The sequence below is a fragment of the Pseudomonas sp. TAA207 genome (genome assembly GCF_001529285.1).
Lineage (GTDB): Bacteria > Pseudomonadota > Gammaproteobacteria > Pseudomonadales > Pseudomonadaceae > Aquipseudomonas > Aquipseudomonas weihenstephanensis.
Genome location: NZ_LLWJ01000064.1, coordinates 57672 through 115342, shown reverse-complemented (window position 1 = coordinate 115342; position 57671 = coordinate 57672). Strand labels below are relative to the sequence as shown.

Genomic DNA, 57671 nt, shown 5'->3' with positions numbered 1-57671 from the left:
ACATCCGACATCAACAGGAGGTTTACGATGAGCAAGAAGATTTTGGTGGTACTGACCAGTGTCGAGAAATACCCGAATCTGCCGCGCGCAACGGGATTGTGGTTGGGCGAGGCAGTGCATTTCGTACACAAGGTTGAGGCGGCGGGCTACACGGTGGATTACGTCAGCCCGCAGGGCGGTTACACCCCTATTGATCCGCACAGTTTGGCCAAGGACATGGCAGCCGATATCGATTGGCAGTGGTATCACGACAAAGCGTTCATGAATCGGTTGGGGGCGACGCTCAAGCCAGAAGACATCAAGCCTGAGGTCTACGCGGCTATTTATTACGCGGGTGGTCACGGGGTGATTTGGGATTTCCCGGACAACGTAGCCCTGCAAACCATCAGTCGTGAGATTTATGAGGCGGGTGGCGTTGTGTCTTCGGTGTGTCATGGAGCGGTAGGGCTGCTTAACATCCTGCTGTCCGACGGCGAGCTGCTAATCAAGGGTAAAAAGGTGACTGGTTTTTCCAATGAGGAAGAGCAGTTGGCGGGGTTGGCCGAGTTCGTGCCGTACCTGACCGAGACTGAGTTGGTGAAGCGCGGTGCGCTGTACGAGAAAGCCAGCGAACCGTGGGCGGCCTATGCAATTGCTGACGGGCGGTTGATTACCGGTCAAAACCCGGCATCAGGCGGGCCGGTTGCTGATCTGGTGCTTGAAGCGCTGAAATAAAAGAGGGGATGCCCGCAGCCCGTCACTGGCAGGCTGCGGGGTTGGTAATCCATGAAATCGCTTTCTGGCGTCCTGCCTGAAACATTAAACTTTTGAATCTCAAGCATATTCTGTAGCCTTGGCGCGCTGAATAGCTTGCCCGTGCCTGATAACACACATTCTCCCGGCGGGACTTGACGGTCCGGAGCCGGTGGTACACTCGACTTTCGCGCATAAGCGCTTGCAGGTCTTGCGAACATGACGCACATCTCTGAACGTTTTCTGATTCAAGCCCACCTTGACGCCAAGCAACCCAAAGCCTTGACCCAGGCTGAAGAAGCGACGTTGCGTGCAGCAATTGCTGCCGAACTCAAGGCTCAAGATGCGGTGCTGGTTGCCCATTTCTATTGCGACCCTGTGATTCAGGCGCTGGCAGAAGAGACGGGTGGCTGCGTTTCCGACTCCCTTGAAATGGCTCGATTCGGCGCTGCACATCCGGCTAAAACCGTGCTGGTCGCCGGTGTGCGCTTTATGGGTGAAACCGCAAAAATTCTCACCCCTGAAAAGCGCGTGCTAATGCCCACGCTCGAAGCGACCTGCTCGCTGGACTTAGGCTGCCCGGTGGAGGCTTTTTCAGCATTTTGCGACAAGCACCCTGAGCGCACGGTGGTGGTGTATGCCAACACGTCGGCCGCCGTTAAGGCGCGCGCGGATTGGGTCGTCACCTCAAGCTGTGCGCTGGAAATCGTCGAAAGCCTGATGGATAACGGCGAGACGATTATCTGGGGGCCGGACAAACACTTGGGGCGCTACATCCAGCGTCAGACAGGTGCCGATATGTTGCTGTGGGACGGTGCGTGCATTGTCCATGAAGAGTTCAAGTCCAAGCAGCTTGAAGACATGAAAGCGTTGTACCCGGATGCGGCCATTCTGGTTCACCCGGAGTCGCCTGAGTCGGTCATCGACCTGGCAGACGCTGTTGGCTCGACCAGCCAATTGATCGCAGCGGCGCAGAACCTGCCCAACAAGACGTTTATCGTGGCCACCGATCGCGGCATTTTTTACAAAATGCAGCAGTTGTGCCCCGACAAGGTCTTCATCGAAGCCCCTACGGCTGGCAACGGCGCTGCGTGTCGCAGTTGCGCGCATTGCCCGTGGATGGCCATGAATACGCTAGAGCGTACGTTGGAGTGCCTGCAAAAGGGCACCAACGAGATCTTTGTTGATCCGGCGCTGGTGCCCCACGCCGTTCGCCCGCTCAAACGTATGCTGGACTTCACCCAGGCAGCGCGTTTGAAACTGGCGGGTAATGCCTGACAGGCCCGATGACAGCTTGCCCTCACCCGCAGTGGGGAGGGGCGGGCGTTGTCAGTTCATCATTTCCTTGATGGCTCTTTCTTGATCGAGCAAATCGCGTTGACGGGCATCAATGCGCGATGACAGCTGGAAGTTGTTGGTGAGTTTTTTTGCGAACTCCAGCTGTTGCAGTGCCTGCCGATAATCCCCCACCAATGCGAAGTATTCAGCACGCGCCTGGTGCAAGCCGATGATGTTGCCCGACAGCCCCCGGGTTTCTGCTACCGAGTACCACACGTCCGGGTCGTCGGGGCGACTTTTGAGCAGTGCTTCGAGTGCTTTGTCAGCCTCGCCCGGGCGGTTTTGCTTGAGCAGCAGGTCGACGCGCGCCTGATTGAGCGGATAGTTACCCGGATACAGCGTGCGCATCCGGTCGACACGCTGTTGGGCTTCGGCTAACCGGTTGCTGGCCATGTCGAGTTCAATTTGCGCCAGGTTGTACGTGATGTCGTTGGGCGACTTTTCCAGCAGTACTTTTAGATTTTCACGGGCTTCGTTGAGTTGGCTGCCTTTGATTTGGGCGATCGCCAACCCATAGCGGGCGACATCGTTTTTCGGGTTTTCATCGAGCAAGACGCGAAAACGCTTGGCGGCCAGGCCGGGGGTTTCTTCGTAGTTGAGCTGGACGCGGGCACGGATCAGTTGATAGCGCAGACTGTCTTCGGTGCCGCCGAGTTTGGCTTGCTCGGCGCGGTTGCGGGTGTCGGCGATGCGCGATTCTGTCACCGGGTGAGTGAGCAAAAACTCAGGTGGACGTCCGTCAAAACGGTATTGGCGCATCAGGCGTTCAAACATGGTCGGCATGGAGCGTGGGTCGTAGCCTGCTTTCTCCAGATTAAGAATGCCGATACGGTCTGCTTCTTGTTCGTTCTGCCGCGAAAAGCGTCGCTGCTCTTGCATGGCGGCGGCCTGGGTGCCAGCAATGGCGGCGATCCCTGCGTCACCAGCGCCTGCGGCGGCAACGATAATCCCGGCGAGTAAGGCGGCCATCATCGGCATTTGCATGCGTTGCTGGGCTTCTACGCCACGTGCGAAGTGACGTTGCGACAAGTGAGCCAATTCGTGGGCCAGTACCGAGGCGTATTCGCCTTCGGTCTGCGCGTTGAGAAAGAGCCCGCCGTTGACCCCGATAATCCCGCCAGGCGCGGCAAAGGCGTTGAGCTGCGGGCTGTTGATCAGAATGAATTCCAGGCGCCGATCCTGGACCTGGCTTGTCTCCACCAACTTGTAAACACTGGTTTCAACGTAGTCTTTGAGTTGTGGATCGTTAAGCTGCGAGACCTGACCACGTAGCATGCTCAACCAGGCACGACCCAGCTGATACTCCTGCTGCGGCGATACGATGGACGAACTGGCGTCGCCCAGAGACGGCAAATCGTCGGCGAAACTCGGTGATGCGAGCAGACAAGCGAGCGTCAACAGGGTCGGGCGCAGAAAAGTCATGCACTAAGCTCTAGTCAGTAAAGCGCTTACTGTAGCTGCACACTTGGCTGGCGACCAGAGGTGGCTCGGCTTGGGGTATTCTAGCCGGCTAAAAAATCGCGCAATGGTCGCCTGAGGAGCAATAAATGACTGAAGTGCCGCAGCATGATGTGGAACTCGACACCAGCGGTATGAATTGCCCGTTACCGCTGCTCAAGGCCAAGTTGGAACTCAATCGTCTGGCCAGTGGCGCGGTGCTCAAAGTCATTGCTACGGATGCAGGATCGCAACGTGATTTCCGTACGTTCGCGCGCTTGGCGGGGCATGCCATGTTGCGCGAAGAGGATGCGGCAGGCGTCTATCGTTACTGGTTGCGCAAGGCCTGAGCCTTGGTGTTGCCTTCTTTCAAGGAATAGTGATGTTCAAAGTGTTGCGTGATTGGGTTCAGCGCTATTTCTCCGATGAGGAAGCCGTGGTGCTGGCCGTGTTGTTGGTACTGGCCTTTACGGCCGTACTGACCTTGGGCGGCATGCTGGCCCCCGTGCTGGCGGGTATGGTGTTGGCGTATCTGATGCAGGGCCTGGTGGTGGCCCTGGAGCGTATGCACGTGCCGGGTGCTGCGGCGGTCGGCTTGGTGTTCGCATTATTCATGGGGCTGCTGCTGGTGTTTATCGTGGTGGTGGTGCCTCTGCTGTGGCATCAACTGATCACTCTGTTCAATGAGTTGCCGGGCATGCTCGCGAAGTGGCAGTCATTGTTGCTGCTGTTGCCGGAGCGGTATCCGCATTTGGTGTCGGATGAACAGGTGCTGCAAGCCATTGAAGTGGCTCGCGGCGAAATCGGCAAGTTCGGGCAATTGGCATTGACCTTTTCGCTGTCCAGTCTGCCACTGCTGGTCAATATGATGATCTACCTGGTGTTGGTGCCGATTCTGGTGTTCTTCTTTCTCAAGGACCGGGCCATGATCGGTCGCTGGGTGCGCGGCTATTTACCGCGTGAGCGGGCGTTGATCACCCGTGTGGCGCACGATATGAACCGCCAGATTGCCAATTACATTCGCGGCAAGGTGATCGAGATCTTTATTTGCGGTGGCGTGACCTACATTGCGTTTGTGGTCATGGACCTCAATTACGCGGCGTTGCTGGCGCTGCTGGTGGGCGTTTCGGTGGTGGTCCCCTATGTGGGAGCCGTGGTAGTGACTGTGCCGGTGTGCCTGATTGCCCTGTTTCAGTGGGGTTGGAGTGACCAGTTCATCTACTTGATGGCGGTCTACGGGATCATCCAGACGCTGGACGGTAATGTGTTGGTGCCGCTGTTGTTCTCCGAGGCGGTGAGCCTGCACCCGGTGGCCATCATTTGCGCAGTGCTTTTGTTTGGCGGCCTGTGGGGCTTCTGGGGCGTATTTTTTGCCATCCCTCTGGCAACGTTGTTCAAGGCGGTGCTGGACGCCTGGCCGCGCAAGCAGCAAGTGGTGGCGCCGCTGTTGTAGTTCGCCGCTTTCTAGCAGGCAAGAAAAAGCCCCGGCTCTCACGAGTCGGGGCTTTTTCGTTACAGCATCAGCTTACGCTTGAATAACCGGGATGTTGGCATTGGCTGCCGCTTCACGGAATTCGGCGATCTGATCAAAGCTCAGGTAGCGATACACGTCCGCCGCCATGGTGTTGATCTCTGCCGCGTAGGCCATGTATTCCTCAACGGTAGGCAGGCGACCCAAGATCGAAGCCACCGACGCCAACTCGGCCGAAGCCAGGTAAACGTTCGCACCGTCGCCCAGACGGTTGGGGAAGTTACGGGTCGAGGTCGATACAACGGTCGAGTTTGGCTCTACACGTGCCTGGTTACCCATGCACAGCGAGCAGCCCGGCATTTCCATGCGCGCGCCAGCTTTGCCGTAGATGCCGTAGTAGCCTTCTTCGGTCAGTTGGTGAGCGTCCATTTTGGTCGGCGGCGACAGCCACAGACGGGTTGGCAGCTGACCTTTGACCTTGTCCAGCAACTTGCCCGCCGCGCGGAAGTGGCCGATGTTGGTCATGCACGAACCGATGAACACTTCGTCGATCTTCTCGCCAGCAACGCTGGACAGCAGACGGGCGTCATCCGGGTCGTTTGGCGCGCAGAGCACAGGCTCATTGATGTCGGCCAGATCGATTTCGATGATTTCAGCGTATTCGGCGTCCGCATCGGCTTCCATCAGTTGTGGGTCGGCTACCCAGGCTTCCATCGCTTGAGCGCGACGTTCAAGGGTACGTGCGTCGCCGTAACCTTCACCGATCATCCAGCGCAGCAGGGTGATGTTGGAGTTCAGGTATTCAGTGATCGACTCTTTGGACAGCTTGATGGTGCAGCCAGCCGCCGAACGTTCTGCCGAGGCGTCGGACAGTTCGAACGCTTGCTCGATGCTCAGGTTGTCCAGACCTTCGATTTCCAGGATGCGACCCGAGAATTCGTTGATCTTGCCTTTCTTCTCGACGGTCAGCAGACCTTTCTGGATGGCCACGTAAGGAATGGCGTGAACCAGGTCGCGCAGGGTGATGCCAGGCTGCATTTCGCCTTTGAAACGCACCAGGATCGATTCCGGCATGTCCAGTGGCATAACGCCAGTGGCAGCGGCGAATGCAACCAGACCCGAACCTGCCGGGAACGAAATGCCCATCGGGAAGCGTGTGTGGGAGTCGCCACCGGTGCCGACGGTGTCCGGCAGCAGCATACGGTTCAACCAGCTGTGGATGATGCCGTCGCCCGGACGCAGAGAAACGCCGCCGCGGGTCATGATGAAGTCAGGCAGGGTGTGGTGGGTGGTCACGTCGATCGGCTTTGGATACGCCGCGGTGTGGCAGAACGACTGCATCACCAGATCTGCGGAGAAGCCCAGGCACGCCAGGTCTTTCAATTCGTCACGGGTCATGGGACCGGTGGTGTCCTGAGAGCCCACGGTGGTCATTTTCGGTTCGCAGTAAGTGCCCGGGCGAACGCCGGTCACGCCGCAGGCCTTGCCAACCATTTTTTGCGCCAGGGTGAAGCCCTTGGTGCTTTCAATGGGTGCTTCCGGCTTTTTGAACAGGTCGGTAGGACCCAGACCCAATTCGGCGCGTGCCTTTTCGGTCAGGCCGCGGCCGATGATCAGCGGGATTCGGCCGCCAGCGCGTACTTCGTCCAACAGCACCGGGGTCTTCATTTCGAAGGTGGTGATGACTTCATCGGTACCGTGCTTGCAGACTTTGCCAGCGTGCGGGTACAGGTCGATCACGTCGCCCATGTTGATGTTCGATACATCGAATTCGATGGGCAGTGCGCCCGCATCTTCCATGGTGTTGTAGAAGATTGGAGCGATTTTGCTGCCGAAGCAGAAGCCGCCCGCACGCTTGTTCGGTACATAAGGAACGTCGTCACCGAAGAACCACAGCACCGAGTTGGTGGCCGATTTACGCGACGAACCGGTACCGACTACGTCACCGACGTAGGCAATCGGGAAGCCGGCATTGCGCATTTCTTCGATTTGCTTCATCGGACCGATGGAACCTTGAACGTCCGGCACGATGCCTTCACGAGCCATTTTCAACATGGCCAGGGCGTGCAGCGGGATGTCTGGGCGCGACCAGGCGTCCGGAGCAGGCGACAGGTCGTCGGTGTTGGTCTCGCCAGTCACCTTGAACACGCGCAGGCTGATTTTGTCAGCCAGGGTTGGACGGTTCTTGAACCACTCGCCGTCAGCCCAGGATTGCACCACTGCTTTAGCGTGGGCATTGCCGTTTTTGGCTTTTTCAGCGACGTCGTGGAAGGCGTCAAACATCAGCAGGGTGTGCTTGAGTTGCGCAGCGGCAACCGGTGCCAGCTCCGCGTCGTCCAGCAGGTCAACCAGCGTCACGATGTTGTAGCCGCCTTGCATGGTGCCAAGCAGTTCAACAGCGCGCTTTTTGCTGATTAGTGGGGAGGACGCTTCGCCCTTGGCGATCGCGGCCAAGAAGCCGGCTTTTACGTAGGCGGCTTCGTCAACACCCGGTGGAATGCGGTTGGTGATCAGGTCTACGAGGAATTCTTCTTCGCCAGCTGGCGGGTTTTTCAGCAGCTCAACCAGGCCTGCGGTTTGTTCGGCGTTAAGCGGCTGGGGAACGATACCCAGTGCTGCGCGCTCTTCGATATGTTTGCGGTAGGCTTCAAGCACAGTTATTACCCTCATCATTGGTCCCAAATGGGTGTCCGGGACGCTCATCCAGGAATGCCAGGCACTCATGCGCTGCGGGGCTTTTTGGGCCGCTTAGCCAGAGTTGCAGAGATTCCCAACAGAAGCTGTTTTCAAAGTTTTACGCCCTAGGAACGGTGGGGGTGGTGCTGGTGGGTGCGGGCAGTTGCATGGCAATTACCCATCACCCACACCGTTCTTCAGGATCAACTGTGCTCGTGACGCTTTGAAAACAGCTTCTAACGGACATTGGCGCCTTAAAAGGCAGGCCGATTCTACGGCAAAAATGCGCCAAAGGTAAGTTAGCCCCTGAAGGTTGAGGGGTGATCTGCGTTAGACAAAGGGCTAACATGGGCGCCTGTTTCGCTCTGCAGTGCTCTATTTCGCTATGCCCAATCAAACCATCAAGACCCCTTGTATCGGCCTGTGCTCAACGGTTTACGGCGACCTGGTGTGCCGTGGTTGCAAGCGTTTCCATCATGAAGTGATCCACTGGAACGGTTACAGCGACGCTGAAAAGCAGGCTGTCTGGCTAAGGCTTGAGCAATTGTTGGTGCAGGTGATGGCGGGCAAGGTCGAGGTCTTTGACGCGCACGCGCTGCGGGCTCAGATGCTGGCGCGCCAAATCCGCTTTGCGCCGCATCAGTCTGAATATTGCTGGGCTTATCAGCTGATTGCCCGCGGGGCGCGGGTCATCAATCAGCTGCAAGCCTATGGCATGGTGCTGTTGCCGGAGTTTCGCGACTGGAGCTTGCCCGAGCTGCGTGATGCCATTGATCGGGAATTCTTCCTGCTGTCCGAAGCTCATTATCAGCGTTACATCGCTCCCAGTTTTCTGAAGGATGCGCTGGGCCGCTAACCGACAATCAGCGTTTGGACGCCAGCTTCTCCAGATGACGGGTCATTTCTTGAGGCTTGAGCACCAAAATGTCGCTTTCCAGTGTGTCGATGACCACTTCTGCGGTGTTACCGATCAAGGCGCCTGAAAAACCGGTCCGTGCCACAGTGCCCATCACGGTTACGGCGGCGTCCAGTTGTTTGGCGACCCGCGGGATAATCACATCGGCCGGGCCTTCTTCGACGTGCAGACGGCTGCTTTCGATGTCGTATAGCGCCTGGAAGCCTTCGCAGGCCTTGCGATAAATCGCTTCGTATTCCGTTTCAATCGGGTACGCGGCTTCGACGGCTGCCAGCATCGGCGCCGGAAAAGCACTGACTACGTTAAAGCGGCCCTTCACCAGATTGGCGATATTGAAACCGTAGTCAACAATGCTTTTGTGCAGCTCCATGTGATCGGCATCGTCGTTGCCTACGTCCACGGCCGCCAATACGACCCCGCCTTCCCAGGCCTGCGCCTTTTTGGCCAGTAACACGGGAGATGGGCAATAACGCAGCAGCTTCCAGTCTTCTGGCGTGAGCAACAGCTTTTTCAAGGGGTTGTCGGGAAGGTGCTGTTTGATCACCAGATCGCAATTATTGTCTTGCTGTGTACGGATGATGGTCTGGTGTTTGCTCTCATGCCAAGCGCACTCGCTGGTGACGGTAAAGCCTTCAGTTTTTAACGCGGCCACAACCACGTGGAGCAATGAGCTGTGTTTGTTCTCTTTGTCGCAAATCAACAGATGCAGAGGCACTCCAATTTTTTCGGCGATCTGTTTGGCGCGTTTCAGTGCAAGGCTTTCCATTAACTCAGGTTCGATGACCACCAGCAGCTTGTTGATTGTTTGCATGGCCGAAGCTCCTTGAAAGATAAGTGCAACCACTATAGTTGCTCGCAGGTTGAGTGCGTGTTGATGCATATCAACCCGTCAGGCTGGTGCTGCGGCGTGTGGCCCGTATAATTGGCGGCTTTTGAAACTCCAGCCCTTGTGAGCCTCATGTCAGCCATTCTTGTGAAAACTGCCGGTCCGTTGCGCAACTCTCCTATGTCGGGAGCGTGCGCGTGATTCTTCCTGAAATTCATGAGTTTCTCGGCTGTCGCACCCCGGATGGTTGGATCAAGGCTGCATTGGCGGATCAGGACACCTTGCTGATCGACCACAAAAATTGCGAATTCAAAGCGGCCAGTACCGCGTTGAGCCTGATAGCCAAGTACCACTCGCATGTTGATCTGATCAATATGATGTCGCGCCTTGCACGTGAAGAACTGGTGCATCACGAGCAGGTCATGCGGTTGATGAAAAAGCGCAAGATCGAACTGCGCCAACTGTCGGCAGGGCGTTACGCCTCGGGTTTGCGTAAAGTGGTGCGCAATCACGAACCTGTGAAACTGGTGGATACGTTGGTGGTAGGGGCATTTATCGAGGCCCGCAGTTGCGAGCGTTTTGAAGCACTGGTGCCGCATTTAGATGAAGAACTGGGCAAGTTTTACTTCGGTTTGCTCAAAAGTGAGGCCCGGCATTTTCAGGGCTACTTGAAGTTGGCTTATCAATACGGCGATGCCAAAGACATCGCCTTGGTGATCGAGCGGGTCAGAGCGGCAGAGCAAGCGCTGATCGAAACCCCGGATGTCGAGTTTCGTTTCCACAGCGGTGTCCCTGCGCAGGCATAAAAGCCGCTTGCGGCACCAGCTTTACGTTTTAGGTCAAGACCCATTGTGTTCCTGAATGAGGAGGCCATCTGGCCTCAGCGTCGGCGCGCCTGCAAGTTTAAATAGATAGCCAGCTATTTATATTCTTGACATTAGCTGCCTAGACAGTAATATTTCGAAACATTACTGCCTAGGCAGCTTCCTGGTGGCCTGATGAAGCACTTCAATCCCGATAACTTTCAACATTGCACCCTGGGTTTGCTCCTGGGGCGAGCCGCGTTGCTTAAAGATCGCATCATTGATCGCCACATGGAGCCTTACGGCATCACCGCGGCGCAGTTCAAAGTGCTGATCATCATGGCGCAGTTTGACGTCGATACCCCGGCGGAGCTGTGTCGCCACCTGTCTGTGGACAGTGGATCGATGACCCGCATGCTGGATCGTCTCGAGCAAAAAAACCTGCTGATGCGCCAACGCTCCGAGGCCGACAGGCGTCAAGTACGGCTCGTGCTGACCGTTGACGGCCAGGCCCTGGCCGACCAGTTGCCAGAAATCGGGGCCAACGCCATGAACCAGTTGGCGGGCGCCATTACTGCGCAAGAACTGCAACAACTTGAACAGATCCTGAAAAAAATACTGCTGGCTGCCGGTGACGCGATCACGGTCCAGCGCTTAGGTGGAAAATGAGCGACACAACCTTGCGTACAGGCTTAGGTCTGGTATTTGCGTCGATGGTACTGGCCGGTTGCGCCAATTATCAGGGGCTTGCGACCGAAGGCGTCAGCCTTCAAGCCCATCATCTGAAGGCCGGGCAAACGCTCAGTGGCGCCCGCACCACCCCGGCCGCCTGGCCTGCAAAGGACTGGTGGAAGCGATTGGGCGATGCGCAATTAGACGGCCTGATTCAAGAAGCCCTGCGCGATAGCCCGGACATGCAGGTGGCCAGTGCGCGCACTCACCAGGCGGCCGCGGCTGCCAGTGCCGCTCATGCGCAGCGCATGCCAACGCTGGATGCCGGTGCTGATGTCACGCGCTCGCGGCTCTCGCGCTCGCAAGACCCCGGCGGTCAAGGCGGACGTTACAGCACAGAGCGCGACATCAATCTGACTTTCAATTACACCTTCGATCTGTGGGGCGGCCAGCGTGATGCGTGGGAAGCGGCAGTGGGCGAGGCGCGCGCAGCTGAAGTGGATGCTCAGGCTGCACGCCTGACCCTGGCCAGTGATGTGGCCCGCGCCTACAGCCATTTAGGGCATGCGTTCAGTGTGCGTGACCTGTCCAAAGATGATCTTGAGCGCACCCGTAAAATGCTCGACCTGAGCCAGCGTCGTCTGGATTCGGGTATTGACAGCCACTACCAGTATCAGCAAACCGAAAGCCTGGAGGCCAGCGCTGAAGAGCAGTTGATCAACGCCCAAAAGCAGCTCAGTTCTGCACGTATTGCGCTGGCCGTACTGTTGGGCAAAGGGCCTGACCGTGGCGCTGAGATTGCGCGTCCCGCGGTGTTAACCCCCAACGCGGTGGCGCTGCCAAGCATTTTGCCTGCGGACTTGCTCGGTCGTCGTCCGGACTTGGTGGCGGCCCGCTGGCGCGTCGAAGCAGCCAATAAACATATCGCGGCGGCCAAGACCCGCTTTTATCCCAACCTCAACTTGACGGCCGCTGCCGGCACCCAGTCATTACTGGGGGATGCACTGTTCGGTCCAGCCAGTCGTTTCTTCAACATTGCACCGGCGGTATCGCTGCCCATTTTTGACGGCGGGCGTTTACGGGCCGGGCTGGATGCCGAAGATGCGAACTACGATCTGGCGGTCGCGCAGTACAACAAAATGTTGGTGGGGGCGCTCGGCGATGTCAGCGACACCCTTGGGCAGTTGCGCGCTACAGGTCAACAAATCACCGCGCAGCAGCGGGCAACCGAGATTGCACAGAACTCGTACGACACGGTGTTGCAGCGTTACGGCTCGGGTGTCGGCAACTATCTGGAGGTGCTGAGTATTGAGCAGCAATTGCTTGAGGCCCAGCGTCAGTTGGCAGACGTGAATGCACAACAGATCGACCTCTCAATTCAATTGATGCAGGCCCTGGGCGGCGGCTTTGAGCCCGCCCACACGGCGCTGGCCGTTCCTTCCCAAGCCTCGCTGGCAGAATAATTTCAGGTACTCGTCATGGCCACTGTGCAAACACCGAATGAAACGCAACACACCGAAGACGCGGGCAATACGCGCAAACGTAAACTCTGGCTGGGCGCTCTGGCACTGCTGGTCGTGCTCGCCGTGGTGGGCGTGTGGGCCTGGCATGAGCTGTATGGTCGCTGGACAGAAAGTACCGACGACGCTTACGTGAATGGCAACGTGGTTGAAATCACACCTTTGGTCACCGGTACGGTGGTGAGCATCGGCGCCGATGATGGCGATTTGGTGCACGAAGGCCAGGTATTGCTCAATTTTGACCCGAGCGACTCGCAAGTCGGCTTGCAAAGTGCCGAGGCTAACTTGGCGCGCACGGTGCGTCAGGTCCGTGGCCTGTTCAGCAATGTGGACGGCATGAAGGCTCAAGTGGCGGCACAAAAATCTGACGTACAGAAAGCGCAAGATAACTACAGTCGCCGTAAGAGTCTGGCGGCAGGCGGGGCGATTTCTCAGGAAGAGCTGTCCCATGCGCGGGACGATCTAGCGTCCGCACAAAGTGCGCTGCGTAACGCCGAGCAACAACTTAATACCACCACGGCTTTGGTGGATAACACTGCGGTCGCCAATCACCCGGACGTTCTGGCTGCTGCCGCGCAGTTGCGCCAAGCGTACCTGGAGCACGCCCGCACCACGTTGATTGCGCCCGTCACGGGCTATGTGGCCAAACGCACTGTGCAACTGGGGCAGCGAGTTCAGCCGGGCACTGCGCTAATGGCGGTGATTCCCCTGAACCAGCTGTGGATCGACGCCAACTTCAAGGAAACCCAGTTGCACAACATGCGCATTGGTCAGCCGGTTGAGATCGAGTCGGACATTTATGGCAGCGATGTGAAATACAGCGGCTCCATCGACAGCATTGGCGCCGGTACGGGCAGCGCGTTCGCGCTGTTGCCTGCGCAAAACGCGACGGGCAACTGGATCAAAATCGTCCAGCGAGTGCCGGTACGCATTCATATCAATGCCGATCAGTTGGCACAGCATCCATTGCGAGTGGGGTTGTCGACGGTAGTGGACGTGAACCTGCGTGACCAAAGTGGCCCGGTGCTGGCGCAACAGCCGCCGCAAAAAGCCACCTTCACCACCAATGTGTACGACAAGCAACTGGCGGATGCCGAGGCGCTGATTGCGCGCCTGATCGACAGCAACAGTGCCGCCTCGGGCAACTCTGCCGCTACGCGTTGATTCGCCAATCCATAAGCCCCGTCGCACTGGCGGGGCTGCGCCGCCTGTTTTAAAGGATTTGCGATGAGTACAAACGCGTCATTTACCCCGCCAAGCTTGCTGTTCGCCACCATTGGCCTGTCGCTGGCGACCTTTATGCAAGTGCTCGACACCACCATTGCCAACGTCGCCTTGCCGACCATCTCCGGCAACCTGGGCGTGAGTTCGGAGCAGGGCACGTGGGTGATTACTTCTTTTGCTGTCAGTAATGCGATTGCCTTGCCGCTGACCGGCTGGTTAAGCCGACGCTTTGGCGAGGTGAAGCTGTTTCTGTGGGCCACGATTTTGTTCGTGCTGGCCTCCTTTTTATGCGGCATCTCCACCTCAATGCCTGAGCTGGTGGGCTTTCGGGTGCTTCAAGGGTTGGTTGCCGGGCCTTTGTATCCGATGACGCAAACCCTGCTTATCGCGGTGTACCCACCCGCGAAACGGGGGATGGCACTGGCATTGCTGGCCATGGTCACGGTGGTCGCGCCCATTGCGGGGCCGATTTTGGGCGGCTGGATCACCGACAGTTACAGTTGGCCGTGGATCTTCTTTATTAACATCCCGATTGGCATCTTTGCGGTGATGGTCGTTCGCCAGCAATTGAAGGCGCGGCCGGTGGTAATCACTCGTCAGCCTATGGATTACGTGGGGTTGATCACCCTGATCATTGGGGTGGGCGCGCTGCAAATCGTACTGGATAAAGGCAATGACCTGGACTGGTTCGAATCCAACTTCATCCTCTTGGGCACGGCGCTGTCGGTGGTTGCGCTCGCGGCGTTTGTGATTTGGGAAATGACTGACAAGCACCCGATCGTCAATCTGCGTCTGTTCGCTCATCGTAATTTTCGAATCGGCACCATTGTGCTGGTGTTGGGCTATGCCGGTTTCTTCGGCATCAACCTGATCTTGCCGCAATGGTTGCAAACGCAGATGGGCTACACCGCCACCTGGGCCGGTTTGGCGGTGGCGCCGATTGGTATCTTGCCGGTATTAATGTCGCCGTTCGTGGGTAAGTACGCGCACAAGTTCGATTTGCGACTGCTGGCCGGTCTGGCCTTTTTAGCCATTGGCTTGAGCTGCTTTATGCGCGCCGAGTTCACCAATGAGGTGGACTTCCAGCACATTGCGATGGTGCAGTTGTTTATGGGGATTGGTGTCGCGCTGTTTTTCATGCCGACCCTGAGCATTTTGATGTCGGACTTACCGCCACAGCAGATCGCCGACGGGGCAGGGCTGGCCACCTTCCTGCGTACGTTGGGCGGCAGCTTTGCCGCATCGCTGACCACCTGGATCTGGATTCGTCGGGCCGATCAGCATCATGCCTACATGAGTGAAAGCATGAGCACCTATGACCCTGTTACCCGGCATGCGCTGGAAAATCTGGGCGGTGCAAGCACCAAGGCATATGCGCAAATGGACCAAATTCTGACCAGCCAGGCGTACATGTTCTCCACCGTGGACTACTTCACGATGATGGGCTGGCTGTTTATGGGGTTGATTCTGATCGTGTGGCTGGCCAAGCCACCGTTTGCAGCGAAGGCGGGGCCAGCGGCAAGCGGGCATTGATGAATCGTTTGTCACCCGCCCGCAGGCGCTGCCGACAGCTGCGATCTTTGGAACGCTAGCAGCCGTCGGCAGTGCCTGCAGAGATCAAGCGGCGGGCGGTAGTGCCCGCTGAAAATCAAACGGCATCAGTTGCATGCCTTGCTCATCTACTTGCAATACCCAGCCTTGACGGTCCCAGTCACCGAGCACAATGCGCTTGGCGGCGTGCTCGCCGATTTGCAGTTTGTGAATCGCCGGGCGATGGGTGTGGCCATGAATCAAGGTGTGGACGCCGTACTGGGTCATGATTCGGGGGATTTCTTCGGGGGTCACATCGACAATGTCGTTGGCTTTCATGCGGGTCTGGGCGCGGCTTTCACTGCGCAGTTTGCGCGCCAGTTTATGCCGGGTGCTCAGTGGCAGGTGCCGTAAAACCCAGCGCGTCACAGGATTACGCAGGTAGCGTCGCAGGCGCATGTAAGCTTCGTCGCGGGTGCACAAGCTGTCGCCGTGCATCAGCAATACCCGTTCGCCGTAGAAATCTACCACGCTCGGATCTTTGAGTAGGGTGCAGCCAGCGGCCTTGCAAAAGGTCTGGCCAAGCAGAAAATCACGATTGCCGTGCATCAGGAAAATCGGTGTGCCGCTGTCGCTCAGGGCGCGCAGTGCCTCACAGATTGAGCGCTGATAGGGCGTCATGGCGTCGTCGCCAATCCAGGCTTCAAAAAAATCACCCAGAATGTACAGCGCCTGTGCCGAGCGCGCACGCCCGGTCAGGAAATCCAGAAACGCCCGGGTAATGTCCGGGCGCTCCTCTTCCAGATGCAAGTCTGAAATCAGCAGTATCACTCAATGATCTCGGCTTTCTCGAGGATCACGTCGTCTGCGGGTACATCCTGGTGACCGGCCTTGGAGGTGGTCGACACGCCTTTGATCTTGTCGACAACGTCTTGGCCTGCGGTGACTTTACCGAATACGGCATAACCCCAGCCCTGAACGTTTTTGCCGCTGTGGTTCAAGAAGCTGTTGTCAGCCACGTTGATGAAGAACTGGGCAGATGCCGAATGCGGCTCCATGGTGCGGGCCATGGCAACGGTGTATTTGTCGTTCGACAGGCCGTTGTCAGCCTCGTTCTGGATGCTTGGGCGCTTGTCTTTCTTTTCTTTCATGCCAGGCTCGAAACCGCCGCCTTGAACCATGAAGTTGCCGATGACACGGTGGAAAATGGTGTTTTCGTAGTGGCCGGCTTTTACGTATTCGATGAAGTTGGCTACGGTGATCGGCGCTTTTTCAGCGTTCAGTTCGATCACGATGTCGCCGTGGTTGGTCGTCAGTTTTACTTGGGTCATGGTTGCTGTCGCTCTATCTAATGAATTCGTGGGGCGTGTGCGCATGGCGTGCCGCTCTTGGCCAAGGTACGGCCCAGCGGCGGAGTTTAGCCTGCCCGCCCGGCATTTCGATGCTGTTTTTGCTATATGGGCATTAAAAGCAGGCATTTCAAGGCGCCTGATTGCGTGCCTGCTCTGTCAGTGACTTGACAGCATCGGCTATGATAGGCGCTTTGATTTAGTCGGCCGCCCCAGGCCGCGCACTCGTTATGTTCAAGGATCCTATGAGCAAGCCCACTGTCGACACCACTCTGAATTCAAAGGCTGGCCCTGCTGTCCCGGCCAATTTCCTGCGTCCAATCGTTCAGGCTGACCTTGACTCGGGTAAATGCAAACAGATCGTGACCCGCTTCCCGCCAGAACCCAACGGGTATCTGCACATCGGTCACGCCAAGTCCATTTGCGTGAACTTTGGGCTGGCTCAAGAGTTTGGCGGCGTCACGCACTTGCGTTTTGACGACACCAACCCGGCCAAAGAAGATCAGGAATACATCGACGCGATTGAAAGCGACGTGAAATGGCTGGGCTTTGAGTGGTCCGGCGAAGTGCGCTATGCCTCGCAGTATTTTGACCAATTGCATGAGTGGGCGGTTTACCTCATTAAAGAGGGCAAGGCTTATGTCTGCGACCTGACCCCCGAGCAAGCCAAGGAATACCGCGGCAGCCTGACCGAGCCGGGTAAAAACAGCCCGTTCCGTGAACGTAGCGTTGAGGAAAACCTCGACCTGTTCGCACGCATGAAAGCGGGCGAGTTCGAAGACGGCAAGCGCGTACTGCGCGCCAAAATCGACATGACCTCGCCCAACATGAACCTGCGTGATCCGATCCTGTATCGCATTCGCCATGCTCATCACCATCAAACCGGTGACAAGTGGTGCATCTACCCCAACTATGACTTCACTCATGGTCAGTCAGATGCGATCGAGGGCATCACTCACTCGATCTGCACCCTGGAATTTGAAGGGCATCGTCCGCTGTACGAATGGTTCCTCGACAACCTGCCGGTGCCGAGCAAGCCGCGTCAGTACGAATTTTCACGCCTGAACCTGAACTACACCATCACCAGCAAGCGCAAGCTCAAGCAATTGGTTGATGAAAAACACGTCAATGGCTGGGACGACCCGCGCATGTCCACGTTGTCGGGTTTCCGTCGCCGTGGTTATACGCCCAAGTCGATCCGCAACTTCTGTGACATGGTCGGCACCAACCGGTCTGACGGCGTGGTTGACTTTGGCATGCTGGAATTCAGCATCCGCGACGACCTGGACCACAGCGCGCCGCGCGCCATGTGCGTACTGCGCCCGTTGAAGGTCATCATCACCAACTACCCTGAAGACAAGGTTGAATCCCTTGAGCTGCCGTGCCACCCGAAAGAAGACATGGGTGTTCGCGTGTTGCCGTTCGCGCGTGAAATCTATATCGACCGTGACGACTTCATGGAAGAGCCGCCAAAAGGTTACAAGCGCCTGGAGCCAGCAGGCGAAGTGCGTTTGCGCGGCAGCTACGTGATTCGTGCCGACGAAGCCATCAAAGATGCCGATGGCAACATCGTTGAGCTGCATTGCTCATACGACCCTGAAACCCTGGGCAAGAACCCTGAAGGCCGGAAGGTCAAAGGCGTGGTGCATTGGGTGCCGGCAGCGGCCAGCGTGGAGTGTGAAGTGCGCTTGTATGATCGACTGTTCCGCTCTGCGAACCCTGAAAAGGCTGAAGATGGTGCGGGCTTCCTGGAAAACATCAATCCAGACTCGCTGCAGGTTTTAACCGGTTGTCGTGCAGAGCCTTCGTTGGGCAATGCACAGCCTGAAGACCGTTTCCAGTTTGAGCGCGAAGGTTATTTCTGCGCTGATATCAAGGATTCGAAGCCAGGTCGTCCGGTATTCAATCGCACTGTGACCTTGCGAGATTCGTGGGGCCAGTGAATCAGTTTTAAGGAAATCTTCGTGTTAACGATCTACAACACGCTCACCAAGAGCAAAGAAGTGTTCAAGCCTCTGGATGGCAACAACGTGCGTATGTACGTGTGCGGCATGACCGTATACGACTACTGCCACCTTGGTCACGGCCGCAGCATGGTTGCTTTTGACCTGGTGACCCGCTGGTTGCGTTTCAGTGGTTACGATTTGACCTATGTGCGCAACATCACCGACATCGACGACAAGATCATCAACCGTGCCCGTGAAAACGGCGAAACGTTTGAGGCGCTGACCGAGCGCATGATCGCGGCGATGCATGACGATGAAGCACGGCTCAACATCCGTAAACCGGACATGGAGCCGCGAGCCACCGATCACATTGCGGGCATGCACGCAATGATTCAGACCCTGATCGACAAAGGCTATGCCTACGCCCCGGGTAATGGTGACGTGTACTACCGCGTTGCCAAGTTCATGGGTTACGGCAAGCTGTCGCGCAAGAAGATCGAAGACTTGCGCATTGGCGCACGCATCGAGGTTGATGAATCCAAAGACGATCCGCTGGATTTCGTACTGTGGAAAGGCGTCAAGCCGGGCGAGCCGAGTTGGGAATCACCGTGGGGTCCGGGGCGTCCGGGCTGGCACATCGAGTGCTCGGTGATGTCGACATGCTGCTTGGGCGAGACATTCGATATTCATGGTGGCGGCAGTGACCTTGAGTTTCCGCACCATGAGAACGAAATTGCCCAGAGTGAGGCGGCGACAGGTAAAACCTACGCCAATGCCTGGATGCACTGCGGGATGATTCGCATCAATGGCGAAAAGATGTCCAAATCCTTGAACAACTTCTTCACCATTCGCGATGTGCTGGAGAAATATCACCCCGAAGTGGTGCGCTACCTCCTGGTGTCCAGCCACTACCGGAGTTCGATCAACTACTCCGAAGACAACCTTAAGGACGCGAAAGCGGCGCTTGAGCGCTTCTATCACGCACTTAAAGGCCTGCCAAACGCAGAGCCTGCGGGTGGGGAAGCGTTTGTCGAGCGGTTCACCCAAGTGATGAACGACGATTTCGGTACTCCGGAAGCGTGCGCCGTGCTGTTTGAAATGGTGCGCGAGATCAATCGCCTGCGTGAAACCGATCTGCACGCGGCTGCGGGTTTGGCTGCGCGTCTCAAGCAGTTGGCTGACGTGCTGGGTGTATTGCAGCTCGAAGCAGACGCGTTCTTGCAGGCTGGCGCGCAAGGCAAGGTGGATGCTGCTCAAGTGCACGCGTTGATCGAGGCGCGTTTGGCCGCTCGTGCGGCCAAAGAGTGGGCTGAGTCCGACCGCATTCGCGATCAATTGAGCGCAATGGGTGTGGTGCTTGAAGACGGAAAAGGCGGGACAACTTGGCGTCTGGCTGACTAGGTTGCTCGTGTTGTGAGCTAAAGCCCGCCCAGTGCGGGCTTTTGTTTGGGTGATCGTTTAGCTGCGCGCATGAAAACGGCACCCGAAGGTGCCGTTGGCAATGCCGTTTTAGACGCTTAGTCGTGCAGGGTTTCGGCTGCGTAGAGTGTGTTCTCCAGCAGGCAGGCACGGGTCATCGGGCCTACACCGCCTGGAACGGGTGTAATCCAGCCGGCGCGGGGCAGGGCGGTTTCGTACACAACATCGCCTACCAGCTTGCCATCGGCCTGACGATTGATACCCACGTCGATCACGATGGCGCCTTCTTTAATCCACTCACCTTTAACCAGACCCGGTTTGCCGGCGGCAACCACGACCAGATCGGCGCGGCCGACGTGGCCGGCCAGGTCTTTGGTGAAGCGGTGGGTGACCGTGACGGTGCAGCCTGCCAGTAGCAGCTCCATCGCCATCGGTCGGCCCACAATATTGGAGGCGCCTACAATGACGGCGTCCATCCCGTAGAGATCCTGACCGGTGCTTTCCAGCAAGGTCATGATGCCTTTAGGGGTGCAAGGACGCAGCAGAGGGATGCGTTGTGCAAGGCGGCCGACATTATAGGGGTGGAAACCGTCGACATCTTTGTCCGGGCGGATGCGTTCCAATAGCTTGGATGCATCCAGGTGCTCAGGTAATGGCAGTTGCAGCAGGATGCCATCGATGTTCGCGTCTTCATTAAGGCGGTCGATCAGATCGGTCAGTGCTTGCTGGGTGGTGTCGCAAGGCAGGTCATAGGCTTGTGAAAGAAAGCCTACCTCTTCGCAGTCTTTACGCTTGTGCGAAACATAAACCTGGGAGGCAGGATCACTGCCTACCAGAATCACTGCCAGACCAGGAGTGCGCAGGCCTTGCTCGTGACGCTCGGCGACACGTTTGGCAATCTGCTGGCGCAGGCTGGCGGCGATCGCTTTGCCGTCGATTAGTTGTGCAGTCATTACGCGTGATTAACCATCGAAAAGGGTGGAAAAAGGGCGTGCATTCTCGCATGCCGTGGCGTGAGGGCAAAGGCGCTTGGTCTGCTTATTCCCCTAACCCCTTTATATTTCTAAACTTTTTTCAAAAAAGAGTTGACGACTTCCCGACTCACCTATAACATTCGTCGCACTTGTCGGGCACAGCCTAGCACTGGTTAAGAAGGTAGAGCGAAGTTGATGTCTAGCTTGGTGATACTGAAAGCACTTAGTTTGTAGTCGTCACAGAATACAGATTAATAAGGCGCCCGTAGCTCAGCTGGATAGAGCATCCGCCTTCTAAGCGGATGGTCGCAGGTTCGAGTCCTGCCGGGTGCGCCATTAGGCAGCTTTGGCACAAGTAAGGCAACACAGGCAGCACAGGCAATATGGTGGGCGTAGCTCAGTTGGTAGAGCACGGGATTGTGACTCCCGTTGTCGAGGGTTCGATCCCCTTCGTCCACCCCATATTTAGAAAGACGCCAGATTAATAGTCTGGCGTCTTTGCTTCAAAAGTTTGAAATGCGGATGTGGTGGAATTGGTAGACACACTGGATTTAGGTTCCAGCGCCGCAAGGTGTGAGAGTTCGAGTCTCTCCGTCCGCACCAAATTTGGTAGTTCATCTACCAGCTGAAAAAAGGCGCAGCACCTGAAAAGGGCTGCGCTTTTTTCGTTCTGGCGATTTAATTTATCGGGTTCGTTATGCGTTCCTGGTTAGCTTTGTACGTGTTGCGTTAATGCGTGCAGCGCATCGTTCGTTTTTTGTAACGGTGTGCTCAGGTGTCTGCTGGGTGAGTGGGTGGCATCTGTTGAGCCTCTAAATTAGGGCTTGAGCGTAAAAAATGTGTACTGAGGTGGTAAGCAAATTATTGTTTGCACCTTATTAATGTGTCTGCTGTTTCTTTGCACGAATGCGGTAGGGTGACTTCTTGAGTTTGACCCACTAGAATGCATGCCCTTGATTATGGGGTCGGAAACGGCCGGCTAACGTCTGTGCAACGAGGAATATCCATGCAAGTTTCTGTTGAAAATACTTCCGCTCTTGAGCGTCGCATGACCATTGGCGTGCCAGCTGAGCGTATTGAGGCTGAAGTCAACAAGCGTCTGCAACAGACTGCCCAAAAGGCCAAGATCCCGGGCTTCCGTCCAGGCAAGGTGCCAATGAGCGTGATCCGTCAGCGTTACGAAGCTGATGCGCGTCAAGAAGCGCTGGGCAACATCATCCAGGCTTCTTTTTATGAAGCAGTGGTTGAGCAAAAGCTGAACCCGGCGGGCCAGCCATCCGTAGAACCTAAAGTGTTCGAAAAAGGCAAGGATCTGGAATACATCGCAACTTTCGAAGTTTTCCCGGAGTTCGAAGTCACGGGTCTGGACACCATCGCTGTTGAGCGCCTGAGCGCTGAAGTGGCTGATGCCGACCTGGACAAAATGCTGGACGTGCTGCGCAAGCAGAACACCCGCTTTGAAGTGACTGAGCGTGCTGCTCAGAACGAAGACCAACTGAATATCGATTTCGTTGGCAAGGTTGATGGTGAAGTATTCGCAGGCGGCTCAGCCAAGGGTACTCAGTTGGTACTGGGTTCGGGCCGCATGATTCCGGGCTTTGAAGATGGCCTGGTCGGCGCCAAAGCAGGCGAAGAGCGCGTTCTGACCCTGACATTCCCTGAGGACTACCAGAACCTGGACCTGGCAGGTAAAACTGCTGAGTTCACGGTGACTGTGAATACTGTTTCTGAGCCAAAACTGCCTGAATTGAACGAAGAATTCTTCGCTCAATTCGGTATTAAAGAGACAGGTATTGAAGGTTTCCGCGCCGAAGTTCGTAAGAACATGGAGCGTGAGCTGCGTCAGGCCATCAAGTCCAAGGTCAAAAATCAGGTAATGGAAGGCCTGCTGGCTGCCAACCCGATTGAAGTGCCAAAGGCTCTGCTGTCGAGCGAAGTAGACCGCCTGCGCGTTCAGGCAGTCCAGCAATTCGGCGGTAACATCAAGCCGGATCAACTGCCTGCTGAGCTGTTTGAAGAGCAAGCCAAGCGTCGCGTAGTGCTGGGCCTGATCGTGGCTGAAGTGGTTAAGCAGTTCGACCTCAAGCCTGATGAAGATCGCGTTCGCGAAATGATCCAGGAAATGGCTTCCGCCTATCAGGAGCCAGAGCAGGTTGTAGCTTGGTACTACAAAAACGACCAGCAATTGAACGAAGTTCGTTCGGTTGTGCTGGAAGAGCAAGTTGTGGATACTGTTCTGCAGAAGGCTAAGGTGACCGACAAGTCGGTCTCTTACGAAGAAGCTGTCAAGCCGGTGGAAGCTCCACAAGCCGACTGATTTCGGACTCGTTGGAAAACACTACCATAAGCCAGCCTCGCGCTGGCTTATGCGTATTCAAGACAGAACTATTTGGGAGTGACTGCAGGACATGTCCCGCAATTCTTATATGCAGCAGAACTCTGACATTCAAGCCGCTGGCGGCTTGGTCCCGATGGTTGTTGAGCAGTCCGCCCGTGGCGAGCGCGCCTATGACATCTATTCGCGCCTGTTGAAGGAGCGGATCATCTTCCTGGTAGGCCCTGTAGAAGATTACATGGCGAACCTGGTTGCGGCGCAGTTGCTCTTCCTTGAAGCCGAAAACCCGGACAAGGACATCCATCTTTACATCAACTCTCCTGGCGGCTCGGTAACTGCAGGTATGTCGATCTACGACACCATGCAGTTCATCAAGCCAGACGTGTCGACCATCTGCATTGGTCAAGCGTGCAGCATGGGTGCATTCCTGTTGGCTGGCGGCGCACCAGGCAAGCGTCACTGCTTGCCTAACTCGCGCATGATGATTCACCAGCCATTGGGCGGTTTCCAGGGCCAGGCGTCGGATATCGACATTCACGCCAAGGAAATCCTCAATATCCGTCATCGTTTGAACTCGCTGTTGGCGCATCACACGGGTCAAACACTCGAGACCATCGAGCGTGATACTGAGCGTGACAACTTCATGAGTGCCGAGCGTGCAGCCGAGTATGGCCTGATCGACTCAGTATTCAGCAAGCGTCAAATGCCCGCTTAAGCAGCGCAAATGTGGGTGGTTGGATTAACCGACCACCTGCGGACTTGAAAAAGCCCGCAGTTGCCTTCATCTTGTGTTGCAAGCCTATCGGATTTGGATCGATCGAATGACTGACACCCGCAACGGCGAGGACAACGGCAAATTGCTCTATTGCTCCTTCTGTGGCAAAAGCCAGCATGAAGTGCGCAAATTGATTGCCGGCCCCTCGGTCTTTATCTGCGACGAATGCGTCGACCTGTGCAATGACATCATCCGTGAGGAGGTGCAGGAAGCCCAGGCCGAGAGCAGCGCGCATAAATTACCATCGCCAAAAGAAATCAGCGGCATCCTTGATCAATACGTTATTGGTCAGGAACGTGCCAAAAAGGTTTTGGCTGTAGCGGTATACAACCACTACAAACGCCTCAACCAGCGTGACAAAAAGAACGACGATGTCGAGCTTGGCAAGAGCAACATCCTGCTTATTGGTCCTACCGGTTCGGGTAAAACCCTGCTGGCGGAAACCTTGGCTCGTCTGCTGAATGTGCCTTTCACAATTGCTGACGCAACCACGCTTACCGAAGCGGGTTATGTGGGTGAGGATGTCGAAAACATCATTCAGAAGCTGCTGCAGAAGTGCGATTACGATGTAGAAAAGGCCCAGATGGGCATCGTTTACATCGATGAAATCGACAAGATTTCGCGCAAGTCTGATAACCCTTCAATCACCCGTGACGTTTCCGGTGAAGGTGTACAGCAAGCCTTGTTGAAATTGATTGAAGGCACTGTTGCTTCCGTTCCGCCTCAGGGTGGCCGTAAGCACCCGCAGCAGGAGTTTTTGCAGGTTGATACCCGCAACATTCTCTTTATCTGTGGCGGTGCGTTCTCGGGTCTGGAGAAGGTTGTACAGGCTCGATCGACGCGTGGCGGTATCGGCTTCAGCGCCGAAGTACGCAGCAAGGAAGAGGGCAAGAAGGTTGGCGAATCCCTGCGTGAAGTCGAACCTGACGATTTGGTCAAGTTCGGTCTGATCCCTGAGTTTGTCGGGCGTCTTCCTGTTTTGGCGACGTTGGACGAACTGGATGAGGCTGCGTTGATGCAGATCCTCACTGAGCCGAAGAACGCCTTGACCAAGCAATACGGCAAGCTGTTCGAGATGGAAGGTGTCGATCTCGAGTTCCGTGCTGATGCTTTGAAAGCTGTGGCCAAGCGTGCGCTTGAGCGCAAGACAGGCGCTCGTGGTTTGCGTTCGATTCTTGAAGGCGTCTTGCTCGACACTATGTATGAAATCCCCTCGCAATCCGAGGTGAGTAAAGTGGTGATCGACGAAAGCGTTATAGAAGGCAAGTCCAAGCCGTTGTTGATTTATGAAAACAACGAAGCGACTGCCAAGGCTGCACCCGACGCGTAATTGTGTAGCTGTTTGTTACATGGTGCGTGTTAATGAAGGGGCCTTAGGGCCCCTTTGTTTTTCCTGCTCTTCAGCGCTTGTTTTTTTTAGAGACAGCCCCCATCTTGGCTTCAAGCTTACTTCCATCTGATTACGGCCTTATGGCCGCCGTAGAGGCGAAATCATGAAGACAACCATCGAATTGCCTCTCCTGCCGTTGCGTGATGTCGTTGTGTATCCGCACATGGTGATCCCACTGTTCGTGGGACGCGAGAAATCGATCGAGGCCCTTGAGGCAGCGATGACGGGCGACAAGCAGATCTTGCTGTTGGCTCAAAAAAACCCTGCTGACGACGATCCGAGTGCTGAATCACTTTATGGTGTGGGTACTATTGCCACCGTTTTGCAACTGCTTAAGCTGCCAGATGGCACCGTTAAGGTATTGGTTGAGGGTGAGCAGCGCGGTGCGGTCGAGAAATTTGGTCAGGCTGACGGGTATCTGAGTGCTGAAGTCTCTTTGATTGATGAGACCGCAGCGCCTGAGCGTGAGTCTGAAGTGTTTGTACGCAGCCTGCTTTCTCAATTTGAGCAGTATGTGCAGTTGGGCAAAAAGGTCCCGGCTGAGGTGTTGTCCTCGCTTAACAGCATTGATGAGCCAAGCCGCTTGGTCGATACGATGGCGGCCCACATGGCCCTCAAGATCGAGCAGAAGCAAGAAATTCTCGAAATCATCGATTTGCAAACCCGGGTTGAACACGTCCTGGCCCTGCTGGATGCCGAGATTGACCTGCTGCAAGTTGAAAAGCGTATTCGCGGTCGTGTCAAAAAGCAGATGGAGCGCAGCCAGCGTGAGTACTACCTGAATGAGCAGATGAAGGCTATTCAGAAAGAGCTGGGTGATGGTGACGAAGGTCACAATGAAATTGAAGAACTGAAAAAGCGCATCGATGCGGCAGGCCTGCCCAAAGATGCAATGACCAAGGCGCTGGCTGAGCTGAACAAGCTCAAGCAAATGTCTCCGATGTCGGCTGAAGCCACGGTTGTGCGGTCTTATATCGACTGGTTGGTTCAGGTGCCGTGGAAGGCGCAGAGCAAGGTTCGCCTTGACCTCAAGCGTGCTGAAGACATCCTGGATGCAGACCATTATGGCCTGGAGGAAGTCAAAGAGCGGATCCTTGAATACCTCGCCGTGCAAAAGCGCGTGAAGAAGATTCGTGGCCCGGTCCTGTGCCTGGTAGGGCCTCCGGGTGTGGGTAAAACGTCTCTTGCGGAGTCGATTGCTCACGCTACAAACCGAAAATTCGTGCGTATGGCCCTGGGTGGCGTGCGTGACGAAGCAGAAATTCGCGGTCACCGCCGTACCTACATCGGTTCGATGCCCGGTAGATTGATTCAAAAAATGACTAAGGTGGGTGTTCGCAACCCATTGTTCTTGCTCGACGAGATCGACAAGATGGGCAGTGACATGCGTGGCGACCCTGCGTCTGCATTGCTTGAAGTGCTCGATCCTGAGCAGAATCACAGCTTCAACGACCATTACCTGGAGGTCGACTACGACCTTTCCGACGTCATGTTCTTGTGTACCTCCAACTCGATGAATATTCCGCCCGCATTGCTGGACCGGATGGAGGTCATTCGTTTGCCGGGTTACACGGAAGACGAAAAAATCAACATCGCCGTCAAGTACCTCGCGCCCAAGCAAATTGAGGCCAACGGCCTGAAAAAAGGTGAGCTGGCATTTGATAACGAAGCTATTCGCGACATCATTCGTTACTACACGCGTGAAGCGGGCGTTCGAGGCCTTGAGCGTCAAATTGCCAAGATCTGCCGCAAGGCAGTGAAAGAGCATGTGATGGAGAAACGCTTCTGCGTCACGGTCACCGCTGATCTTCTTGAGCACTTTTTGGGTGTAAGAAAATTCAGCTATGGACTGGCCGAGCAGCAGGACCAGATTGGTCAAGTGACGGGTTTGGCCTGGACTCAGGTCGGTGGCGAATTGTTGACGATTGAAGCGGCGGTTGTGCCGGGTAAAGGGCAATTGATCAAGACGGGTTCGCTCGGTGACGTGATGATCGAGTCGATCACGGCGGCGCTGACGGTCGTTCGCAGTCGTGCCAAAAGCCTTGGTATCCCATTGGATTTCAACGAAAAACGTGATGTTCACATCCATATGCCAGAAGGGGCTACACCCAAGGATGGCCCGAGCGCGGGTGTTGGTATGTGCACGGCGTTGGTCTCCGCACTGACACTGATTCCGGTGCGCGCGGATGTCGCCATGACGGGTGAGATCACCCTGCGTGGTCAGGTATTGGCGATCGGTGGCCTGAAGGAAAAATTATTGGCTGCTCATCGGGGCGGGATTAAGACAGTCATTATTCCTGAAGAAAATGTCCGTGATCTGAAGGAAATTCCTGACAACATCAAACAGGATCTTCAAATCAAACCGGTTAAATGGATTGACGAGGTCCTGCAAATTGCGCTGCAATACGCGCCGGAGCCCTTACCGGATGTGGCTCCCGAGATTGTTGCCAAGGACGACAAGCGCGAGTCTGACTCTAAGGAAAGAATTAGCACGCATTAATACGGATTCGCCTGATGGGCTTTCTTGACGCTTTTTAGAGCCCTTGTTATAAAGCGGCTCTATAAGTGTCCGTAAGTGCTTCAGCAGTCGTTTTGCTTTTACCAAAAAAACTTTAGAAACATTCTCAGATAGATATAAGGGGACTTAGAGTGAACAAGTCGGAACTGATTGATGCTATCGCTGCATCTGCTGATATCCCGAAAGCTGCTGCTGGCCGTGCGCTGGACGCAGTGATCGAATCCGTCACTGGCGCTCTTAAGGCTGGCGACTCTGTGGTACTGGTTGGCTTTGGTACTTTCTCTGTGACCGATCGTCCTGCTCGTACGGGTCGTAACCCACAGACCGGTAAAACGCTGGAAATTCCTGCTGCTAAAAAACCTGGTTTCAAAGCCGGTAAAGCACTGAAAGAAGCGGTTAACTAAGTTTCTGTAATACCTTTTACCCAACCGGGTCAGGCGCACGCCAGGCTTGGCAGCGGAGCGGTAGTGCAGTCGATGTCAACATCGATCTGTTACGCCGGGGGTCGCGGGTTCGAGCCCGGTCCGCTCCGCCAGTTACGAGAAGGCGCATCCTCGGATGCGCCTTTCTTCTATCCGGACTCTACCCACGCTCCACGGTTGTTCATTAAGTAAGACCGTTTCTGGGGGAAGCATGCTGCAAAATATCAGGGACAATTCACAAGGCTGGATTGCCAAGACCATCATCGGTGTCATCGTCGCGTTAATGGCGTTGACCGGTTTCGATGCCATTTTTCAAGCCACCTCTACCAGCAAGGATGCCGCCAAGGTAAACGGTGAAGAGATCACTCAAACCGAGCTCAGCCAAGCTGTCGACATGCAACGTCGCCAGTTGATGCAGCAGCTAGGAAAAGATTTTGATGCCTCTTTGCTGGACGAGAAGATGCTGCGTGAAGCGGCCCTCAAAGGGTTGATTGACCGCAAGCTGTTGCTCCAGGGGGCTAATCAGGCCAAGTTCTCTTTCTCGGAAGCAGCCTTGGATCAGGTCATTTTGCAAACGCCTGAATTCCAGGCAGATGGCAAATTCAGCCCTGAGCGATTCGATCAAGTGATTCGTCAGCTGGGTTACGGCCGCCTGCAATTTCGCGACATGCTGGCTGAGGAAATGTTGATCGGTCAGTTGCGTGCCGGCTTGGCAGGCAGCGGTTTTGTAACCGATGAACAGGTCAACGCGTTCGCCCGTCTTGAAAAACAAACCCGTGATTTCGCTTCGTTGAACATCAAGGCCGATCCGGCTGCGGTGAAATTGACCGATGACGAAGTCAAGGCTTACTACGACGAGCACGCCAAAGAGTTCATGACCCCTGATCAGGTCGTTATCGACTACATCGAATTGAAGAAGTCAGCCTTTTTCGATCAGGTGGCGGTTAAGGACGAAGAGCTGCAAGCGTTGTATCAGAAAGAGATCGCCAATCTGGCCGAGCAGCGTCGTGCTGCGCACATCCTGATTGAGGTCAATGACAAAGTCAGCGATGAACAGGCCAAAGCCAAGATCGCTGAAATTCAGCAGCGCCTGGATAAAGGCGAAAGCTTTGAGGCGTTAGCCAAAGAGTTCTCTCAAGATCCGGGTTCGGCCGCCAATGGTGGTGATCTGGGCTTCGCCGGGCCGGGTGTTTACGATCCTGTCTTTGAAACAGCACTGTATGCGCTCAACAAAGATCAAGTGTCGCAGCCTGTGCGCACCAGCTTTGGTTATCACCTGATCAAGCTGTTAGGTGTCGAAGCGCCAGAAGTTCCAAGCTTTGCCAGTCTCAAAGACAAATTGACGCGTGATCTGAAGACTCAACAGGTTGAGCAGCGTTTTGTCGATGCCAGCAAGCAGCTAGAAGATTCGGCTTTCGAAGCATCTGATCTGGCCCAGCCGGCTCAAGAACTGAAACTTACAGTTCATACGTCTGCGCCATTTGGCCGTGAAGGGGGCGAGGGCGTTGCCGCCAATCGCGCTGTGGTTCAAGCCGCATTCAGCACCGAAGTCATGGATGAAGGTGCCAACAGCACCGCCATCGAGCTCGATCCTGAGACAGTTGTTGTGCTGCGCGTCAAAGAGCATCGCAAGCCAGAGCAGTTACCGCTGGACGCCGTTGCTTCAAGCATCCGTGCTCAGTTGGTTAAAGAGCACGCGAGTGCGGCGGCCAAAACCAAAGCTGAAGACATCATTAAAGGTCTGCGCGATGGCAAATTGCCGTTGAATCAGCCAATTGATGGTCAGTCATGGAAGGTTGAGGAAGCGGTGGCGCGTGGTCAGGACGGGATCGACCCGGCCGTGCTGCAAGCGGTGTTCCGTATGCCTAAGCCTGCCGCCAAGGACAAGCCGACGTTTGGCAGTGCGACCTTGGCCGATGGCAGTGTGGTTGTGTTGCGTTTGAACGGTGTCAACGATGCCGCCAAGCCGACTGAAGAGGAAAAAGCGTCTTATCGTCGCTTCCTCGCTTCGCGTGCAGGCCAGCAAGACTTTGCTGCGTATCGCAAGCAGTTGGAAAACGAAGCGAAGGTCGAGCGCTACTAAGCGTTGGATCCCGCGCTTCACTAAAAATGGCCGCTCAATGAGCGCAATGCTGTTCACTTAAGGATTGTTGACTAATCCTCGAGCAGCCGGAAAATCCGGAGTCTGATAAGGACTCCGGATTTTTTATGCCTGTTGCTCAGGATTTAAGTGCTGTTCTGGATTTTTCCGAGCGCCCGCTCTCGCGCCTTTAGGTGTTCGCCGATCACATTCCTGATGAGTGGATAGCCACAGCGGCTTCGCTCGCTGATAAAGCGACGATCCGTCGTCGTCGACTGCCTTCAGATATGGTGCTTTGGCTGGTAGTCGGGATGGCGCTTTTCAGAGGGGAGCCGGTCATTGAGGTCGCTCGCCGCTTGAATATCTGCGCTGATGGCCTTGCCAATGAAGTGCTTTTGGCCAAGAGCGGGTTGTCTCAAGCTCGCCAACGTCTGGGCAAGCAACCCGTAGAGTGGCTTTTCCAACAGTGTGCCAACGTCTGGGGATATGAACGTTATCCGCAAGACGACTGGCACGGCCTTCAAGTCTTTGCCGTTGATGGCGCCATATTTCGAACGCCGGAAACACCCGACTTGCGAGCGCATTTTGGCTCAGGAAATACCTCCTCCGATCGTCAAACGCCTTATCCAGTGCTACGTCTTGTAACTCTAATGAACGCTCGCTCGCACGTCATTGCCAACGCCGCCATCAGCCCTTATCGCAAGGGTGAAATTCCACTGGCCAAGGATTTTGTTGAAACCATTCCCAATGATTCGGTGACACTGCTGGATAAAGGTTTTTTCAGTGCGGACTTGTTGCTGAGCATCCAAAGTATTGAGAGAAACCGTCACTGGATGATCCCAGAGCGTAAGGGCGTAGTCCGTTCGCAGATTGAATGTTACGGCGATGGTGACTGCCTGGTGCAGATGAAAGTCTCGCCGCAGGCGCGCAAAAAGAACCCAAATTTACCTGAGCACTGGCAAGTGCGAGCCGTTACTTATCAGGTCGAGGGCAAGGAGAAAACAGTTTTCACCTCTCTGCCAGCGTCACGTTTTAGCGCTGAGCAGGTTGCTACCCTTTATCACGAACGATGGGAAATCGAGCTCGGCTTTCGGGATATTAAAAGCTCAATGCAGGGCAACTCTTTGACCCTTCGTAGCAAGACTGTGAATCTGGTGTATCAGGAGCTGTGGGGGCTGTTGCTGGCATATAACGTGGTGCGGCGGGAAGCGAGTCAGGCTGCGGTTACGCATAAACGAGCCCCTAGCGAGGTGAGCTTCAAGTTTGCCTGTCAGCACATTGCTAGTCATTTGGTAGTTATGGCGGGCGCCGTATCACCCTCACACACACCAAGACGTCTGGAAGAGCTTCGCGGCAGCATCGGTGTGCTCTTCATAACAAAACGCCCTAGGCCGGCGCGGCCCAGGGCGGTAAAGATGTCAAAAACCCGGTATCCCGTTAATCGCAATGCTGCTCCGCTTAAGTGAACAGCATTGCGCTCAATGAGCGGCCATTTTTTATGGCTGCGAAGACATGTAGGTGCTCTGAGCCGGCAGGCTAAGCCTGTAGCAGTTGACGAGTAATGCGAGGCTACGTCCACAGGCGTAGCGGTCGTAAAGGCATTCAGGTTGAGGTGTCAAGCGCCCCGCCGTCATCGGGTTTACGACTGCTTCGCAATCGAACCACCCATTCGGCAACGGCTACGCCAACACCCGCAATCCAATGGCCTGCGCGTGTCATACGCGGCGTTGTGATCAGTGCAAAATCCAATGTGTTCCCTGCAACGAAAAACGCCCGGCGCATCACTGCGCCGGGCGTTTTTAATGGAGCGCCAGCGAAGGTTTACTCCTCGAGGCTGCCCATTGCGGTGGTGTTGAAGCCGCCGTCTACATACATGATTTCGCCGCTGATGCCCGACGCCAAATCGGAGCACAAGAAGGCGCCAGCATTGCCGACTTCGTCGATGGTGACGTTACGACGCAGCGGCGTTTGCGCTTCGTTAGCCGCCAGCATTTTACGGAAGTTCTTGATGCCCGAAGCAGCCAAGGTGCGGATCGGACCGGCTGATACGCAGTTAACACGGGTGCCTTCCGGGCCCAGGCTACCCGCCAGGTAACGTACGCCCGCTTCAAGGCTGGCCTTTGCCATGCCCATCACGTTGTAGTTAGGCATAGTGCGCTCAGCGCCCAGGTAGGACAGGGTCAGCAGGCTGCCATTGCGGCCTTTCATCATCGGGCGACCGGCTTTGGCCAGGGCCACGAAGCTGTAGGCGCTGATGTCGTGAGCAATGCGGAAGCCCTCACGGGTGGTGGCGTCGGTGAAGTCGCCGTCCAGTTGGTCGCCCGGTGCGAAACCTACGGAGTGAACGATGCAGTCCAGGCCGTCCCACTTCTTGCTCAAGTCTTCGAAGACCTTGGCGATTTCTTCATCGCTGGCAACGTCACAAGGGAAGCACAGCTCAGGGTTGGAACCCCAACCTGCTGCGAACTCTTCAACGCGGCCTTTAAGCTTTTCGTTCTGATAAGTGAAAGCAAGTTCAGCGCCTTCACGGTGCATGGCGGCAGCAATGCCAGAAGCGATGGACAATTTGCTAGCGACACCGACGATCAGGACGCGCTTACCGGCGAGAAAACCCATGTGTTGTTCCTCTATCAGATTAATCGACAGCTACTGGTGCCAAAAAGGCAGCTTCCAGTAGCTGTTGTGTATATGCATGTTGCGGTGAGGCAAAAATACGTTGCGCATCACCTTGTTCGACCACTTGGCCTTGCTTGACCACCATCAATTGGTGGCTCAGCGCTTTGACTACCGCCAAATCATGGCTGATAAACAAATACGTCAGGTTGTACTTGGCTTGCAGCGAGCGCAAGAGTTCGACGACCTGGCGTTGTACGGTTCTGTCCAACGCAGAGGTTGGCTCGTCCAGCAGAATCAACGCTGGCTTTAACACTAATGCGCGGGCAATGGCGATTCTCTGCCGTTGTCCACCTGAAAACTCGTGAGGGTAACGGTGCCGGGTTTCCGGATCCAGACCTACTTCACGCAATGCTTCAATAATTGCTACTTCCTGCTCTTGCGCGGTGCCCATTTGGTGAATGCGCAACCCCTCACCCACAATCTCGCTGACGCTCATGCGTGGGCTGAGGCTGCCAAACGGGTCTTGAAACACCACCTGCATTTGCCGGCGTAACGGCCGGACTTCTTTTTGCGACAAGCAGTTTAGCTGTTTGTCTTCGAAACGAATCACGCCCTGGCTTGCAATCAGCCGCAAAATGGCCAGGCCCAAGGTCGATTTGCCTGATCCGCTTTCTCCCACAATGCCCAGCGTTTGACCGCGGGGCAGGCTGAAGTTAATGCCGTCGACCGCTTTTACGTAATCAACGGTTTTGCGCAACAGCCCTTTCTTGATCGGGAACCAGACTTTCAGGTTCTCGACTTCCAGCAATGGCGGGCCTGCAATGGTATCGGCCGGGCCGCCACGGGGTTCTGCACTGAGCAGTTCCCGGGTATAGGGATGCTGTGGCGAACGGAACAGCTGTTCACACGATGCTTGTTCGACGATGCAACCGCGCTGCATGACACATACTCTGTGCGCAATTCGTCGTACCAGGTTCAAATCGTGACTGATCAGTAACAGCGACATGCCCAGTCGTGCCTGCAAATCCTTGAGTAAATCGAGGATTTTGAGCTGCACGGTGACGTCCAGCGCCGTGGTGGGTTCGTCCGCAATCAGCAGCTCGGGTTCATTTGCCAGGGCCATGGCAATCATTACACGTTGTCTCTGACCGCCGGAGAGCTCGTGTGGCAAGGCTTTGAGGCGTTTGCGCGGCTCAGGGATGCCTACCAGATCCAGCAGCTCCAGCGTGCGCTCAGTGGCGGCCTTGCCTGACAGCCCTTTGTGGATGCCGAGCACTTCGTTGATTTGTTTTTCAATGCTGTGCAGGGGGTTGAGCGAGGTCATGGGTTCTTGAAAAATCATGGCAATTCGATTGCCGCGAATATGGCGCAGTTTTTTTTCGTCCAGGCTCAATAAGTCCTGCCCGGCATACTGAATGCTACCGCCGGGATGGCGAGCGATGGGGTAGGGCAGCAGTCTCAGGATGGAGTGGGCAGTGACTGACTTGCCTGATCCGCTTTCGCCTACAAGCGCCAGTGTTTCGCCACGCTTGATATCAAAGCTGATGTTTTGCACCACGCGTTGTGGCTGCTCACCGGCTACAAACTCCACGGAAAGATCGCGCACTTCTATCAGATTGTCCTGCGTCATCTCATTTCCTCGGGTCGAAAGCATCGCGAGCGGACTCACCGATAAACACCAACAAACTGAGCATGATTGCCAGCACCGCAAACGCGCTGATCCCCAGCCAGGGTGCTTGCAGGTTGGATTTGCCCTGTGCCACCAGTTCGCCCAGAGACGGCGCGCCCGGCGGCAGGCCGAAGCCTAAAAAGTCCAGTGCGGTCAGAGTGCCAATGGCACCGGTCAAAATGAACGGCATGAACGTCATGGTCGATACCATCGCATTGGGCAAAATATGCCGATACATGATGGCCATGTCTTGCATGCCCAAGGCTCGGGCGGCGCGTACGTATTCCAAGTTACGCCCGCGCAGGAATTCGGCCCGCACCACGTCAACCAGACTCATCCACGAAAACAACAGCATGATGCCCAACAGCCACCAGAAATTGGGTTGCACAAAACTGGCGAGAATAATCAGCAGGTACAAGACAGGTAAGCCCGACCAGATTTCCAGAAACCGCTGGCCTGCGAGGTCTACCCAGCCGCCATAGAACCCCTGAAGCGCCCCGGCAATCACGCCGATAATCGAACTCAAAATAGTCAGGGTCAGTGCAAACAGCACGGAGATGCGGAAGCCATAAATCACACGAGCCAACACATCCCGACCCTGATCGTCGGTGCCGAGCCAGTTTTCAGCGGATGGCGGTGCGGGGGCAGGGACTTTCAAGTCGTAGTTGATGCTCTGATAGCTATAGGGGATAGGTGGCCACAGCACCCAGGCATCTTTCTTGGCCAGCAGTTCGCGGATGTAGGGGCTTTTGTAGTTCGCTTCCAGTGGGAACTCGCCGCCAAAGTCCGTCTCGGGGTAGCGTTTGACGGCCGGGAAGTACAGTTCGCCGTCGTAGCTGATCACCAGCGGTTTGTCGTTGGCAATTAACTCGGCCCCCAGGCTTAGCCCGAAGAGCACCAAAAAGATCCACAGTGACCACCAGCCGCGTTTATTGGCTTTAAAGCGGGCGAAGCGTCGTCGATTGAGGGGCGATAACTTCATCTCAATGCTCCCTGCTTTCAAAGTCGATACGCGGATCCACCAGGGTGTATGACAAGTCGCCAATCAGTTTCACCAGCAGGCCTACCAGCGTGAAGATGAACAAGGTCCCAAAAACAACGGGGTAATCGCGGTTGATCGCCGCCTCAAAGCTCATAAGCCCCAACCCATCCAGCGAGAAAATCACCTCAACCAATAGCGAACCGGTGAAGAAAATGCCGATAAAGGCTGATGGAAATCCGGCAATGACCAGCAACATCGCGTTGCGAAACACATGGCCATACAGCACGCGATGATTGGTCAGTCCTTTGGCTTTGGCGGTCACCACGTATTGCTTGTTGATCTCATCCAAGAAACTGTTTTTGGTGAGTAAGGTCATCGTGGCGAAGTTGCCGATGACCAATGCCGTCACGGGTAAGGCCAGATGCCAGAAATAGTCGAGGATTTTGCCGCCCAGGCTCAATTCGTCGAAGTTGTTGGAGGTCAGCCCGCGTAGCGGGAACCAGTCCAGATAGCTGCCGCCGGCAAAGACCACGATCAATAAGATGGCAAACAGGAACGCCGGGATGGCATAGCCGATAATGATCGCCGAACTGGTCCACACGTCGAAATGACTGCCGTGTCGCGTAGCTTTGGCGATACCCAGCGGGATCGACACCAGGTACATGATCAAGGTGCTCCAGAGTCCAAGCGAGATGGAGACAGGCATTTTTTCCTTGATCAGGTCGATCACTTTGGCATCCCTGAAAAAACTCTCGCCGAAGTCCAGGTGGGCGTAATTTTTGATCATGATCCACAAGCGCTCGGGAGCGGGCTTGTCGAAGCCGTACATTTTTTCGATTTCCTGGATCAGCGCCGGGTCCAGTCCTTGGGCGCCACGGTAGTTGGAACCCGCGACCGAAACCTCAGAGCCGCCGCCTGCGATACGGCTGGTCGCCCCGTCGAAGCCTTCGAGTTTGGCAATCATTTGCTCCACCGGGCCACCCGGCGCGGCCTGGATGATGATGAAGTTAATCAACAAGATCCCGAACAGGGTCGGAATGATCAACAGCAGTCGCCTGAATATATACGCCAGCATCTAAGGCTCCAGGCTTTCGCTTGTGGGTTGGGTGGAGGTCACCGGCTCGACATCGGGTTTGACCCACCAGGTGTCTATTCCGATGTCATACAACGGGGTCACGGTGGGGTGGCCGATATGGTTGGAATACGCCACGCGCCAGGTTTTGATGTGCCAGTTGGGGATGACGTAAAAGCCCCATTGCAGCACGCGGTCCAGGGCGCGGGCATGAGTGATCAGGCTCTGGCGCGAATCGGCATTGATAAGACCTTCGGTGAGTTGGTCAATGGCAGGGTCTTTTAGCCCCATGAAGTTGCGGCTGCCGGGTTTTTCGGCACTTTGCGACTCCCAGTATTCGCGCTGCTCACTGCCGGGCGAACTGGACTGCGCAAAACTGCCAATAATCATGTCGAAGTCCCGTGAGCGCAGACGGTTCAAGTATTGCGAAACATCGACCCGGCGAATCTGCATGTCGATGCCCAAGTCGCTAAGGTTGCGTTTGAAGGGCAGCAGAATGCGCTCGAATTCGGTTTGCGCCACCAGAAACTCGATGCGCACCGGCTTGCCCTGAGCATCCACCATCTTGTCGTCAACAATGCGCCAGCCGGCGTCTTGCAGTAATTGATAAGCGCGACGCTGTTGGTCGCGAATCATGCCCGTGGCATTGGTGACGTCGGGTTTGAATACCTCGGTAAATGCCTTATCGGGAATTTGCCCGCGCAAAGGCTCCAGAATTGCCAGCTCTTCTTCAGTCGGCGGAGCGCTGGCGGCCATTTCCGAGTTTTCGAAATAACTGCTGGTGCGGGTATATGAACCGTTGAATAACTGCTTGTTGGTCCATTCGAAGTCGAATAGCAGGCTCAGCGCCTCGCGCACCCGGATGTCCTGGAACATGGGTCTGCGCAGATTAAAAATGAAGCCTTGCATGCCTGCGGGGTTGGCATTGCGAATTTCTTCTTTAATTAAACGGCCCTGTTTGACCGCCGGAACGTTATAAGCGCTGGCCCAATTTTTGGCGCTGATCTCAAACCAGTAGTCAAATTGGCCTGCCTTGAGCGCCTCGAATGCCACGTTGTTGTCGCGGAAATAATCGATGGTGATGGCGTCAAAGTTATACAGCCCCTTGTTGATGGGCAGGTCTTTGCCCCAGTAGTCCTTGTTGCGTTCGTAACGAATCGAGCGCCCCGGCTTGATGTCAGTGATGGTGTACGGGCCGCTGCCGACAGGTATTTCGAGGTTGCCCTTGCTGAAATCGCGGGTTTCCCACCAATGTTTTGGCAATACCGGCAATTGGCCGAGGATCAATGGCAGCTCGCGGTTATTGTTGTGTTTGAAGACGAACTTCACTTGCAACGGGTTTTCTTCGACAGCTTTTTCGACGTCGCTGTAATACCCCTTGAACAAGGGCGAGCCGTTTTTCATCAACGTATCAAAACTGAACACGACGTCTTCAGCGCGAATGGGATGACCATCATTGAACTTGGCTTGGGGCCGCAGATAAAAACGTACCCAGCTGTTATCGGGTGCCTTTTCAATTTTCTGCGCAATCAAGCCATATGCGGTGAAGGGTTCATCGAGGCTCTGGCGGGCCAGGGTGTCATACGTCAGGTCGATGCTGTCGGCCGGTACGCCTTTGTTGATAAACGGGTTCAGGCTGTCGAAAGTCCCCAGTGCGGATTTGCGAAATGTCCCGCCCTTTGGCGCATTCGGGTTCACATAATCAACGTGCTTGAAGTTGGCCGGGTATTTGGGTGGTTCGTCGTACAGGGTTAGCGCGTGCTGTGGCGCCGCGAGCGCCAGGCAACTGAGGCCGGCCAATAGCAGGCCACTGAGGGGCTTGAGCAATGTACGCAAAGGCATCATTGGGATTTCTCCGTAGGCTTTAGCCACCACGCACTCAGGCCCAAGTTGTAGGGCGGCGTAGTCACGAAGGCGAACCGGTTGCGGTACGCCAGGCGGTGATAGTTCAGATACCAGTTAGGAATGCTGTAGTACTGCCACAACAAGACGCGGTCCAGTGCCCGGCCAGCGGCCAGTTGTTCTTCGCGGGTTTGTGCAGCCAGCAGTTTTTCAAGTAATTGATCGACAACCGGGTTGGCCACCCCCGCATAGTTTTTACTGCCCTTGACGTTGGCCTGGCTGGAGTGGAAGTACTGCCACTGCTCAAGACCGGGGCTCAAGGTTTGGTCCAGGGTCATGAGGATCATGTCGAAATCGAACTGATCCAGGCGCTGCTTGTACTGTGCCCGGTCGACGGTACGCAGGCGTGCAGCAATGCCGATGCTCGCCAGGTTTTCCACGTACGGTTGCAGAATGCGCTCAAGGTTGGGGTTTACCAGCAATATTTCGAAGGTTAACGGTTTGCCGTCTGCATTGAGCAAGCGCTGGCCTGAGAGTTTCCAGCCGCTCTCAGCTAATAGACTCAGCGCACGGCGCAGGGTTTGGCGAGGGATGCCACGCCCCTCGGTCTGTGGCAGGCGAAAAGTCTGGGTAAACAATTCGGGCGGCAGTTGTGTGCGCCAGGGTGAAAGCATTAACCATTCGTGCCCCTGCGGGATACCGCTGGCCGAGAAATCACTGTTGGGGTAGAAGCTCGTTGCACGCTGGTAGGCCCCATTGAACAGCGCCCTGTTGGCCCACTCAAAATCAAACATCAAACCCATCGCTTCACGCACTTTGGTTTGATTGAAGGTGCTGCGGCGGCTGTTCATGAACAGCCCCTGGGTTTGAGTCGGGATGTGATGAGGGATTTGAGCTTTGATTACATCCCCCCGGCGCACGGCCGGGAAGTTATAGCCGTTGGCCCAGTTCTTGGCCTGATGCTCGATGTAGATGTCGAACTCTGCGGCCTTGAAGGCTTCGAACGCGACATCGCTGTCGCGATAAAACTCGACCTCAACCCGGTCGAAATTGTATTTGCCACGATTGACCGGCAGGTTGGCGCCCCACCAGTTCTTGACGTGTTCGAAGACCACTTGGCGGCCCGGCGTGACTTTGCTGATCCGATAAGGGCCACTGCCCAGCGGTGGTTCAAAGGTCGTGGCTTTGAAGTCGCGTTTGGCCCAGTAGTGCTCAGGCAGAACGGGCAGTTCACCGAGGCGCAGAATCAGCAGCGGGTTGCCAGAGCGCTTGAACACAAAACGTATGCGCTTGGGGCCTAAAATGTCCACCCGCTGCACTTCTTGCAAATGAGTACGGTACTGCGGGTGGCCTTCTTTGCGTAAGAGGTTGTAGGAGAACGCAACGTCGGAGGCCGTGATCGGAGTGCCATCGTGAAAGCGCGCCTCAGGCCGCAGGTTGAACACCACCCAACTGCGTGTCTCGTTGTACTCCACGGATTGCGCGATCAACCCGTAACTGGAGGTCGGCTCGTCGCCTGATGGTGCGTACTGGCCAGTGCCTGCCATCAGTGTTTCATTCAGCTCGTTGACCCCGTATTGCAGAAAGTTGGGGGTAGATACCGGGCTTGTACCTTTGAAGGTATAGGGGTTGAGCGTGTCAAAGGTGCCAAAGGCCATGACCTTGAGCGTCCCGCCTTTGGGCGCATCAGGGTTGACCCAATCGAAATGGGTGAACGTGGCCGGGTACTTGAGTGTGCCGAACTGCGCATAACCGTGGCTTTCGCTGAGGGTTGCGCGGGCAGGAAAGCTCAAGGCCAGGCAGATAAGTAGCGAAAGGAGGGGACGCATCACGTCAGAGACCCGATCCAGGCGTTGGGCTTAGGTTTGGTTACAGTAACAGCTTGTATCTGCGGGAAAAAGGCTGCGCTAGAAAGCACTGCGGGCAAGTGGCTTCCTGGTTTTATGTAGGAGTCAACTTGCCCGCAGTGTTGTTATGCAATCGCTTAGCGTGGGTTTGAAACCGTCAACATTTGCCCCGGCTTGAGTGCCTTGGCGCTGTTAGGGTTCCAGCGCTTGAGGTGCTGCATCTCGACGTTGAAGCGTTTGGCGACGATGTACAGCGAATCACCCTTTTTCACTTTGTATTGGGTGGCTTTCTTGCTGGCTGCGGGTTTGCGCGTGTCCTGCATCACCAGCATCTGGCCGCTCTTGAGGTTTTTGCCGGTCAGTTTGTTCCAGCGCTGCAAGTCACGGACATTGACCTTGTTGGCCTTGGCAATGGTGGTCAGGTTGTCGCCACTTTTGACCTTGTACTTACGGTTAAGGCGCACGGCCGTGTTGCTGGCCACATTGTCGAATACCGCTTTTTTGGGGCGCAGGCTGATCAGTTCATCAGGTCTGAGGTTGGACAGGCTGGTGGTCAGCAACTGAGCTTTGGAGGTCGGCACCAGCAGATGCTGCGGGCCATCTGTGGTGGCTCGTTGCTTGTAAGCCGGATTGAGCTGAAACATTTCGTCTTCGTCGATCTCGGCCAGCGCAGCAACGCGGGACAAGTCCATGGATTGTTTGATTTCAACCATTTCGAAGTACGGTTCGTTGGCAATCGGGTTCAGGTTGATGCCATAGGCTTCAGGGGCCATCACCACTTGGGACAGAGCCAACAATTTCGGAACGTAGTCTTTGGTTTCCTGCGGCAGGGGCAGGTTCCAGTAATCCGTCGGCAAACCGAGCTTTTCGTTGCGTTCGATGGCCCGGCTTACGGTGCCTTCGCCTGCGTTGTAAGCCGCCAGCGCCAGCAACCAGTCGCCATTGAACATGTCATGCAGACGGGTCAGATAATTCATGGCCGCCAGGGTTGAGGCGGTGATGTCTTTACGCCCGTCATAGGCACGGGTTTGGCGCAGATTGAAGTAGCGGCCGGTCGATGGAATGAACTGCCACAGACCGACGGCATTGGCGTGGGAATACGCCATCGGGTTGTAAGCGCTTTCAATGACGGGCAGCAGGGCCAGTTCCAGCGGCATGTTGCGTTCTTCGAGGCGCTCTACGATGTAGTGAATATAAAGGCTGCCACGCTCACCTGCGTTTTCGAGAAACGAAGGGTTGCTGGCGAACCACAGGCGCTGTTGTTCGATTCGCGGGTTAACTTCTACGCCTTCCTGCAACTTGAAACCCTGACGCATCCGCTCCCAAACATCTTGTGGGGCTACAGGGCTGGGTTTTTCGCTGAGCCAGATCGGCTCCTGAGGAATGCGTTTGGTCAGTTTCAAGCTGGGTCTTTCGGCCGTTTTGGCTGATTGATCCATGCTTTGACAACCCGCGAGTACAGCGGACACGGCCAGCGCGATGGCTTGCGCAAGACGCGTCAATGTGTCTGTTTTGATGAAGTTACGTATAGATGACGACATTGGCTGGAAGTAAGTTCCGGGCAAAAATGTCGGGCGATTCTAGAAAGCAGGGGGGACGCGGTCAACTGTTCAGAATTTTTGTGCCAACCGCGACCCTGATTAGAACTTATCTTTCCAGCTGCGCAAGCTGGCAAAGACGGCGCAGGGCGAGGCATTGTCCTGCTCGTTCCACTCGTCAGCTTTTTGTTTAACGGATGTTTCACTGACCCGTAAAAAGGGATTGGTGCGTAATTCCAGCGCCATCGTGGACGGCAAACTGATGCGACCTTCTGCGCGCCATCGGGTCACTTCATCGAGTCGCGCCTGGATGTCGGCGTTGTTTGGCTCGACCGCTTGTGCAAAGCGCAAATTGCTTAACGTGTACTCATGGGCGCAAAACACCGAGGTATTGGCAGGCAGCGCGGCCAATCGGCTTAACGAGTGATGCATTTGTTCGGGGAAACCCTCGAACAGTCGGCCACAACCGGCGGCAAACAGCGTATCGCCACAAAACAGCAAGGGGGCGGCGGGCGCTGCCTGATAGTAGGCAATGTGACCGAGGGTATGGCCGGGTAGCAGGAAAACCTCGAACGTCAGGCCCAATACCTCGATGCAGTCGTGGTCGTTGAGCGCCTGCTGTCGCGCGGGGATGTTTTCGAGTGCAGGGCCCCAAACTTTGGCGCCTGTCAGGTTATGCAGGTGCTCAACGCCGCCGACATGATCAAAATGGTGGTGAGTGACCAGGATGTCGCTCAACGTCCAGTCCGGATGTCCATCAAGCCACGCCTGGACCGGTGCGGCATCACCCGGATCGACCACGGCGCAGCGCTTGCTGGCATTGTCTTGTAACAACCAGATGTAGTTGTCGTTGAAGGCGGGCAGGGCGTCGATCTGTAGCATTGTGCAATTCCCAAGTGCGAAACAATGGCGCATCTTAGGGCCTGTAATGGGTGTAAGGCGAGTTGGAGGAGCAATGAGCGATAAAGCATTGGCTCAGGCTGACCCTGAGTGGCTGGCGCTGATCCGTTCCGCGCGCGAATGGCTGTCCGGTCCCCACGGGCAGTTGTTGCTTGAGGATGAACAGCGAGTACTGGAAGAGGAACTCGGTCGATTTTTTGGCGGTTACCTGGTGCATTACGGCCCGGGCGCCGACGCACCGCCCAGTGCCCCACAGGTGCAACGCAATGTGCGCTTGGGTGCGCCCTTGCCGGGTGTCGAGATTTTTTGTGAAGAGCAAGCATGGCCTTTATGTGAGCACGCCGCCGATGTGGTGGTGCTGCAACACGGTCTGGATTTTTGCCTGTCGCCTCATGGCTTGCTACGCGAAGCCGCCAGCAGTGTGCGCCCCGGCGGGCACCTGTTGATCGTGGGAATCAACCCGTGGAGCACGTGGGGGCTGCGGCACGTTTTTGCCAAGGACGCGTTAAGCAAGGCGCGCTGCATTTCTGCCTCGCGCGTGGCGGACTGGCTCAATTTGCTGGGCTTTGCGCTGGAGAAACGCCGCTTCGGGTGCTATCGTCCGCCGCTCGCTTCACCTGCCTGGCAACGCCGTTTGTCGGGCTGGGAGCGCAAGGCGGGTAGCTGGCAACTGGCCGGTGGCGGCTTCTACATATTAGTTGCACGCAAAATGGTGGTGGGTTTGCGGCCCGTCAATCCATTGCGCCGTGAACCCATGGGCAAACTGATTCCTTTGCCCATGGCCAAGGTCAATCGGCGTCACAGTGAACCCTAGTCCCTCTTGATTAACGAAAGGCTGGCGTGATCCGGTCTCTGGTGCTGTCCATCCATGATGGGCAGGCCACAACACCCTTTTCTGGATAGGTTGTAATGAGCAATAGCGTTGAAATGTTCACCGATGGTGCCTGCAAGGGCAATCCGGGCCCGGGCGGCTGGGGTGCCTTGCTGGTATGCCAGGGCGTCGAGAAAGAACTCTGGGGCGGCGAACCCAACACCACCAATAACCGCATGGAGCTGATGGCTGCCATTCGTGGCCTTGAAGAACTCAAGCGCCCGTGCGAAGTACTGTTGGTGACCGACTCCCAATACGTGATGAAAGGCATCACCGAATGGATGGTCAACTGGAAAAAACGCGGGTGGAAAACCGCCGCCAAAGAGCCGGTCAAAAATGCCGATCTGTGGAAATTGCTGGATGAACAAGTCAATCGGCATACCGTGAAATGGCAGTGGGTACGTGGGCACATTGGCCATTACGGCAATGAGCGCGCTGACCAGTTGGCCAATCGTGGCGTGGATGGAATGAGGGGCATCAAGCATGCGTAGTGTCGTACTCGATACCGAAACCACGGGTATGCCGGTCACCGATGGCCATCGGGTGATCGAGATCGGTTGTGTTGAGCTGATGGGCCGCCGTCTGACCGGGCGGCATTTTCACGTGTACCTGCAACCGGATCGCGAAAGTGACGAGGGCGCGATCGGCGTTCACGGCATCACAAACGAATTTTTGGTGGGCAAGCCGCGTTTTGCTGAAGTGGCCGATGAGTTTTTTGAGTTCATCAAAGGCGCTCAGCTCATCATTCACAACGCTGCGTTCGACATCGGCTTTCTGAACAATGAATTTGCCTTGATCGGGCAAACCGATCGCACTGACCTCACGCAGCACTGCACCATCCTCGATACGTTGATGATGGCCCGTGCGCGCCACCCTGGTCAGCGCAACAGCCTCGATGCCTTGTGCAAGCGTTATGGGGTAGATAACTCGGGACGTGAACTGCACGGCGCCTTGCTCGACTCCGAGATTCTGGCAGACGTTTACCTGACCATGACCGGTGGGCAGACCAGTCTGTCGTTGGCCGGCAACGCTTCAGATGGCAATGGTTCGGGTGAGGGTTCGGGTCAACAGGCGACGCAAATTCGTCGTTTGGCAGCGGACCGCCAGCCGGGTCGGATTATTCGCGCCAGTGAAAGGGACATGGCTGAGCATGCTGCCCGACTTGAAGCCATAGCCAAGTCAGCCGGAGCGCCATCGCTATGGACGCAACTGCTCGAAGCCAAAAGCCAGACCTTGCAATAACCCGAACCCTTGTGCGTTTGAATAAGGGCTCCAGGCCCTTCACGCAGCATGCGGCAGCGTGGGCAGGCGGGTGTGCCAGAAACAAGGACTCTTTGATCTATGCATCTGGTTATTAATCCTCAAAATCCTGAAGTCTCGGTCCGGTTGGCTGATGAAGGTTTTGCACCGTATGTATGGTGTAACGATTTCAGCTTTGAAGTGCGCGCCTATGCGCAAGTCGAAGCGCACCTGAGCGTAGAGCACTGGCCATTGGCAATGGTCACGCCGTACCGCAAGTGTTATGGCATCGATCCGGATGAGTTCGCCAGTTATCGCGGTGCGCCGGACAGCGCAGTTTTCATGGCGTACCTGGACAACCAGCCGGTGGGGCATGTGGTCGTCAGTACCAATTGGAATGGCTTCGCTCATGTAGATGAGCTAGCAGTGATCGCGGGCGCTCGTCGTCATGGCGTTGCCAAATCATTGTTGGACGTGGTGAAGTTTTGGAGCCACAAAAAAAGATTGCCGGGCATCATGCTTGAAACCCAAAACAACAACATCGGCGCCTGCCGCTTGTACGAACGTTGCGGTTATCAGGTAGGGGGGATTGATCATTTGCGCTATCGCGGGATTGACCCGCAGACCGCTGAAGTGGCGATCTTCTGGTACCTGCTGTTCGAAAACCGGGCATAAGTCCCTGCGCCGGTTCTTGCAGTAGCCACTGCTGGAGCGAGCGTGCCACGCTCGCTCCTACAGTTTTTTCTTACGCTGGCACGACGGATTCAGGCTCGCGAGTCAGGATCACGCCTGATTGCACTAGCTCGAACTCGGTATCAGAGTTTTTCTTAACGCGATCGCCAATAGCCAGCTTATAGGTGATGACTGGCTGACCGTCTGCCCCAGGTGTGGAATCTTGAAACTCATGCACCGAATAGACACGGCCTTCCGCGTCTCTTGCATGAAATTGCCCAACGAGAACTGCAGCCATTTGTAGAGAACCTCTGGAGATAAACACCCAATTTGCGGTTCTTGTAGACCGTTGATCAGCAGGGGAAGTTTAGCGCGGTGGAAAAAATAGTCTCGCTACTTTACAGGCTTGTTGGCCGATAGGGTGAACGGAGCTGCAAGAAAGGCGTCCGATCATCTATAACTAATCTTCCTACAGCTTGAGCCGCGAGGGTTTTCCATGAGTAAGGTCTACAGCGTTGCAGTGTTGGTCGGCAGTCTGAGAAAGGATTCTCTCAATCGAAAAGTGGCCCATGCCTTGGCGCAGTTGGCCCCCCCTCACTTGAAGCTGAACATCGTCGAGATCGGTGAGCTGGCGTTGTATAACGAAGACATTGACGTTACGCCACCTCCGGCGTCCTACACTGCGTTTCGTGATCAGGTTCGCCAGGCTGATGCGGTGCTGTTTGTCACGCCGGAGTACAACCGCTCGGTTCCAGGTGCGCTGAAAAATGCCATCGATGTAGGCTCACGCCCTTACGGTCAAAGTGTGTTCAGTGGCAAACCGGGTGCTGTGATCAGTGTTTCGCCGGGTGCGATTGGCGGGTTTGGGGCTAATCATCATTTGCGCCAATCCCTGGTGTTTCTCAATGTGCCATGTATGCAACAACCTGAAGCTTACTTAGGCGGCGCCGGCAGTGCTTTCGATGAGGCTGGCCAGTTATCTGAGAAAACCCGACCGTTCTTGCAAGCGTTTATTGATGCTTACAGTCAGTGGGTGGAGACAGTTAAAGGTGTTTGATCGCGTCAGTGCTGTTCTTTAAAAACACCGCTTAGGCGGTGTTTTTTTATATCGCTCAAAACAATGTCTATAAGGTTCGGCGACGGATACGTATAAGTTACATGTATCTTGTTACGTATTGGGGGAGTGAAGGGCGTGCACAAGCAGGGGTGTGAACTAATGTTGAGTGTTCAAGACGTTTGATTTCGAGAAAGGAAGCTCATGATTATGGCGAATCTACGCAGTACGTCATCCGTAATTAACGCAAGCACTCACGTACAAGACCCCATTGCCGAGTTAGAAGAACTGTTTATTGAAAAGACCCAGATGAGGCGAATACGAGCCGGACAATGCCCTGTCAGGCGCCCTGTTTTTTTACGCTTGAACGGGGTGGCGCATGGCCGTTTTGAAGTAGTTGAAGATCTGCCCGATGAATTAAAAGTGGGCCTGTTTGCACAGGCTAAAACCTACCCTGCATGGGTGCGTTACTCGTGTGACATTCCAGACGGTGCCCCTGAGCGGGGTGAAACGGTTGGCTTGGGCATCAAGCTCTTCGGCGTTGAGGGTGAAAAATGCCTGGAGCCAGACGAATCGTCTCCTACCGTCGACTTCCTGCTTCAGAATCATCCGGTTTTTTTCGTTAATGATGCGCAGGACATGGCCTTGGCCTTCAGGGATTTCGCGTCCTGGATTGAGGCGCATGAAGACACCAGGGCAATCCTGGCCGCAATGCGCAAGGATGTGAAAAGTGTATTGGAGAGTGAGTTGTGGAGCGTTATTCCTTTTTGTTTTGGGCTGCAAAAGTTTTGTAAATATAAAATTGAGCCTGAAGTGATTTCGTTAGGCCCAGAACCTGACTTTAATGCGCCCGGTTATTTGAAGGCCGATTTGCATCAACGCCTAATGACGGCAGAGGTGCGTTTACGTTTTATGGTGCAACTGCAAGAAGATGATGACTGTATGCCGTTGGACACGGCCACTCATGAGTGGGATGAAGTAACGTCTGCACCCGTTCATGTGGCCACTTTAATATTGCCGATACAGGACATCGATTCACGTAACCAGTCGGTGTATGGCGAAACCCTGGCATTCAATCCCTGGCGAACATTGAAAGAACATCAGCCGGTTGGCAGTCTTGCACAGGCCCGCAAAGTTATCTATCAAGCGTCTGCCACTGTGCGTCGTCATTACAATGGCAATGTATTAGGTGAACCTCAAGTTGAACGTCCGGCGCAACTTAAGCCTTAAATGGATGAACGAAAGTATTTACTTTTTTGTAAGCAATAACCCCACAGGGACGTGATGCTATGCACCGTAAAACACTCACACGCCAACAACTTAAAACAATTGTGCGTGCCTCGATACACCCAGGTATCGGCATCGCACGCTTAGGTAACAGTCCGGGCGAATACGTAATCAGCCCTGACACCATAACCCCGCAGTGGGTCAGCGCTGGAAGTCGCCACGATGCGAGCGGCGCCATTAAACGTCAGGCTGCACGTTTTCGTATTTACGGCTACAACCTTGAAAATGAGGTGGTCGGGGAGCTAACGCTGGACGACGCTGAAATTGAATGGCGCGCCCATGTGGTCAATCGAAAGGCTCAGTGGTTTGAATTTGAAAAGGCGATGGACATAGAGGATGCCGCCCACACTCAACTTCGTTTACGCAATGCCGACAGGGTGGGTGCTGAGCGCGACGCGCTGGTTATCGACGCGGGTGCCAGAACCGTCTCGGGCAGAGCGGTCAGCGGCCCGGCCCATGAGTTTGCAGGGGGTACGTTTTTGGGCATGCCGGTTGCGCTCGGTGAGTTGCGCACTGATGAGTCGGGGCGGCTATTGGTGTTGGGCGGCCATGGCCACTCGGGATCTCCCACGGGGATGCCGATCTTTGATCCCGATGTGAGTAACCACTTCGCGAATGCGACCGGCTGGTTTGACGACACCTCTGACGGCCCCGTCTGGGCGGCGGTAAAAATCAATGGCGTTGTGATTCCCGTCGAATCTGCCTGGGTGGTGGTGGCCCAGCCGGACTTTTCGCCCAACACTGTCGGCTGGCGCACGCTTTATGACTTACTGACGGACACCTACCTTGCCAGTGGATGGCTGACACCGCCTGAACGTCCCTCCTTTAGCCGCGATGTGCTGCCGATTTTTCAGCGCCTGAGCGGCCTGCAATGGGTTAACAAAGGTTTCGCAACGCTGTTCGGGCAGGGCGCGCCTTTCGATTTCAATAACCCGCAGTTACTGGCCAAGCTGTCGCGTGCCGACGAGACCTTCAGCCATCTGCGCCAAGCGGTGTTCAATGCATTTCGTGGGGCAAGCAACGCGGTGCATGAGCCCAGAACCTGGCCCTGGTTGTATGGCGACACTTTTGGCGCTGAGCAAGAGAGCGCGCACGATCACCTCGCCCCATCGCCTTATCGCAGCCAGTTGTTAAAACGATGGGTCAAAGGTGAATTCCATGCGGACTGGACACCGGACCATAAACCGCCCGCGCATCTGGATGATGTCAATTTGGCCGATCAACCCGCCATGCTGGACCAGGCCGCGCTGCACTTTTGCCTGGCGGATGCTTTCCACCCAGGGATTGAGCTGTCATGGCCCATGCGTCACATCTCCCTGTACCGCGCGCCTTTTCGTATTAAGGCCCTGCCTGAAGACCAGCCATTGCCGGACTTCGGTCCCGTATTGGATCAAACCCTGGCATTGGCCGTCGACGGCCCTTTGTATGCCCAACCACCTGGGGGGCTGAGCCGGTGGATGGCATTGCCCTGGCAAGTGGATGCGGTGGGTTGTCGCTCAGGCTATGACGCCGATTACGATCCCTATCTGCCCACGTTTTGGCCAGCCGGTGTGCCAGATCAGGTGTTGAGCGAGGCGGACTATCACGCCTCAACCGACATGACGCTGCCCCGAGAGCAGCGTGTCGCAGCGTTTAACCGCAGGGTTTACTGGGGGCGTAAATTGCGCGGGAGCTTTATCGACCAGGCCACGCAACTCGTCGGCGATATGGCGCGCGTGGGGGTGATTGAAGCGCGGCCAGGCGTTGAGAATGACCCGGACTTGCCCGCGATCATGATGGTCGAAAGCGTGTCGGGCGGCCAAAGCCCTGTTGCGCCACCCGCGCCGGACCTGCGTAGGGGAGCAAAACTGTCCTTGTCCGATATCGAACGGGCAGGGTGGGAGAGCCAGGAGCAATGCGACGAGTTTCGCCGGATAGTCAGACGTGAAAAGATTTGATGTCGCGATAGTCGGGGCGGGCCCCGCAGGCGCTGTCGCGGCCAGGTGCCTGGCGTTATCGGGCCATGAGGTGTTGCTGATTGATGACACCTCTCATGTGCTTAAAGTGGGTGAGAGTTTACCGGGGTCAGCCTATCCGCTGCTGTTTGAGCTGGGATTGTTACCTTGGCTGCACGCCAGTCAACCGCTGCCGTGCGTGGGCAATGTAGTGTCATGGGGCCAAGAGGCGCTCTATTGCCGGGACTTTATGCGCGAACCGTATGGAGCGGGTTGGCATCTCTGTCGCCAAGCGTTTGATGCAGCGTTGCGCAACGCCGCGGGTGATGCCGGTGTTACCGGGTGTACACAGCGTTTTGAGCAGGTACAGCGCGCAGGGAACCGTTGGTTGCTGACGTTGCGTGAGGAGCAGGTGGGCGCGCGCTGGGTGATAGATGCCAGTGGCCGAAGCGCGTGCGTGGCCCGGCGCCTGGGGGTCAAGCGCGAGCGAGATCAACGGCTGATTGCGCTTTACTCACGTACGCAACACGTTGCTGGTGATCAACGCACCTGTATCGAGGCGGTGGCAAACGGCTGGTGGTACAGCGCGGCGTTGCCCGGCGACAAACGGATTGCAGCCTTGCACCTCACACCGTGTGAGGCACAAAAAGTACTTAAAGACCGTCATGGGTGGTTGGCGCAATGGGATAAAACGCGTCACATCCGGCGGCACAGCGGTTCAGGCGAGTGGTCGCCCCCTCACGCATGCGAAGCCGGCGGTAGTTATTTACAGCAAGTAGCAGGGGAGCGTTGGCTGGCCGTCGGGGACGCAGCGCTGGCCTTTGACCCGTTGTCGGCCCAAGGCATTTTCAATGCGCTGTACAGCGCCATGCGTGGAGCGCAGACGGTTCAGGCGGCGTTGGCAGGCCAGCATGAATCGACGCAGCAATACACTGCGCAACTGTTGAGTGTCAGGCGGGCGTATGTGCGCATGCTGGATATTCAGTACCGGCGTGAGCAACGCTGGGCGGATCAAGCGTTCTGGCAAGTTCGTCAACAATAAACAGAACCCGGCTGGCGACTGCGATGGGGTTGGTCGCAGCCGTCAGCGGATAGCGCCCTAGCTGCTTTGCGGCATTTCACCTCGGGCCAGGCGGGCATTGATATCAGCAATGACCGCAGGCAGCTCGCGGAGGGTATCGATCAGATAATGCGGGCGCGAGCCTTCGAACAAGGTGTGAATCCGGGTGCGTTCAGCGGCCAGGGTCACAGCGTCCAGTGCGGTGTATTGCTCGTAGGTCAGGCCCAGCGCGTTGCCGGAACACACCAGTGCCACCGTCCACATGCCCGCGCGGCGGCCTTCAAGAATGCCCGGCACCGTGTCGTCAATTTTGACGCAGGCGCCCACATCATCGATGCCCAGGGCAATGACGTTGGCCAGTGCCTGAGCAGGCCACGGACGACCGTTGGGGACGTCATCGGTGGCGACCACATGGTCGGCAACGTAACCATTGCTGGCTGCCAGCTCCACAACCTTGGCCATGACCTGCGCCGGATACCCCGAGCAGGAACCGATTTTCATGCCTTGGGCACGCAGTGTTGCAATGGCCTCAAGCGCGCCCGGAATCAACGCGGAATGTTCGGCGATTTTCTCGATTTGCAACGGCATGAAGCGCTTGTAAATGGCCGTGACGTCATCGTCAGACGGGGCGCGGCCGAATACCTTCTTATAGCGTTCGCCAATTTGTGGTTGGTTGCACAGGGTACGGATGTGATCCCACTTGCCCATCCCCATCGGACCGCGTGCTTCATCGATAGACACCTGTACATCAAATTCAGCGAAGGCTTCGACAAAGATTTGCGTGGGGGCAAAAGAGCCAAAATCGACCACAGTACCGGCCCAATCGAGGATGGCTGCTTGAAGCTTGCTTGGTTGGGTGTAGTTCATGTCTTTTGATCCTGTGTGAGCGGCCCGTGCCGCACGGCGAAATTTGAGTTTGTGTGACAAGCGTCCGGCGGTCAGATGTCCAGCACTTGCATTTCATCCAGTACCTGCGCCACGGCATTAACCGCGGCCTGCATGTCGGCGTGAGTGACATGACCGATACAGCCCACACGAAAGGTATCGACTTGAGTCAATTTGCCGGGGTACAGAATGAAACCCTTGGCCTTGACCCGCTCATAGAAATCCTTGAACTGGTAACGCGGGTCTTTTGGGGCATGGAAGGTGACGATAATCGGCGCTTGAATGGCCGCTGGCACAAAGCTGCGAATGCCCAGGGTGGCCATGCCGTCAAGCAGGGTCTGGCAGTTCTTGGTGTAGCGCTGATGACGGGCTGGCAAACCGCCTTGTTCGTTGTATTGCGCCAGCGCCTCGTGCAGCGCCGCCACCACGTGCGTTGGCGGGGTAAAGCGCCATTGCCCGGTTTTGGCCATATAGGTGTGCTGGTCGTGCAGGTCCATTGCCAAGGAATGAGAGTTACCCGCCGCGTGGGCCAATGCGTCTTTGCGCGCAAAGACAAAGCCCATGCCCGGTACGCCTTCCAGGCATTTGCCGGACGCTGCGATCAAGGCATCGAAGGGCGTTTCTTGTGCATCGACGGGCAGGGCACCGAATGAACTCATGGCGTCGATGATCAGGCGTTTGCCTTGTTTGGCTACAACGTTGGCAATTTCTGACAAGGGATTGAGAATCCCGGTGCTGGTTTCACAGTGAATCAGCGCCACATGGGTAATGCCCGGGTCGGCGTTGAGCAGGCGCTCCACATCTGCGGCGGTCGTGGGCTGATCCTCGGCGGTTTCAAAGGTGCTGAAACGACGGCCCAGCACGTCGCAGATTGTGGCCAGGCGTTTGCCGTATGCGCCATTAATCAGCACCAACACATGGCCATCGCGTGGGACCAGAGTGCCGATTGCCGCTTCCACGGCGAACGTGCCGCTGCCTTGCAAAGGAACACAATGGTGGCTGCTGGCGCCGTTGATAATGGCCAGCAGTTGTTCGCACAGGCTCGCCGTCAATCTGTTGAAGCTGTCATCCCATGAACCCCAATCCTGCAGCATGGCCTGGCGGGTGCGCAGCGAGGTGGTCAGTGGGCCTGGGGTCAGCAGGGTCGGCGCGGCAGAACTCATTCTGGTTTCCTCACAAGCTTTGGGATAACGACTCAATACACGGCATAAATTGCAGTTTGAGTTGTTATCAATCAAATTGTTTGTTGTTATGCCAGCCATCAGTGAGGCTTATACATATGAATCTTTTCCAACTGCGTGCGTTTGATGCGGTGGCGCGCGAAGGCAGTTTCACCCGCGCCGCCGCACGGCTGTTTATCAGTCAGCCAGCGGTCACCGGCCATATCAAAGCGCTCGAAGATCACTACCAGATCACCCTGTTGCGGCGCACGGCGCGGCGTGTGGAGCTGACTGAAGAGGGCATTAAACTCGCCGCCATCACCCGCGCCATGTTCGGTTTGGTGGATGAAGCGCAGGTCATGCTGGAGGCCAATCGCCAGTTGCTCACCGGGCGCCTTGAAGTCGCCGCCGATGGTCCGCATCTGGTCATGCCAATGCTGGCGAACCTGCGCGAACGTTACCCCGGCATTACCGTGAATCTGCGTCTGGGCAATGCGCAGGAAACCCTCGCAGCTTTGCTCTCGGAGCACGTGGACGTGGCCGTGCTGACTGACGTTGAACCGCGCAAGGGGTTAACGCTTCGCCCGCTCAATCAATCACGGGTATGCGCCTTGGTGCCGGCCGCCCATCCGTGGCAGGCGTTGACGGATGGCATCGAGATTGCGCAGTTGGACCAAGTGATCATGGTTTTGCGCGAGCCCACGTCCACCACTCGGCGCACTTTCGATCAGGCGTGCGCCAAGGCGGGGGTTAGCCCGCGTGTGCTGCTGGAGCTGGACAGCCGCGAAGCGGTGACCGAGGCCGTGGCTGCGCAGCTTGGCGTGGGAGTTGTGGCCTCAGTTGAAGTCAGCCGGGATCCGCGGGTTTGCGCCGTGCCCATCAACGGCACGGGGTTGGCCAATCGGCACATGATTGGCTGCATGGAACGCCGCGCCGAGTTGCGACTGATCAAGGTGTTTATGGCGCTGGCGCCACAGCCTATTGGGTAGACGCGAATTTTTTTGGTCGATTGAGACCTTCTTGCCGTATAAACTTGCGCCCATTCGATGGCCTTTGAGCCGCGACACACACGATTGAGAGAGTAAGAAATGGGCGCACAGTGGAAGGTTAAACACAAAGCGGACGCCGCCAATAGCCGCGGCAAGATTTTCGGCAAACTGGCGAAAGAACTGACTGTTGCTGCACGTAACGGCGCCGATCCGGACATGAACTCGCATTTGCGCCTGGTGTATGAACAAGCGAAAAAGGCGTCCATGCCAGCCGACACCATCAAGCGTGCCATTAACAAAGGTGCGGGTATCGGCACTGAGGCGGTGCAATATCACCGCGTCACGTACGAAGGTTTTGCCCCGCATCAGGTGGCGTTGATTGTTGAATGCCTGACCGACAATGTGAACCGTACCGTGGCTGAAATCCGCGTGGCGTTCCGCAAGGGTCAACTGGGCACTTCCGGCTCGGTAGCATGGGACTTTGACCATGTCGGCCTGATCGAAGCCAAGGCTGACACCCCGGACGCTGATCCTGAAATGGCGGCCATTGAAGCAGACGCTCAGGATTTTGAAGAAGGCGACGAAGAAGGCACCACCTTGTTCATCACCGAGCCTACCGACCTGGATGCCGTGCACAAAGCGCTGCCAGAACAGGGTTTCACCGTGCTGTCCGCCAAGCTGGGCTATATCCCAAAAAACCCGGTCTCGGGCCTGACTGACGAGCAGATGGCTGAGGTTCAGGAATTTTTGGCCAAGCTCGAAGAGCAGGACGACGTACAAGACATGTTTGTGGCATTGGCCTAAACGGTATCTGTTGGCGATCAAGCCACGCGCATCTCAATCCTGTGGCCGCTGAGGAGTAACGCGAGGCGGCGACCGGGCGCGTAGCGCTCGTCGCCTTCGGCAGCGGCAACGTGGATCGCGACAGGCTCAGCCCAGCGCGCGGCTGATTGTTGCAAAATCTGGCCGGGCCAGTACGTTCGGCTGGATGCAGCGCTCGTGCAGTTGATGCCAGTCGTCGCGTTGGGCATCGCTCAAGCCTGAGTCGATGCGCGCCAGCAACTCCCCCAGCAAAATCCCGAACGCGCGCACTTCAATACGTTGCAGGGCGCGGGTGTGCGGGCTGTCGTCTGTGGCGTGAAAGCACGCGGCACCGAAGTCGCCCAGCAAACATTCGCCCTGTGCGTTGAACAAAATGTTGTGCCCGTACAAATCGCCATGACAGATACCCTGCGCGTGTAAATGAGCCGCGGCCGAGGCAATGCCACGAGCAATACGTCGCGCGCTGTCAGCGGTGAAGCGGGTGCTATCGGCGTACACGTCGCGGCTGCAACTGTCAAAACTGGGCAGGGCCGCCAGGTTGGTGAACGAGGGGTCGATCAGTTCCATCACCAGTGCCGCTTGCGCCTCAGGGTGACCGACTACCCGGCCCAGCACCTTGATCAGGTTCGGGTGCTGGCCTGCGGCGATGCAGGCGTTCATTTCGTGCAGCGGTGAGCCGTCGCTGGTGATGCTGCCTTTGTAGAGTTTGATCGCGACCGCCCGCACCGGTTGCCCCGGTTCACGCCATTGCGCTTGATAAATTACCCCGGAGGCGCCTTCACCCAGTGGCTGCTCAAGGGTCAATTGCGACCAGTCAATGTTCGGTGTGTGGTCGTCTGCCTGCTGAGTGCGGGTTTCGTCGGCCAGCGGATTGCCCGAATAGGCCAGCCAGCTCAGGCGGGGCATGGCCAGTAACCCGTCGGGCAGTGCAGTGAGCTGATTGGCGGCCAGGCGAATCAGCTCCAGGCGCTCGCACTCGGCCAGGCTGCGCGGCAATTGTTGCAGGCGGTTACCGGCCAGCATCAGTTTTTGCAGCAAAGGACGCTGCCCCAGTTCGTCAGGCAATTGGCTGATGTGGTTATCCGTGAGGATCAGCCAGCGCAACAACGGTGGCAGCGCCGTACCCGGCACGCTCACGATCTGGTTGGCTTTGAAGCCAATCATGCTCAGGTTGGCACAACGCCCCAGGCACTCGGGCAGCGCGGTGAAGTGGTTGTCCGAGCAAAACAAAATGCGCAACCGTGTCAACCGATGCAAATCGTCGGGCAGGCGGCTCAAGGCATTGCCGCTCAGGTTGAGGATTTCCAGCGAATCGGCCAGTTGGAAGATTTCGTCCGGGAACTCGGTCAGCCCGCAGGCCAGGTCCAGACGTTTGAGGCCTTTCAATTGACCGGCGCGCAGTTTAGCGAGGGTATCCATAAGCAGGCGGTATGCACTCGTGTAAATCGATGAAAAGTGCCGCGCATGATAGCGATTAATCGTTTACAGGTTTCAGGCAATTTGCGCGCACCCCGCGCAACGCAGTGCGTTGACCCTTCGGCGGAAATCTGGCGGTAATTTTCTGACTGCGCTGGCAGCATTTGCCTTCACTGCTAACCTCCACCCCATAACAACACAGCAAAGGATTGGCCGTGGAGAGTAAGCACGCCGTGGCACTGGTGGGCTTTTGCCTGAGCATGCCCGTCTGGGCGGCTGAGTACGAAGTCGAGGTGCGGGTGACCGTGGAACGCGGTTGCCAGTTGATTGGCTCAACCCGCAATGCCGGGATCGAGTCTTTGGGTGTGCTTGATTTTGGACGTATCTCGCGTCTGGACAGTGGCTCTGGCCCATTGAATGCGGCGCTGCTCAATCAGCGTGTGCCGCGCCTGGAATGCAATCCTGACACCACCTACCAATTGCAAATCGACGGCGGCCAGCATGGCGGCACCGGCGATGTGCGCTATCTGGCCAATGGCCCGCGCGCTTTACCTATTCCATACCGTATTTATCGCGACGCTGCGCGCTTGGTGCCGTTGCCCGTCAATGTGCCCGTGGCGGGCACGGTGCCGAGCAGCGGTTCTGTGGCGTTGCCGTTGTATGCGCGCATTGAGCCGCTCAAACAGGTGTTTGCCGCCGGTCATTATTCCGACGTGTTGAAGGTCACCCTCACATGGTAAGGGCAGGAGCATGCGCATGGCCGGTTCAGCCCAGGTCTTGATGCTGTGTGGCGCCTGGGTGCTGTTGATCGACAGCCCCCAGGCGGCGTTGCTCAGCGGGCAGATACAGGCGCGCCTGGTGATTCGCGCCAGTTGCGAAGTCAGCGCGGGCAACAGCGCCGACCCTGAGCAGATCACCCGCCTGGGTACGCTGGATTTTGGCGCTCAGGGGCCGACGTGGAAGAACCCCATCGACTCGCAACTGCAAGGCAGTGAAAGCAGTTTGGCGGTGAGCTGCAACCCGGCAGTGAAGGGCTTTACGGTCACGATTGATGGCGGCAGTCACGGGGATGGCACCACACGGCAATTGAGCAATGGGCGTCAGTTGATTCCCTATCGCTTGTCACTGGATGCCGCAGGCAGCGACAGCTACAGCATCGGTCAGCAACGTAATTTTTCGATTTCCAATGGTGGCCAGGTACCGATTCCGGTGTATGGCCTGGTGATGGCTAATCCCAACGCTTTGCCCGCAGGTGTCTACCGCGACACGCTGCGGGTGACGTTGGATTGGTAAAACGACAGAGGGGCACGATCATGCAATCACTTTCATCCCGACTGGGTTTGTCACTGCTGGGGCTGATGCTGGCGAGCAGTGCCCACGGCGCCACGACGCTGACCGGCCAGTTAAGTTCGACCCTCACGCTGACGGCCAGTTGTCAGGTCAATGGCGCGGTAGGCACTACC

The 57671-nt window shown here is 56.2% G+C and carries 50 protein-coding genes and 3 tRNA genes (1 of these 53 only partly in view); 35 read left to right on the top strand and 18 right to left on the bottom strand.

Going from position 1 to position 57671, the window contains the following annotated elements; genetic code table 11:
• Positions 1-27: 27 nt before the first annotated feature.
• Together AP059_RS10555 and nadA are read left to right on the top strand one after the other, a co-directional pair.
• Positions 28-714, top strand: a complete 687-nt coding sequence (locus AP059_RS10555; protein ID WP_059763146.1) for a type 1 glutamine amidotransferase domain-containing protein — start codon at positions 28-30, stop codon at positions 712-714.
• Positions 715-951: 237 nt separating this feature from the next.
• Positions 952-2010, top strand: coding sequence for a quinolinate synthase NadA (nadA, locus tag AP059_RS10550; RefSeq protein ID WP_048363578.1), 1059 nt, complete (start codon positions 952-954; stop codon positions 2008-2010).
• Between the two features lie 51 nt (positions 2011-2061).
• Here the strand turns inward: nadA and AP059_RS10545 are convergent, their stop codons facing one another.
• Positions 2062-3492 (bottom strand): M48 family metalloprotease, encoded by a 1431-nt coding sequence (locus tag AP059_RS10545; protein ID WP_059763145.1) that lies wholly within the window; start codon positions 3490-3492, stop codon positions 2062-2064.
• A gap of 125 nt (positions 3493-3617) precedes the next feature.
• On the opposite strand from AP059_RS10545, the gene AP059_RS10540 reads away from it, so the two are divergent.
• Both AP059_RS10540 and AP059_RS10535 read left to right on the top strand, forming a co-directional pair.
• Positions 3618-3857, top strand: a complete 240-nt coding sequence (locus AP059_RS10540) for a sulfurtransferase TusA family protein (RefSeq protein ID WP_048363580.1) — start codon at positions 3618-3620, stop codon at positions 3855-3857.
• 32 nt (positions 3858-3889) lie between these two features.
• A complete protein-coding gene (locus AP059_RS10535; RefSeq protein WP_059763144.1) occupies positions 3890-4960 on the top strand; it encodes an AI-2E family transporter in 1071 nt (356 codons plus the stop codon).
• Positions 4961-5032: 72 nt separating this feature from the next.
• Here AP059_RS10535 and acnB read toward each other — a convergent pair whose 3' ends face one another.
• Positions 5033-7633 (bottom strand): bifunctional aconitate hydratase 2/2-methylisocitrate dehydratase, encoded by a 2601-nt coding sequence (acnB, locus tag AP059_RS10530; protein WP_059763143.1) that lies wholly within the window; start codon positions 7631-7633, stop codon positions 5033-5035.
• 406 nt (positions 7634-8039) lie between these two features.
• Here acnB and AP059_RS10525 point away from each other — a divergent pair, with 406 nt between their 5' ends.
• Complete coding sequence (locus tag AP059_RS10525; protein ID WP_059763142.1) at positions 8040-8510, top strand: DUF1289 domain-containing protein; 471 nt, start codon at positions 8040-8042, stop codon at positions 8508-8510.
• Between the two features lie 7 nt (positions 8511-8517).
• Here AP059_RS10525 and AP059_RS10520 read toward each other — a convergent pair whose 3' ends face one another.
• Positions 8518-9381, bottom strand: a complete 864-nt coding sequence (locus AP059_RS10520) for a universal stress protein (RefSeq protein ID WP_059763141.1) — start codon at positions 9379-9381, stop codon at positions 8518-8520.
• A 212-nt stretch (positions 9382-9593) separates the two neighbouring features.
• Here AP059_RS10520 and AP059_RS10515 point away from each other — a divergent pair, with 212 nt between their 5' ends.
• The 5 genes from AP059_RS10515 to AP059_RS10495 all read left to right on the top strand — a co-directional run bounded on the left by AP059_RS10515 (position 9594) and on the right by AP059_RS10495 (position 15148).
• The gene (locus AP059_RS10515; RefSeq protein ID WP_059763140.1) at positions 9594-10202 is read left to right on the top strand and encodes a tRNA-(ms[2]io[6]A)-hydroxylase; all 609 of its coding nucleotides are present in this window, start codon (positions 9594-9596) and stop codon (positions 10200-10202) included.
• A 192-nt stretch (positions 10203-10394) separates the two neighbouring features.
• The gene (locus AP059_RS10510; protein ID WP_048363586.1) at positions 10395-10868 is read left to right on the top strand and encodes a MarR family winged helix-turn-helix transcriptional regulator; all 474 of its coding nucleotides are present in this window, start codon (positions 10395-10397) and stop codon (positions 10866-10868) included.
• A complete protein-coding gene (locus AP059_RS10505; protein WP_059763139.1) occupies positions 10865-12334 on the top strand; it encodes an efflux transporter outer membrane subunit in 1470 nt (489 codons plus the stop codon). Before AP059_RS10510 ends, AP059_RS10505 begins: the two co-directional genes overlap by 4 nt.
• Positions 12335-12349: 15 nt before the next feature.
• Positions 12350-13555, top strand: coding sequence for an HlyD family secretion protein (locus tag AP059_RS10500; RefSeq protein ID WP_059763138.1), 1206 nt, complete (start codon positions 12350-12352; stop codon positions 13553-13555).
• A 63-nt stretch (positions 13556-13618) separates the two neighbouring features.
• Positions 13619-15148, top strand: coding sequence for a DHA2 family efflux MFS transporter permease subunit (locus AP059_RS10495; RefSeq protein ID WP_059763137.1), 1530 nt, complete (start codon positions 13619-13621; stop codon positions 15146-15148).
• Positions 15149-15232: 84 nt separating this feature from the next.
• Here the strand turns inward: AP059_RS10495 and lpxH are convergent, their stop codons facing one another.
• On the bottom strand, positions 15233-15976 hold the full coding sequence (lpxH, locus tag AP059_RS10490) for a UDP-2,3-diacylglucosamine diphosphatase (protein WP_059763136.1): 744 nt from the start codon (positions 15974-15976) through the stop codon (positions 15233-15235).
• Positions 15973-16476, bottom strand: coding sequence for a peptidylprolyl isomerase (locus AP059_RS10485; RefSeq protein WP_048363591.1), 504 nt, complete (start codon positions 16474-16476; stop codon positions 15973-15975). Before AP059_RS10485 ends, lpxH begins: the two co-directional genes overlap by 4 nt.
• A gap of 263 nt (positions 16477-16739) precedes the next feature.
• On the opposite strand from AP059_RS10485, the gene AP059_RS10480 reads away from it, so the two are divergent.
• Together AP059_RS10480 and cysS are read left to right on the top strand one after the other, a co-directional pair.
• Complete coding sequence (locus tag AP059_RS10480) at positions 16740-18437, top strand: glutamine--tRNA ligase/YqeY domain fusion protein (RefSeq protein WP_059763135.1); 1698 nt, start codon at positions 16740-16742, stop codon at positions 18435-18437.
• A gap of 21 nt (positions 18438-18458) precedes the next feature.
• Positions 18459-19841: a cysteine--tRNA ligase gene (gene cysS, locus AP059_RS10475; RefSeq protein ID WP_059763134.1), complete on the top strand. Its 1383-nt coding sequence runs from the start codon at positions 18459-18461 to the stop codon at positions 19839-19841.
• 116 nt (positions 19842-19957) lie between these two features.
• Here cysS and folD read toward each other — a convergent pair whose 3' ends face one another.
• Positions 19958-20812, bottom strand: coding sequence for a bifunctional methylenetetrahydrofolate dehydrogenase/methenyltetrahydrofolate cyclohydrolase FolD (folD, locus tag AP059_RS10470; protein WP_059763133.1), 855 nt, complete (start codon positions 20810-20812; stop codon positions 19958-19960).
• 280 nt (positions 20813-21092) lie between these two features.
• Between folD and AP059_RS10465 the strand changes: the two genes are divergently transcribed.
• The 10 genes from AP059_RS10465 (at position 21093) to AP059_RS10420 (ending at position 31819) form a co-directional block, all read left to right on the top strand.
• Positions 21093-21169: transfer RNA gene (locus AP059_RS10465), tRNA-Arg, on the top strand.
• Positions 21170-21219: 50 nt separating this feature from the next.
• A tRNA-His gene (locus tag AP059_RS10460) sits at positions 21220-21295 on the top strand.
• A gap of 56 nt (positions 21296-21351) precedes the next feature.
• A tRNA-Leu gene (locus tag AP059_RS10455) sits at positions 21352-21436 on the top strand.
• A gap of 403 nt (positions 21437-21839) precedes the next feature.
• Positions 21840-23150, top strand: a complete 1311-nt coding sequence (tig, locus tag AP059_RS10450; protein WP_059763132.1) for a trigger factor — start codon at positions 21840-21842, stop codon at positions 23148-23150.
• 91 nt (positions 23151-23241) lie between these two features.
• The gene (clpP, locus tag AP059_RS10445; RefSeq protein ID WP_047276599.1) at positions 23242-23883 is read left to right on the top strand and encodes an ATP-dependent Clp endopeptidase proteolytic subunit ClpP; all 642 of its coding nucleotides are present in this window, start codon (positions 23242-23244) and stop codon (positions 23881-23883) included.
• A gap of 106 nt (positions 23884-23989) precedes the next feature.
• Complete coding sequence (gene clpX, locus AP059_RS10440) at positions 23990-25273, top strand: ATP-dependent Clp protease ATP-binding subunit ClpX (RefSeq protein WP_048379377.1); 1284 nt, start codon at positions 23990-23992, stop codon at positions 25271-25273.
• A 163-nt stretch (positions 25274-25436) separates the two neighbouring features.
• Positions 25437-27833, top strand: coding sequence for an endopeptidase La (gene lon / locus AP059_RS10435; protein ID WP_059763131.1), 2397 nt, complete (start codon positions 25437-25439; stop codon positions 27831-27833).
• Between the two features lie 149 nt (positions 27834-27982).
• Positions 27983-28255, top strand: a complete 273-nt coding sequence (locus AP059_RS10430; protein ID WP_003183171.1) for an HU family DNA-binding protein — start codon at positions 27983-27985, stop codon at positions 28253-28255.
• A 229-nt stretch (positions 28256-28484) separates the two neighbouring features.
• A complete protein-coding gene (locus AP059_RS10425) occupies positions 28485-30356 on the top strand; it encodes a SurA N-terminal domain-containing protein (protein ID WP_059763130.1) in 1872 nt (623 codons plus the stop codon).
• A 191-nt stretch (positions 30357-30547) separates the two neighbouring features.
• A complete protein-coding gene (locus tag AP059_RS10420; RefSeq protein WP_120752333.1) occupies positions 30548-31819 on the top strand; it encodes an IS4 family transposase in 1272 nt (423 codons plus the stop codon).
• 355 nt (positions 31820-32174) lie between these two features.
• On the opposite strand, the gene fabI is transcribed toward AP059_RS10420, so the two are convergent.
• The 8 genes from fabI to gloB form a co-directional block, all read right to left on the bottom strand.
• Complete coding sequence (gene fabI / locus AP059_RS10415; RefSeq protein ID WP_003441378.1) at positions 32175-32969, bottom strand: enoyl-ACP reductase FabI; 795 nt, start codon at positions 32967-32969, stop codon at positions 32175-32177.
• Between the two features lie 19 nt (positions 32970-32988).
• Positions 32989-34599, bottom strand: coding sequence for an ABC transporter ATP-binding protein (locus tag AP059_RS10410; protein ID WP_059763129.1), 1611 nt, complete (start codon positions 34597-34599; stop codon positions 32989-32991).
• Between the two features lies 1 nt (position 34600).
• Positions 34601-35620, bottom strand: coding sequence for an ABC transporter permease (locus AP059_RS10405; RefSeq protein WP_059763128.1), 1020 nt, complete (start codon positions 35618-35620; stop codon positions 34601-34603).
• A 1-nt stretch (position 35621) separates the two neighbouring features.
• Entirely contained in the window at positions 35622-36695 is a 1074-nt protein-coding gene (locus tag AP059_RS10400) for a microcin C ABC transporter permease YejB (protein ID WP_059763127.1), read from the bottom strand.
• Positions 36696-38537: an extracellular solute-binding protein gene (locus AP059_RS10395; protein WP_059763126.1), complete on the bottom strand. Its 1842-nt coding sequence runs from the start codon at positions 38535-38537 to the stop codon at positions 36696-36698.
• Positions 38534-40363: an extracellular solute-binding protein gene (locus AP059_RS10390; protein WP_059763125.1), complete on the bottom strand. Its 1830-nt coding sequence runs from the start codon at positions 40361-40363 to the stop codon at positions 38534-38536. Before AP059_RS10390 ends, AP059_RS10395 begins: the two co-directional genes overlap by 4 nt.
• 155 nt (positions 40364-40518) lie before the next feature.
• Complete coding sequence (locus tag AP059_RS10385; protein ID WP_059763124.1) at positions 40519-41922, bottom strand: transglycosylase SLT domain-containing protein; 1404 nt, start codon at positions 41920-41922, stop codon at positions 40519-40521.
• 99 nt (positions 41923-42021) lie between these two features.
• Positions 42022-42801 (bottom strand): hydroxyacylglutathione hydrolase, encoded by a 780-nt coding sequence (gene gloB / locus AP059_RS10380; RefSeq protein ID WP_059763123.1) that lies wholly within the window; start codon positions 42799-42801, stop codon positions 42022-42024.
• A gap of 73 nt (positions 42802-42874) precedes the next feature.
• Between gloB and AP059_RS10375 the strand changes: the two genes are divergently transcribed.
• The 4 genes from AP059_RS10375 to AP059_RS10360 all read left to right on the top strand — a co-directional run bounded on the left by AP059_RS10375 (position 42875) and on the right by AP059_RS10360 (position 45604).
• Positions 42875-43633, top strand: a complete 759-nt coding sequence (locus tag AP059_RS10375) for a methyltransferase domain-containing protein (protein ID WP_059763122.1) — start codon at positions 42875-42877, stop codon at positions 43631-43633.
• A gap of 95 nt (positions 43634-43728) precedes the next feature.
• Positions 43729-44181 carry a ribonuclease HI gene (gene rnhA / locus AP059_RS10370; RefSeq protein WP_059763121.1) on the top strand — a complete coding sequence of 151 codons (453 nt, stop codon included), beginning with the start codon at positions 43729-43731 and terminating at the stop codon, positions 44179-44181.
• Positions 44174-44932 carry a DNA polymerase III subunit epsilon gene (dnaQ, locus tag AP059_RS10365; RefSeq protein WP_059763120.1) on the top strand — a complete coding sequence of 253 codons (759 nt, stop codon included), beginning with the start codon at positions 44174-44176 and terminating at the stop codon, positions 44930-44932. Before rnhA ends, dnaQ begins: the two co-directional genes overlap by 8 nt.
• 99 nt (positions 44933-45031) lie before the next feature.
• Positions 45032-45604: a GNAT family N-acetyltransferase gene (locus tag AP059_RS10360; protein ID WP_059763119.1), complete on the top strand. Its 573-nt coding sequence runs from the start codon at positions 45032-45034 to the stop codon at positions 45602-45604.
• A gap of 70 nt (positions 45605-45674) precedes the next feature.
• Here AP059_RS10360 and AP059_RS10355 read toward each other — a convergent pair whose 3' ends face one another.
• Positions 45675-45899 (bottom strand): hypothetical protein, encoded by a 225-nt coding sequence (locus AP059_RS10355; protein WP_059763118.1) that lies wholly within the window; start codon positions 45897-45899, stop codon positions 45675-45677.
• A gap of 198 nt (positions 45900-46097) precedes the next feature.
• Between AP059_RS10355 and AP059_RS10350 the strand changes: the two genes are divergently transcribed.
• From AP059_RS10350 to AP059_RS10335, 4 genes are all read left to right on the top strand, one after another.
• The gene (locus AP059_RS10350) at positions 46098-46658 is read left to right on the top strand and encodes an NADPH-dependent FMN reductase (RefSeq protein WP_048363611.1); all 561 of its coding nucleotides are present in this window, start codon (positions 46098-46100) and stop codon (positions 46656-46658) included.
• Between the two features lie 201 nt (positions 46659-46859).
• Positions 46860-47885, top strand: a complete 1026-nt coding sequence (locus tag AP059_RS10345) for a hypothetical protein (protein ID WP_131811519.1) — start codon at positions 46860-46862, stop codon at positions 47883-47885.
• A gap of 59 nt (positions 47886-47944) precedes the next feature.
• Positions 47945-49879 (top strand): LodA/GoxA family CTQ-dependent oxidase, encoded by a 1935-nt coding sequence (locus AP059_RS10340; RefSeq protein WP_059763116.1) that lies wholly within the window; start codon positions 47945-47947, stop codon positions 49877-49879.
• Positions 49866-50918, top strand: coding sequence for a tryptophan 7-halogenase (locus tag AP059_RS10335; protein WP_059874959.1), 1053 nt, complete (start codon positions 49866-49868; stop codon positions 50916-50918). Before AP059_RS10340 ends, AP059_RS10335 begins: the two co-directional genes overlap by 14 nt.
• Before the next feature lie 57 nt (positions 50919-50975).
• Here the strand turns inward: AP059_RS10335 and phnX are convergent, their stop codons facing one another.
• Both phnX and AP059_RS10325 read right to left on the bottom strand, forming a co-directional pair.
• Positions 50976-51803 carry a phosphonoacetaldehyde hydrolase gene (gene phnX / locus AP059_RS10330; protein WP_059763114.1) on the bottom strand — a complete coding sequence of 276 codons (828 nt, stop codon included), beginning with the start codon at positions 51801-51803 and terminating at the stop codon, positions 50976-50978.
• 71 nt (positions 51804-51874) lie between these two features.
• Positions 51875-52984 (bottom strand): 2-aminoethylphosphonate--pyruvate transaminase, encoded by a 1110-nt coding sequence (locus AP059_RS10325; RefSeq protein WP_059763113.1) that lies wholly within the window; start codon positions 52982-52984, stop codon positions 51875-51877.
• 116 nt (positions 52985-53100) lie between these two features.
• On the opposite strand from AP059_RS10325, the gene AP059_RS10320 reads away from it, so the two are divergent.
• Together AP059_RS10320 and AP059_RS10315 are read left to right on the top strand one after the other, a co-directional pair.
• Complete coding sequence (locus tag AP059_RS10320; protein WP_059763112.1) at positions 53101-53970, top strand: LysR substrate-binding domain-containing protein; 870 nt, start codon at positions 53101-53103, stop codon at positions 53968-53970.
• A 99-nt stretch (positions 53971-54069) separates the two neighbouring features.
• Entirely contained in the window at positions 54070-54774 is a 705-nt protein-coding gene (locus AP059_RS10315) for a YebC/PmpR family DNA-binding transcriptional regulator (protein WP_059763111.1), read from the top strand.
• Between the two features lie 126 nt (positions 54775-54900).
• On the opposite strand, the gene AP059_RS10310 is transcribed toward AP059_RS10315, so the two are convergent.
• Positions 54901-56211, bottom strand: coding sequence for a protein kinase (locus tag AP059_RS10310; RefSeq protein WP_059763110.1), 1311 nt, complete (start codon positions 56209-56211; stop codon positions 54901-54903).
• A 257-nt stretch (positions 56212-56468) separates the two neighbouring features.
• On the opposite strand from AP059_RS10310, the gene AP059_RS10305 reads away from it, so the two are divergent.
• The 3 genes in view from AP059_RS10305 to AP059_RS10295 are tightly spaced (at most 20 nt apart) and all read left to right on the top strand, a layout consistent with a single transcriptional unit that may run on beyond the window.
• Entirely contained in the window at positions 56469-56948 is a 480-nt protein-coding gene (locus tag AP059_RS10305) for a Csu type fimbrial protein (protein WP_082706789.1), read from the top strand.
• A 16-nt stretch (positions 56949-56964) separates the two neighbouring features.
• A complete protein-coding gene (locus AP059_RS10300) occupies positions 56965-57501 on the top strand; it encodes a Csu type fimbrial protein (protein WP_059763108.1) in 537 nt (178 codons plus the stop codon).
• A 20-nt stretch (positions 57502-57521) separates the two neighbouring features.
• A protein-coding gene (locus AP059_RS10295; protein ID WP_059763107.1) for a Csu type fimbrial protein crosses the window boundary here: on the top strand, positions 57522-57671 show its start. It continues 387 nt past the right edge of the window; only the first 150 of its 537 coding nucleotides appear in the window; the start codon lies at positions 57522-57524; its stop codon lies off the right edge, out of view.

Coding starts and splice junctions, on each gene's coding strand:
- AP059_RS10400 (WP_059763127.1), bottom strand. CDS start 36,695: ATGCTGGCGTATATATTCAGGCGACTGCTGTTGATCATTCCGACCCTG.
- AP059_RS10375 (WP_059763122.1), top strand. CDS start 42,875: ATGAGCGATAAAGCATTGGCTCAGGCTGACCCTGAGTGGCTGGCGCTG.
- AP059_RS10345 (WP_131811519.1), top strand. CDS start 46,860: ATGATTATGGCGAATCTACGCAGTACGTCATCCGTAATTAACGCAAGC.
- AP059_RS10540 (WP_048363580.1), top strand. CDS start 3,618: ATGACTGAAGTGCCGCAGCATGATGTGGAACTCGACACCAGCGGTATG.
- AP059_RS10410 (WP_059763129.1), bottom strand. CDS start 34,599: ATGACGCAGGACAATCTGATAGAAGTGCGCGATCTTTCCGTGGAGTTT.
- AP059_RS10325 (WP_059763113.1), bottom strand. CDS start 52,984: ATGAGTTCTGCCGCGCCGACCCTGCTGACCCCAGGCCCACTGACCACC.
- fabI (WP_003441378.1), bottom strand. CDS start 32,969: ATGGGTTTTCTCGCCGGTAAGCGCGTCCTGATCGTCGGTGTCGCTAGC.
- clpX (WP_048379377.1), top strand. CDS start 23,990: ATGACTGACACCCGCAACGGCGAGGACAACGGCAAATTGCTCTATTGC.
- AP059_RS10505 (WP_059763139.1), top strand. CDS start 10,865: ATGAGCGACACAACCTTGCGTACAGGCTTAGGTCTGGTATTTGCGTCG.
- AP059_RS10390 (WP_059763125.1), bottom strand. CDS start 40,363: ATGCGTCCCCTCCTTTCGCTACTTATCTGCCTGGCCTTGAGCTTTCCT.
- AP059_RS10425 (WP_059763130.1), top strand. CDS start 28,485: ATGCTGCAAAATATCAGGGACAATTCACAAGGCTGGATTGCCAAGACC.
- dnaQ (WP_059763120.1), top strand. CDS start 44,174: ATGCGTAGTGTCGTACTCGATACCGAAACCACGGGTATGCCGGTCACC.
- AP059_RS10360 (WP_059763119.1), top strand. CDS start 45,032: ATGCATCTGGTTATTAATCCTCAAAATCCTGAAGTCTCGGTCCGGTTG.
- AP059_RS10310 (WP_059763110.1), bottom strand. CDS start 56,211: ATGGATACCCTCGCTAAACTGCGCGCCGGTCAATTGAAAGGCCTCAAA.
- AP059_RS10395 (WP_059763126.1), bottom strand. CDS start 38,537: ATGATGCCTTTGCGTACATTGCTCAAGCCCCTCAGTGGCCTGCTATTG.
- AP059_RS10300 (WP_059763108.1), top strand. CDS start 56,965: ATGGCCGGTTCAGCCCAGGTCTTGATGCTGTGTGGCGCCTGGGTGCTG.
- AP059_RS10385 (WP_059763124.1), bottom strand. CDS start 41,922: ATGTCGTCATCTATACGTAACTTCATCAAAACAGACACATTGACGCGT.
- AP059_RS10500 (WP_059763138.1), top strand. CDS start 12,350: ATGGCCACTGTGCAAACACCGAATGAAACGCAACACACCGAAGACGCG.
- AP059_RS10555 (WP_059763146.1), top strand. CDS start 28: ATGAGCAAGAAGATTTTGGTGGTACTGACCAGTGTCGAGAAATACCCG.
- AP059_RS10340 (WP_059763116.1), top strand. CDS start 47,945: ATGCACCGTAAAACACTCACACGCCAACAACTTAAAACAATTGTGCGT.
- AP059_RS10535 (WP_059763144.1), top strand. CDS start 3,890: ATGTTCAAAGTGTTGCGTGATTGGGTTCAGCGCTATTTCTCCGATGAG.
- clpP (WP_047276599.1), top strand. CDS start 23,242: ATGTCCCGCAATTCTTATATGCAGCAGAACTCTGACATTCAAGCCGCT.
- AP059_RS10315 (WP_059763111.1), top strand. CDS start 54,070: ATGGGCGCACAGTGGAAGGTTAAACACAAAGCGGACGCCGCCAATAGC.
- lon (WP_059763131.1), top strand. CDS start 25,437: ATGAAGACAACCATCGAATTGCCTCTCCTGCCGTTGCGTGATGTCGTT.
- AP059_RS10520 (WP_059763141.1), bottom strand. CDS start 9,381: ATGCAAACAATCAACAAGCTGCTGGTGGTCATCGAACCTGAGTTAATG.
- AP059_RS10355 (WP_059763118.1), bottom strand. CDS start 45,899: ATGGCTGCAGTTCTCGTTGGGCAATTTCATGCAAGAGACGCGGAAGGC.
- AP059_RS10525 (WP_059763142.1), top strand. CDS start 8,040: ATGCCCAATCAAACCATCAAGACCCCTTGTATCGGCCTGTGCTCAACG.
- gloB (WP_059763123.1), bottom strand. CDS start 42,801: ATGCTACAGATCGACGCCCTGCCCGCCTTCAACGACAACTACATCTGG.
- tig (WP_059763132.1), top strand. CDS start 21,840: ATGCAAGTTTCTGTTGAAAATACTTCCGCTCTTGAGCGTCGCATGACC.
- AP059_RS10480 (WP_059763135.1), top strand. CDS start 16,740: ATGAGCAAGCCCACTGTCGACACCACTCTGAATTCAAAGGCTGGCCCT.
- AP059_RS10305 (WP_082706789.1), top strand. CDS start 56,469: ATGCCCGTCTGGGCGGCTGAGTACGAAGTCGAGGTGCGGGTGACCGTG.
- nadA (WP_048363578.1), top strand. CDS start 952: ATGACGCACATCTCTGAACGTTTTCTGATTCAAGCCCACCTTGACGCC.
- AP059_RS10320 (WP_059763112.1), top strand. CDS start 53,101: ATGAATCTTTTCCAACTGCGTGCGTTTGATGCGGTGGCGCGCGAAGGC.
- AP059_RS10485 (WP_048363591.1), bottom strand. CDS start 16,476: ATGACCCAAGTAAAACTGACGACCAACCACGGCGACATCGTGATCGAA.
- folD (WP_059763133.1), bottom strand. CDS start 20,812: ATGACTGCACAACTAATCGACGGCAAAGCGATCGCCGCCAGCCTGCGC.
- AP059_RS10545 (WP_059763145.1), bottom strand. CDS start 3,492: ATGACTTTTCTGCGCCCGACCCTGTTGACGCTCGCTTGTCTGCTCGCA.
- AP059_RS10510 (WP_048363586.1), top strand. CDS start 10,395: ATGAAGCACTTCAATCCCGATAACTTTCAACATTGCACCCTGGGTTTG.
- phnX (WP_059763114.1), bottom strand. CDS start 51,803: ATGAACTACACCCAACCAAGCAAGCTTCAAGCAGCCATCCTCGATTGG.
- AP059_RS10405 (WP_059763128.1), bottom strand. CDS start 35,620: ATGAAGTTATCGCCCCTCAATCGACGACGCTTCGCCCGCTTTAAAGCC.
- rnhA (WP_059763121.1), top strand. CDS start 43,729: ATGAGCAATAGCGTTGAAATGTTCACCGATGGTGCCTGCAAGGGCAAT.
- AP059_RS10495 (WP_059763137.1), top strand. CDS start 13,619: ATGAGTACAAACGCGTCATTTACCCCGCCAAGCTTGCTGTTCGCCACC.
- AP059_RS10350 (WP_048363611.1), top strand. CDS start 46,098: ATGAGTAAGGTCTACAGCGTTGCAGTGTTGGTCGGCAGTCTGAGAAAG.